This is a genomic window from Streptomyces sp. NPDC046821, from assembly GCF_040645335.1.
GTDB lineage: Bacteria > Actinomycetota > Actinomycetes > Streptomycetales > Streptomycetaceae > Streptomyces.
Genome location: NZ_JBEYYB010000003.1, coordinates 451272 through 494249 on the forward strand (window position 1 = coordinate 451272; position 42978 = coordinate 494249).

General features: G+C 70.8%; 35 protein-coding genes (1 of these 35 cut by a window edge). 21 read left to right on the plus strand and 14 right to left on the minus strand.

Annotated elements, in window-relative coordinates; all coding sequences use genetic code 11:
* Positions 1-833 carry the 5' portion of a threonine/serine dehydratase gene (locus ABZ893_RS08590; protein ID WP_361398886.1) on the minus strand. The gene continues 169 nt to the left of window position 1, outside the view, so 833 of the gene's 1002 nt are visible here — the first part of the coding sequence; the start codon lies at positions 831-833; its stop codon lies beyond the left edge, outside the window.
* 158 nt (positions 834-991) lie between these two features.
* On the opposite strand from ABZ893_RS08590, the gene ABZ893_RS08595 reads away from it, so the two are divergent.
* The 4 genes from ABZ893_RS08595 (at position 992) to ABZ893_RS08610 (ending at position 6056) form a co-directional block, all read left to right on the plus strand.
* Positions 992-3259, plus strand: coding sequence for an MMPL family transporter (locus tag ABZ893_RS08595; RefSeq protein WP_361398889.1), 2268 nt, complete (start codon positions 992-994; stop codon positions 3257-3259).
* A gap of 93 nt (positions 3260-3352) precedes the next feature.
* Positions 3353-4174 (plus strand): ATP-binding cassette domain-containing protein, encoded by an 822-nt coding sequence (locus ABZ893_RS08600; protein WP_361398892.1) that lies wholly within the window; start codon positions 3353-3355, stop codon positions 4172-4174.
* 56 nt (positions 4175-4230) lie between these two features.
* Positions 4231-4689 (plus strand): MarR family winged helix-turn-helix transcriptional regulator, encoded by a 459-nt coding sequence (locus tag ABZ893_RS08605; RefSeq protein ID WP_361398895.1) that lies wholly within the window; start codon positions 4231-4233, stop codon positions 4687-4689.
* 140 nt (positions 4690-4829) lie between these two features.
* Positions 4830-6056, plus strand: a complete 1227-nt coding sequence (locus tag ABZ893_RS08610; RefSeq protein ID WP_361398898.1) for a SpoIIE family protein phosphatase — start codon at positions 4830-4832, stop codon at positions 6054-6056.
* A gap of 32 nt (positions 6057-6088) precedes the next feature.
* On the opposite strand, the gene ABZ893_RS08615 is transcribed toward ABZ893_RS08610, so the two are convergent.
* The gene (locus ABZ893_RS08615; RefSeq protein WP_361398900.1) at positions 6089-7306 is read right to left on the minus strand and encodes an FAD-dependent monooxygenase; all 1218 of its coding nucleotides are present in this window, start codon (positions 7304-7306) and stop codon (positions 6089-6091) included.
* A gap of 155 nt (positions 7307-7461) precedes the next feature.
* Positions 7462-8265 (minus strand): AraC family transcriptional regulator, encoded by an 804-nt coding sequence (locus ABZ893_RS08620; RefSeq protein WP_361398903.1) that lies wholly within the window; start codon positions 8263-8265, stop codon positions 7462-7464.
* Positions 8266-8323: 58 nt separating this feature from the next.
* On the opposite strand from ABZ893_RS08620, the gene ABZ893_RS08625 reads away from it, so the two are divergent.
* From ABZ893_RS08625 to ABZ893_RS08640, 4 genes are all read left to right on the plus strand, one after another.
* A complete protein-coding gene (locus ABZ893_RS08625; protein WP_361398906.1) occupies positions 8324-8794 on the plus strand; it encodes a DUF2000 domain-containing protein in 471 nt (156 codons plus the stop codon).
* A 341-nt stretch (positions 8795-9135) separates the two neighbouring features.
* Positions 9136-11208, plus strand: a complete 2073-nt coding sequence (gene fusA / locus ABZ893_RS08630) for an elongation factor G (protein ID WP_361398909.1) — start codon at positions 9136-9138, stop codon at positions 11206-11208.
* 106 nt (positions 11209-11314) lie between these two features.
* Positions 11315-12322: a class I SAM-dependent methyltransferase gene (locus tag ABZ893_RS08635; RefSeq protein WP_361399028.1), complete on the plus strand. Its 1008-nt coding sequence runs from the start codon at positions 11315-11317 to the stop codon at positions 12320-12322.
* A complete protein-coding gene (locus ABZ893_RS08640) occupies positions 12319-12822 on the plus strand; it encodes a hypothetical protein (RefSeq protein WP_361398912.1) in 504 nt (167 codons plus the stop codon). The genes ABZ893_RS08635 and ABZ893_RS08640 overlap by 4 nt, the downstream gene beginning before the upstream one ends.
* A gap of 21 nt (positions 12823-12843) precedes the next feature.
* Here the strand turns inward: ABZ893_RS08640 and ABZ893_RS08645 are convergent, their stop codons facing one another.
* Positions 12844-13506 carry a TetR family transcriptional regulator gene (locus tag ABZ893_RS08645; protein ID WP_361398915.1) on the minus strand — a complete coding sequence of 221 codons (663 nt, stop codon included), beginning with the start codon at positions 13504-13506 and terminating at the stop codon, positions 12844-12846.
* Positions 13507-13575: 69 nt separating this feature from the next.
* Between ABZ893_RS08645 and ABZ893_RS08650 the strand changes: the two genes are divergently transcribed.
* A complete protein-coding gene (locus tag ABZ893_RS08650; RefSeq protein WP_361398917.1) occupies positions 13576-15012 on the plus strand; it encodes a cytosine permease in 1437 nt (478 codons plus the stop codon).
* Positions 15013-15182: 170 nt separating this feature from the next.
* On the opposite strand, the gene ABZ893_RS08655 is transcribed toward ABZ893_RS08650, so the two are convergent.
* Positions 15183-16385, minus strand: coding sequence for a cytochrome P450 (locus ABZ893_RS08655; protein WP_361398920.1), 1203 nt, complete (start codon positions 16383-16385; stop codon positions 15183-15185).
* Between the two features lie 177 nt (positions 16386-16562).
* Here ABZ893_RS08655 and ABZ893_RS08660 point away from each other — a divergent pair, with 177 nt between their 5' ends.
* From ABZ893_RS08660 to ABZ893_RS08670, 3 genes are all read left to right on the plus strand, one after another.
* The gene (locus ABZ893_RS08660) at positions 16563-17345 is read left to right on the plus strand and encodes an IclR family transcriptional regulator (RefSeq protein WP_361398923.1); all 783 of its coding nucleotides are present in this window, start codon (positions 16563-16565) and stop codon (positions 17343-17345) included.
* A 69-nt stretch (positions 17346-17414) separates the two neighbouring features.
* Positions 17415-19136: a histidine ammonia-lyase gene (locus tag ABZ893_RS08665; RefSeq protein ID WP_361398925.1), complete on the plus strand. Its 1722-nt coding sequence runs from the start codon at positions 17415-17417 to the stop codon at positions 19134-19136.
* Entirely contained in the window at positions 19133-20098 is a 966-nt protein-coding gene (locus ABZ893_RS08670; protein WP_361398928.1) for a PDR/VanB family oxidoreductase, read from the plus strand. The genes ABZ893_RS08665 and ABZ893_RS08670 overlap by 4 nt, the downstream gene beginning before the upstream one ends.
* 373 nt (positions 20099-20471) lie before the next feature.
* Here ABZ893_RS08670 and ABZ893_RS08675 read toward each other — a convergent pair whose 3' ends face one another.
* The 3 genes from ABZ893_RS08675 to ABZ893_RS08685 all read right to left on the minus strand — a co-directional run bounded on the left by ABZ893_RS08675 (position 20472) and on the right by ABZ893_RS08685 (position 24433).
* Positions 20472-21632 (minus strand): bifunctional class I SAM-dependent methyltransferase/NUDIX hydrolase, encoded by a 1161-nt coding sequence (locus ABZ893_RS08675; RefSeq protein ID WP_361398931.1) that lies wholly within the window; start codon positions 21630-21632, stop codon positions 20472-20474.
* A 28-nt stretch (positions 21633-21660) separates the two neighbouring features.
* On the minus strand, positions 21661-23625 hold the full coding sequence (locus tag ABZ893_RS08680; RefSeq protein WP_361399031.1) for an ABC transporter ATP-binding protein: 1965 nt from the start codon (positions 23623-23625) through the stop codon (positions 21661-21663).
* Between the two features lie 340 nt (positions 23626-23965).
* The gene (locus ABZ893_RS08685) at positions 23966-24433 is read right to left on the minus strand and encodes a nuclear transport factor 2 family protein (protein WP_361398934.1); all 468 of its coding nucleotides are present in this window, start codon (positions 24431-24433) and stop codon (positions 23966-23968) included.
* A 119-nt stretch (positions 24434-24552) separates the two neighbouring features.
* Here ABZ893_RS08685 and ABZ893_RS08690 point away from each other — a divergent pair, with 119 nt between their 5' ends.
* The 4 genes from ABZ893_RS08690 (at position 24553) to ABZ893_RS08705 (ending at position 29281) form a co-directional block, all read left to right on the plus strand.
* A complete protein-coding gene (locus tag ABZ893_RS08690; RefSeq protein WP_361398938.1) occupies positions 24553-25089 on the plus strand; it encodes an NUDIX hydrolase family protein in 537 nt (178 codons plus the stop codon).
* Positions 25090-25423: 334 nt separating this feature from the next.
* A complete protein-coding gene (locus ABZ893_RS08695) occupies positions 25424-25777 on the plus strand; it encodes a DUF1330 domain-containing protein (protein ID WP_361398941.1) in 354 nt (117 codons plus the stop codon).
* 72 nt (positions 25778-25849) lie between these two features.
* The gene (locus ABZ893_RS08700) at positions 25850-26281 is read left to right on the plus strand and encodes a PPOX class F420-dependent oxidoreductase (RefSeq protein ID WP_361398943.1); all 432 of its coding nucleotides are present in this window, start codon (positions 25850-25852) and stop codon (positions 26279-26281) included.
* A gap of 207 nt (positions 26282-26488) precedes the next feature.
* A complete protein-coding gene (locus tag ABZ893_RS08705) occupies positions 26489-29281 on the plus strand; it encodes a SpoIIE family protein phosphatase (RefSeq protein WP_361398946.1) in 2793 nt (930 codons plus the stop codon).
* Positions 29282-29324: 43 nt separating this feature from the next.
* Here the strand turns inward: ABZ893_RS08705 and ABZ893_RS08710 are convergent, their stop codons facing one another.
* Positions 29325-29732, minus strand: coding sequence for a hypothetical protein (locus tag ABZ893_RS08710; protein WP_361398949.1), 408 nt, complete (start codon positions 29730-29732; stop codon positions 29325-29327).
* A 527-nt stretch (positions 29733-30259) separates the two neighbouring features.
* Here ABZ893_RS08710 and ABZ893_RS08715 point away from each other — a divergent pair.
* The 3 genes from ABZ893_RS08715 to ABZ893_RS08725 all read left to right on the plus strand — a co-directional run bounded on the left by ABZ893_RS08715 (position 30260) and on the right by ABZ893_RS08725 (position 38363).
* Entirely contained in the window at positions 30260-32305 is a 2046-nt protein-coding gene (locus ABZ893_RS08715; RefSeq protein ID WP_361398952.1) for a flotillin family protein, read from the plus strand.
* Positions 32306-32382: 77 nt separating this feature from the next.
* A complete protein-coding gene (locus tag ABZ893_RS08720; RefSeq protein WP_361398954.1) occupies positions 32383-37224 on the plus strand; it encodes a DNA repair ATPase in 4842 nt (1613 codons plus the stop codon).
* An 80-nt stretch (positions 37225-37304) separates the two neighbouring features.
* On the plus strand, positions 37305-38363 hold the full coding sequence (locus ABZ893_RS08725) for a helix-turn-helix domain-containing protein (RefSeq protein WP_361398957.1): 1059 nt from the start codon (positions 37305-37307) through the stop codon (positions 38361-38363).
* 10 nt (positions 38364-38373) lie between these two features.
* On the opposite strand, the gene ABZ893_RS08730 is transcribed toward ABZ893_RS08725, so the two are convergent.
* On the minus strand, positions 38374-38658 hold the full coding sequence (locus ABZ893_RS08730) for a hypothetical protein (protein ID WP_361398959.1): 285 nt from the start codon (positions 38656-38658) through the stop codon (positions 38374-38376).
* 165 nt (positions 38659-38823) lie between these two features.
* Between ABZ893_RS08730 and ABZ893_RS08735 the strand changes: the two genes are divergently transcribed.
* A complete protein-coding gene (locus ABZ893_RS08735; protein ID WP_361398962.1) occupies positions 38824-39471 on the plus strand; it encodes a class I SAM-dependent methyltransferase in 648 nt (215 codons plus the stop codon).
* A 79-nt stretch (positions 39472-39550) separates the two neighbouring features.
* Here the strand turns inward: ABZ893_RS08735 and ABZ893_RS08740 are convergent, their stop codons facing one another.
* From ABZ893_RS08740 to ABZ893_RS08755, 4 genes are all read right to left on the minus strand, one after another.
* Positions 39551-40315 carry a MerR family transcriptional regulator gene (locus ABZ893_RS08740; RefSeq protein WP_361398965.1) on the minus strand — a complete coding sequence of 255 codons (765 nt, stop codon included), beginning with the start codon at positions 40313-40315 and terminating at the stop codon, positions 39551-39553.
* A gap of 82 nt (positions 40316-40397) precedes the next feature.
* Complete coding sequence (locus ABZ893_RS08745; RefSeq protein ID WP_361398968.1) at positions 40398-40790, minus strand: VOC family protein; 393 nt, start codon at positions 40788-40790, stop codon at positions 40398-40400.
* 161 nt (positions 40791-40951) lie between these two features.
* Complete coding sequence (locus ABZ893_RS08750) at positions 40952-41452, minus strand: hypothetical protein (RefSeq protein WP_361398971.1); 501 nt, start codon at positions 41450-41452, stop codon at positions 40952-40954.
* A 248-nt stretch (positions 41453-41700) separates the two neighbouring features.
* Complete coding sequence (locus ABZ893_RS08755; protein ID WP_361398974.1) at positions 41701-41877, minus strand: hypothetical protein; 177 nt, start codon at positions 41875-41877, stop codon at positions 41701-41703.
* A 398-nt stretch (positions 41878-42275) separates the two neighbouring features.
* Between ABZ893_RS08755 and ABZ893_RS08760 the strand changes: the two genes are divergently transcribed.
* Positions 42276-42827, plus strand: a complete 552-nt coding sequence (locus tag ABZ893_RS08760; RefSeq protein WP_361398976.1) for an HPP family protein — start codon at positions 42276-42278, stop codon at positions 42825-42827.
* Positions 42828-42978: the final 151 nt, after the last annotated feature.

Genomic DNA, 42978 nt, shown 5'->3' on the forward strand with positions numbered 1-42978 from the left:
CGGTCGTCCCACAGCGCCCGGCGCGCCGAGACGATCGCCTCGTCGGTCACGAGGACGGACCGCACATGCTCCTTGCCGCCCCATTCCAGCGCCGTCTCGGAGACACGGCGCGCGCCGAGCGCGTCCGCCGCGACGGAGTCGACCGGTACGTCGACCACCGCGCCCGCGTCCAGCGCGGAGTACAGGGCGCAGCACCGCTCGGGCTCCACGGTCACGACGCGTACGCCGTGCTCCAGCGCCGACACGGCGATGCCCGTGAACAGCCCGCCGCCGCCCACCGAGACGAGGACGGTGTCGATCCCGGGCTGCGCCTCGATCAGCTCCTCCATCACCGTTCCCGCGCCCGCCGCGACGAGCGGGTGATCGTAGGCATGGGACTGGAGAGCGCCGCTCCCGGCCGCGAACTCCTGAGAGGCGGCCAGCGCCTGGGCGTACTCCGTGCCGACCTGCCGGACCGTGGCCCCCAACTGCCGGAGCTTGTCGACCTTCACCGCCGGTGCCGTCTCGGGCACGAAGACGGTGGCCGCCACCCCGTGCCGGGCCGCCGCCCACGCGCAGGCGAGCCCGGCGTTGCCCCCGGAGGCGATGACCACGCCCGCGTCCGGCATCAGGCCCGCTTCGACGTGGCTGCTGACGAAGTTGAACGCGCCGCGCGCCTTGAACGAGCCGGTGTGCTGCATGAATTCGAGCGCCAGCCAGCCCTCGGCGCCGCCGAACGCGTCACCGAACGCCCCGTCCGACGCCCCGTCACCGAGGGGCGCCACCGCGAGCGGGCGTGTGTGGCCCGCGATCCGGTCGGCTGCTGCTCGTACGTCCTTGAAGGAAATCGTCACTGCTTCTCCTGACGTGTGCGGGTGCTGCCGACCCTACGAGAGGCAGGTGGCGGGGCGGCCGTCACCCGTTCTCCCGTACCGGAATGCCGTGCCCAGGGGCCCGGCCTTCAATGGGATTTCCGAAGGCCTCTCACCGCGAGGGGGCGAGGAGAGGCCACATGAGCGAGCCACCGTCCGTGAACGCCGTCCCGGCGGGGAACGCCCGTCCACGGCACAAAGGGACCCTGCGCCGCACCGGGGAGTGGTGCGCCCGGCACTTCGTGATCGTCATCGTGCTGTGGCTGGCCGCCCTCGCCGGGCTCCAGGTCCTGAATCACGCGTACGGCGGCACCTACTCGGACGACTTCTCGCTGCCCGGCACGCAGTCGCAAGAAGGCCTCGACGTACTCAAGAAGCACGAGCCCGCGGCCGGCGGCTACAGCAGCCAGATCGTCCTGCACGACAGCTCGAAGCCGCTCACCGATTTCAGCAGCCAGGTCTCCTCGGCCGTCAGCTCGCTCCAAAAGCTCCCGCACGTCCTCTCCGCCCAGAACCCGCTGCCCCCGCCGGGCCAGAAGCCGCCCCCGCCACCCAGCGGGACAGTGAACGTCGGCCCCCTGTCCACCGACGGCAAGACGGCGTACATCACCGTCCGCTTCGACGTGCAGCCCTCCACGCTCGGGGAGTCCTATCTGCACGGCGTCGACTCGGCCGTGCAGCCGCTGCGCGCCGCCGGTGTCGACGTCGAGTACGGCGGACCGCTCGGCGAACTGGCCCGGCCCGACGCGAACGACCGCGCCAGCGAGGTCATAGGCTTCGGCGTCGCGATCGTCGTCCTGCTGATCGGCTTCGGCAGTCTCATGGCCGCCGTGCTGCCCCTGGTCACCGCGCTGATCTGCGCCGTGTGCGGGCTCGCCCTGCTGGGCCTGCTCGCCGCCGCGTCCACGTTCGCCACCGTGTCCCCGACGCTGGCCACGATGATCGGCATCGGCGTCGGCATCGACTACGCGCTGTTCCTCGTCACCCGGCACCGCCAGAACCTCATGAACGGCCGGGACCCGGTGGCCTCCGCCGGCGCCGCGGCCGCCACCAGCGGGCACGCCGTCCTGCTCTCCGGCTGCACCGTGATCATCGCCCTCTCCGGGCTCTGGGTCTCCGGGCTCACCTTCATCGGCAAGCTCGGGCTCGCCGCGGCCGTCACCGTCGTCACCGCCGTGGCCGGCGCGCTCACCCTCGTACCCGCGATCCTCGGCCTCATCGGCCGCCGTATCGACAAGGTCCATGTCCGCACCCCCGTCGCGGAGGCCGATCCGCAGGCCGGCGAGGGGGCCCACGGCGGCTGGCACCGCTACGCGCAGCGCGTCGAACGCCGGCCGTGGTGGTTCCTGAGCGGTGGCGTGATCGTCCTGCTCGTCCTCGCGTACCCGCTCCTGTTCATCCAGCTCGGCCACATCGGCGACGGCGCCGACCCCAAGTCCTTCACCGACCGGCGCGCCTACGACCTGATGTCGTCGGCGTTCGGGCCGGGGTCGAACGGCCCCCTGACGATCGTGATCGACCAGACGTCCGTCCCGCAGTCCGACCGCTCCGCACTTCTCAGCCAGGCGCAGAAGGCCCTCACCGACGTCCCCGACGCCGCCACCGTCACCCCGCTCAAGGCCACGTCCGACGGCGACGTCCTGATCGCCACCGCCTACTCCGTCGCCGCCCCGCAGGACAAGAAGACCACCGACCTGACCAACCACCTCCACGACGACGTCCTGCCGCAAGCCGTCAAGGGAACCGACGCGAGCACCTACGTCACCGGCACGACCGCCGCCCAGGTCGACTTCCTCGACATCGTCTCCAGGCGCCTTCCGCTGATCATCGCTGTGGTCGTGGGCCTGGCGTTCCTCGTCATCCTCACCGTGTTCCGCGGCCTCCTCGTCGCCGTCAAGGCGGCCGTGCTCAACGTCATCTCGATCGCGGCCGCGTACGGCGTCGTGGTCGCCGTCTTCCAGTGGGGCTGGGGCGGCCCCGCGCTCGGGGTGTCCGGCAAGGTGCCCATCGAGAGCTACGTGCCGATGATGATGTTCGCCATCGTCTTCGGCCTCAGCATGGACTACGAGATCTTCCTGCTGTCCCGCATCCACGAGGCGTGGCTGCGCACCGGCGACGCGAAGGGCAGCGTCGCGCACGTCCTGGAGATCACCGCCCGCGTCATCACGTGTGCGGCGCTCATCATGGTCAGCGTCTTCGCGGCGTTCCTCCTCAGCGACAACATCGTGGTGAAGATGCTCGGCCTGGGCCTGGCCGCGAGTGTCCTCATCGACGCGACGGTCGTACGCCTGCTGCTGGTGCCGGCGGTGATGACGCTCCTCGACCGCTCGGCCTGGTGGACCCCGCACTGGCTCGACCGGATCCTGCCGCACCTGAGCGCGGAGGGCGACACGGAGGCCGGCCCTTAGGGGGTCCACCACCCGGATGCCTCCGCTGTTACGTGCCGCCTACAGCTAACCTGTGCCGGTCAGTTCGACAGGACGGACCGGAGGCGTCAGTCAGTGAGCAACGGACGGATCGTCGCCGCCCTCGACGGGGTCGGCGTGCGCAGATTCACCACGGACCAGGTCATCCTGGACGACATCAACTGGACGGTGCGCTCCGGCGAACACTGGGCGCTGCTCGGTGCCAACGGCGCGGGCAAGACCAGCGTGCTCCGGCTCATCGGCGCCCTGGCGCACCCCACCACCGGCACCGTCGAGGTCCTCGGCCACCGGCTCGGCGCCGTCGACGTACGCGAACTGCGCACCCACATCGGCCTGGTGTCGAGCGCGCAGCGCGTGCCGGGGGACCTCACCGGGCACACCGTCGTCCTCACCGGCCACACCGGCACCGTGCAGCCGCTGTGGCGCTCGTACGACGCCGACGTGCGCGAGCGGGCGCACACGCTGCTCGCCGAACTCGACATCAAGGACCTCGCCGACCGCCCGTACGGCGTCTGCTCCGGCGGCCAGCGGGCACGCCTCCTCATCGCCCGCGCCCTGATGGCGGACCCGTCCCTCCTCCTGCTCGACGAACCCTTCAACGCCCTCGACCTGCCCTCGCGCGAGGACCTCATCGACACGATGCGCCAACTCGCCGAGTCGCGCCGGGAGTTGGCGACCATCACCGTCACCCACCACCTGGAGGAACTGTCACCGGCGATCGGCCACGCGCTGCTCCTGCGCGACGGCCGGGTCCTCGCCACGGGTCGCGTCGACGACGTCCTGACGGCCCCCGTGATGACGGCCTGCTTCGGCCGCCCCATCGAGGTCACCCGCCACGCGGGCCGCTGGCTGGCCCGCTCGGGTGTGGCGGCGGGACTGGACCTCAACCGCGGTTGAGTTCCTAGGGTCGGACGCACCAAAGGTTCTCGAACACCGGACGGAGCACATCGACCATGGAGTACTCGCACAACGACGCCGAACTCATCCAGCAGCCCATCGGCTACTGGGCCTGGGCCGCGCACGACGCCGTCGTCACCCGGACCCGGGGCGCCCTCGCGGAGAAGGGCACCACGCAGCCGCAGTGGTGGGTCCTCGCGCAGGTCGCCGGTGCCGACCACGTCATGACCCGGGACGAGGTGTCCGACATCCTCGCCGGATACCTCAAGGCGGGGAAGACCGTCCTGGCGGAGGAGATCGACACGACGATCGCCCGCGGCTGGATCGACGAGGACGCGTCGGGCCGGCTCACGCTCACCGCCACGGGCAAGGAGTCCTTCGACGAGCTGGCCGCCCTCCAGAAGGATCTGGGGGCCGAGCGGCACGCGGGTATCTCCGACGAGGAGTACCTGACCACGATGAAGGTGCTTCAGCGCTTCATCCGCAACACCGGCGGAAGCGCCTGGCACCACTGACGACGCTCTGGTACCTGCCACCGATGACGTACGGGAAAGTCCGGCCCGCCTCGCCCGGACACCTCGTGGTGTCCGGGCCCGGGTTGCACCGGGTGCCCGCTGCCGCAATCGTGGGCAGGAGCGAGGAGGCTGGACGCGAGGTGACGGACCCCGGAATCGACTTCGAGCAGGTTTTCCAGGCGCTGCCCGGGGCAGTCGCCCTGCTCAGGACCGACCTCGTGTACGCGGATGCCAACGAGGCGTTCTGCCGGATGTCCGGGCGCACCCGCGAACAGCTCATCGGCCGCTACCTCTTCGACGTCTTCCCCGACAACCCGAACGACGAGGCCGCCAACGGGATGCGCAACCTGGAGATGTCCCTGCGGCGGGTGGCGGACAGCGGGGAACCCGACACCATGGCGCTCCAGCGCTACGACGTCGAGTACCAGGACCGGCCCGGCGAGTGGGACGAGCGGTACTGGAGCCCCGTCAACGTGCCGGTGCTCGGCCCGGAGGGGAACGTGGTGCTGCTGGTGCACCGCGTCGAGGAAGTCACCCAGCTGATCCGCGCGCAGGGCGGCCGCGAGGGCGACCGGGCCAAGGTGCTGCAGGCCGAGCTTTACACCCGCGCCCGCGAACTCCAGGAGGTCAACGAGCGGCTGCGCCAGGCCCACGCCCGCGAACGCGAGGTCGCCCTGGCGCTACAGGCCGCCATGCTCCCGGTGCCGGGCCCGGTCGCGAGAAGCAGGGTGGCTGTCCGGTACCAGCCGGCCGTGGGCGCCCTCAACGTGTGCGGCGACTGGTACGACCTGGCCGAACTAACCGACGAGCGGATCGCCGTGGCCGTCGGCGACGTCGTCGGCCACGGACTGCGGGCGGCCGGTGTCATGGGCCAGCTCCGCAGCGCGCTGAGCGCCGCCGTCCGCGTGGCCGACGGCCCGGCGTCCGCCCTCGAAGCCCTCGGCCTCTACTCACGCTCGGTCGAGGGCGCCGAGTCCACGAGCGCCGTACAGGTGGTCATCGACTACGACAGCCACACCCTCACCTACAGCAGCGCCGGCCACCTCCCGCCCATGCTGCTGCACACCGACGGCAGCGTGGAACTCCTCGACAAGGCGACCGACCCGCCCCTCGGCGCCCGCCCGGAACCCGCACCGAGGCCCGAGGCGGTGATCCCGTTCGACGAGGGTGCGGCGCTCGTCCTCTACACCGACGGCCTGATCGAGCGGCGCGGCGAGGACATCGACACCGGCCTGCGGCGCCTCGCGGACTGCCTCACCCGGCACGCGTCGGCGGACGAGGAACGTCTCGCCGACACCGTGCTGGCCGAACTGCTCTCGGGCGGCGCCAATTCCGACGACACGGCGCTGGTGATCGTCCGCCTCTGAGTCCCGCCGGTTTTTTGCGGGCCGGGCGAGGGTCAGCTCTTGGCCGCGCTGCGGTGCTGGAGCGTGCGGGCGAGGCGCGGGCCCAGCCACTGCTTCAGCCTGCGCAGCGACTGCAGCTGATCGGCGGCCCGGTCGATCCGGTAGTAGAGCTGGGGCGGAATGTGGGGGAGGAGCGGTGAGTGCCGCTGGCCGAGCAGGGCGAACATGTGGGCCGGCGGGAGCTGGATGTAGCGCGGAAGGTTCTCGTACCACTGGGCGCTGTGGCGGGCCGCGCTCTGGACGGAGAGCAGCTCGCTCCTGCGCGTGCGTTCGTAACGGGCGAGCGCCGGCTGGAGTGACGTCGGGTCCGCTCCGGCGACGGCGCTCGCCAGCGTCATGGCGTCCTGCATCGCGAGGGTCGTGCCCGCGCCGATCGAGTAGTGCGTGGTGTGCGCGGCGTCGCCGAGCAGGACCAGGTTGCCGTGCGACCAGCTCTGGTTGGTGAGCGTGCGGAAGGTCTGCCAGGGGGCGGGACCGTCGAGGTCGTTGCGCCCGATGAGCGCGTGCCCGTCGAGGAGTGACGCGAAGATCTCTTCGAGGCGGCGCAGGGCATCGGCCTGTGGCAGCCGGTCGAGTTCGAGGCCCTGCCAGGTCTCCTGGGAGCACTCGACGACACAGGTGCTGTGCTCGCCGCTGTACCCGTAGGCGTAGCACCAGATCCAGCCGTGCGGGGTCTCCTTGAACGCGAAGGTGAACGAGGTGAACACCTTCGTCGTGCCGAGCCAGAGGTAGGGGTTGCGGCCCTGCGCCACGCGCGTGCCGAAGTGGTCGCGGTGGCGCTCGCGCAGGCGGCTGTTGGCGCCGTCGCCGGCCACGATCAGGTCGGCGCCGGACAGTTGCTCGCGCTCACCGATCTCGCGGCCGTACTCGATGCCGACGCCGAGGGATTCGGCCCGCCGGGCGAGGATGTCGAGGAGCCGGTGCCGGCCGATCGCGAAACCCTCGTCCCCCTCATGGGTCGTGGTGCGCTCCCCGACATGCGCGACCCCGTCACGCCAGCACAGCGAACTCTCGCGGATCGCGGACGCGGATTCCGGGTCGTGACCGCGCAGCCGCTCCAGCATGTCCGGCCAGTACGTGACGCCCCACCCGTAGGTGGAACCGGCCGCGTTCCGCTCGTGGACGGTGACGTCGTGCGAACCGTTCCGGAGCTTCAGCAGGATCGAGAAGTACAGGGCGGCGGGCCCTCCGCCGACACAGACAACCTTCACGCACACTCCCTGAGACTCGTCCTTGCCCGGCCTCGACGCCGGGGCCATCCGTGCAACGACGGTAGGACGAAGTGGTTGCGCGAACGTGCACAACACTCGCTGAAGCGGGCAAAAGAGGTCGGTGCCCGGGTGCCTACGTGCCGGCCTGTGCGCCGTCAACTCTTGGGTGTGGCGCGGGCGTAGCGGCCGGGGGTGGTGCCGAGGATCCGCTTGAAGTGCCGGGTGAGGTGGGACTGGTCGTAGAAACCGGCGGCACTCGCCACCTCGCCGGCGGGCCGGCCGCCGAGGAGCAGGCGCCGGGCCAGATCGACACGGTGGGACATCACGTACTGGTGCGGTGCGATGCCGAAGGTGCGGCTGAAGGCACGTACGAGATGGCTGGGGTGGGCGTGGACGACGCGTGAGGCCTCGTCGAGGGCGATGCCGTCGAGGAGGTGCTCGTCCAGGAGGTCCCGGAGGTGGTGGGCGACACCCTGGCCGGGCGGCTCTTCGGTGAGGCGGATTCCGGGGCGCAAGTGGGTGCGCAGGCGGTCGCCGATGAGGGCGAGACGGCTCTGGGCCTCGAACTCGTCGCCGGGGTGCGCGAGCGCGGTGTGCAGCTGGCCGATACGCGTACGCAGCACGGGGTCGGTGAGGTCGGGGCCGTCCACCGCCGGGCCGATGAACGAGTCGTCGAGCTGCGTCGAGTCGAGGTAGAGGACACGCTTGCGGAAGCCCTGCGCGGTGGCGGGCGACCCGTTGTGCGGGACGTGCGGCGGCAGCAGGCTCACGGTGTCGTGCGGGGTGCCGCGCTCGTGGCGGTCGAGGTCGTAGCGGACCGCGCCGTCGTCGACGATCAGCAGCGTCCAGGCGTCGTGGACGTGCATGGGGTACGCGTGCTCGGTGAAGTGGGCGTGGAACACCTCGACGACACCCGCGACTCGAGGGCGCCACGCGGAGATCTCCGGCCCGTCCACCATGCAAGGAACGTACAAGACGTGACGGGTGTCTACAGCGGAGTCTCGAAGCATGAGAACCATGGATGAGATCACCGCCGGCACGACGACCCTGCACACCGAGGAGACCGACCTCGCGCCCGTCCGCTTCGACACGAAGATCGCGGTCCTGCTGCGCGACGACCTGGAGCCCTGGCAGCGGCTCAACGTGACCGCGTTCCTCGTCAGCGGGCTCGGTACGGCGGCCCCCGAGGTGATCGGCGCACCCTACGAGGACGCCGACGACACCGCCTATCTGCCGATGTTCCGTCAGCCGGTGCTGGTCTTCGAAGGGGCGGGGGAGACGCTGGCCAAGGCACACGCGCGTGCCGTGTCCCGCTCGCTGCCCACCTCGGTGTTCACGGCGGAACTGTTCGGCACGGGCAACGACCGCGACAACCGGGCGGCGGTGCGGGCCGTGGCCACCGACCGGCTCGACCTCGTCGGCATGGCGGTGTACGGGCCGCGCAACGCCGTCGACAAGGTGCTCAAGGGGGCGAGGATGCACCCCTGAGGCGACCTCAGGGTGCTCCTTTAATCAGGTGCCCGGTGTGTGCCCGGCTGCCTACACTCGCCACGTATTCGCGCCGCTGCCCATGCGTGCAGTGTGCGCGCCGTGGCGAGTGAGGGGAGTCGGGCCGTGCGTCATCGCACCGCTTTCGTCGTCCCCCGGTCACGGTTCGAGGTGATCCTGGTGTCTCGGTGTGTCGGGTACCGGCTGCGCGGCCTGTACCGGTCCACCGTGACGAACTTCTGAGTTCTGTCTCCGCGCGGACCCCTTTGGTTCGGGGTTCGTCGCGTCGTTCGTCCGGTCATCGCGCTGCCCTGTGTGCAACCACTGAAAGGCCAGCAGGCGTGCGTACCGACCAGATCAACCTTCGCTCTCACGATGCGCTCACCGTCGTCCGCAACGTGGGCATCCTCGCCCACGTAGACGCCGGGAAGACCACCGTCACCGAACGCGTCCTCTACGTCACCGGTGCCACCTACAAACGGGGCGAGGTCCACGACGGCACCACCGTCACCGACTTCGACGTCCAGGAACGCGAACGGGGCATCACCATCTCCGCCGCGGCCGTGAGTTGCACGTGGGACGGGCACCGGATCAACCTCATCGACACCCCCGGCCACGTCGACTTCGCCGACGAGGTGGAACGTTCCCTGCGCGTACTGGACGGCGCGATCGCGGTCTTCGACGCCGTCGCGGGCGTCGAGCCGCAGAGCGAGTCCGTGTGGCGCCAGGCAGACCACCACGGCGTACCCCGAATCGCCTTCGTCAACAAGCTCGACCGCGCCGGTGCCGACCTCGACACGGCGGTCGCGTCCATGCGGCGGCGCCTCGACACGGTCCCGATGGTGGTCCAGCTGCCCATCGGCCGGGAGGACTCCTTCACCGGCGTCGTCGACCTCCTCCGTATGCGCGCCCTGGTGTGGAGCGAGGGCGGTGACACGTACGACGAGGTGGCCGTGCCGGAGGAGCTGGGTGAGGAGGCGCGGCGGCGCAGGCGGTTGCTTGAGGAGACGGTCGCGCAGCTGCACCCCGGTGCGCTGGAGGAGTTCTGTGACCGATCGGCGCTGTCCACGGGGACGTTGACCGAGGCGCTGCGCGATCTGACGCGCAGCGGCGAGGGCGTCGTGGTGCTGTGCGGGTCGGCGTACCGCAACCGGGGCGTAGAGCCGCTCCTGGACGCGGTCGTCGCCTATCTGCCGTCACCCGTCGACGTGCCTGCGGTCCGCGGCACCGCCGGCGACATCGCCGAGGAGCGTGCCTGCGATCCGGCCGCGCCGCTGGCCGCGCTGGTGTTCAAGGTACAGGCCACACCGCGCGGGCGGCTGACCTACCTGCGGGTGTATTCGGGAACGGTGAAGAGGGGAGAGGCGGTGTGGGACGCGGGCGCCCGGCGTACGGAACGGATCGGCCGGATCCTGCGGGTCCAGGCCGACCGGCACACCGAGGTGGAACGTGCGGTGGCGGGTGACATCGTCGCGGTGGCCGGGGTGAAAACCGCCCGCAGCGGAGCCACCCTGTGCGCACCCGACGCGCCACTCGTGCTCGAACCGCCCACGGTCGCCGAACCCGTCGTGTCCGTGAGCGTGGAAGCACGTAGCAACGCGGACAGCGTCCGTTTGGTGTCCGCGCTGGCACGACTCGTCGAGGAGGATCCCTCACTCGTCGTCAGGACCGACTGCGAGAGCGGTCAGACGGTGCTGTCGGGGATGGGCGAGCTGCATCTGGAGGTGGCTGTGGAGAAAATCCGCCGCGCGCACACCCTTGAGGTGGGTGTGGGACGGCCGCAGGTTGCCTATCGGGAGACGGTCTCCCGGGGGGTCACTGGGCTGGTGTACCGGCATGTGAAGCAGGACGGGGGTGCGGGGCAGTTCGCACATGTCGTGATCGACGTGCGGCCCTTGCCGGTTGCCACCGGCGAGGACGGGTTCGTGTTCCGTTCCGTCGTCACCGGCGGGCGGCTGCCGCGAGACTACGTGCAGGCCGTCGAGGCCGGTTGCCGGGACGCCCTGAACGAGGGTCCCCTCGGTGGCCATCCGGTCACCGGGGTGGAGGTCACACTCACCGACGGGTCCACGCACCCCAAGGACTCCTCACCCATGGCGTTCCGCACGGCAGGCCGTTTCGCGCTCAGGGCGGCCTTCCGCGCGAGCGTGATGGCCCTGCTCGAACCGGTCGTCGAGGTCACGGCCACCGTGCCCGAGGACGCGGTGGGCGGGGTACTCGGTGACCTGGCGGCCCGGCGCGGCCAGATCTCGGCGTCCACGATGCGCGCGGGCACGGCGGTCGTGACGGCGACGGTGCCACTGGCCGAACTGTTCGGCTACGCCTCGCAGTTGCGTGGACGGACGCAGGGCAGGGGTACGTTCACGAGCCAGCCGACGGGCTATGCGCCGGCGCCGGGGACGGTGGCCGGCTAGGAGTCGACGGCCCCGCCCATTTCGTACGGAAGTGGGCGGGGCTGTCGATCCGCCTTCCGGCGCACGGCACGCGGCCCCGGCCACGTACCTTCTCCCTGTGCAGCTCATGGAGATATGTGATCTGGTCGTGGACCACGCGCCGGGTACGGGCGCGCGTCGGCCGGTGCGGCGTGACGATGTAGTCGCGCGGCTGGCCGCCGCGGGGGACCGGAGCGGAGCCCGGATCGCCGCCCGGCTCGTGTGCGACGACTCGGGGCAGCTCGATCCGCTCGCCGTGGACCGCCGGCTCGTCGCCGTGCACACCGAGTTGCAGCGGCTCAGTGAGGAACTGCGGCTGGGCGAGCGCATCGCGGAGCTGCTGTGCCCGCTGCTCGCGGTGATCCGGGCGACGGGCGCTGCCGACGGTCCGCTGCGGGTCGTCGACGTCGGCTGCGGCCTCGGCTACCTCGTACGGTGGCTGGCCGCGTCCGGCACGCTCGGGCCGGACGTCGACCTCGTCGGCGTGGACTTCAACGCAGCCCTCGTCAGCGAGGCCGAACGGCTCGCCCGCGCGGAAGACCTGCCGTGCCGCTTCGTTCGGGGTGACGCGTTCGCCCTGGACGAACCCGCCACCGTGTACGTGTCCACGGGCGTCCTGCACCACTTCCGCGGGGCCGACCTCGACGCCTTCTTCTCCGCCCAGGCCACGCCCGGCACCGCCGCGTTCTGCCACTTCGACATCGCCGCCACCCGCCTCGCCCCGGTCGGGGCATGGGTCTTCCACCGGTCCCGTATGCGCGATCCGCTGGGCCGGCACGACGGCGTGATCTCCGCGCTCCGGGCCCACGACGACGGCACACTGCTGGCGGCCGCCGCACACGCCGACGGCCTGACCCCGCTCGTGTACGAACCCCGAGGCCGCAGCAACCCGTTCTGCACCACTATCCGGCCCGTCATCGGCATACGCCCGGATCTGCTGACGCCGCTGCGGGTGGCCTTGGGGCCTGCGCGCTCAAGGCGCCTGGTCGGACGGGCGGAGGGCGAGGTGGCGCCCCCGCGGTCCGAGGGCGGAGGCCCGGCGCGCCGATCGGGGGCGACGGGTGGGACGGCGTCGGAGGGTGAGGCCGCCCGGTGAACGCTTTCCTGCTCGCCGTCCTCGCCCTCGTCGACGCCGGGTTCGCCGGGTTCCGCGCGTACACCGGCCGCGACGGCCGTATCCGTAAGACGAGACACGCGCTGCTCGCGGCCCGCCGCGGACTGGCGGTCGGGTTCCCCGCACTGCTGATCCCCACGGCCGTCGCCCTGTCACTGCTCCTCGGTGCCGCCGACCCCGCCGCCCGCTACGCCGAACTCGACATCGCCGCGCACCGGATGCTCCTGTGCTACGCCCCGTACGTGGTCGTCGTCGCCCTGAGCCTGGTCTGCTACCGGTGGGGGCCGTTCCGGGCCGGCACCCTCGCCGTGGTCGTCGGCCTCGGACCGCTGACCCTGGTGCGCCCCCTGGTCGTGCTCGCCGGGGCGCTCGCGGCCGCCTGGGGTTCGCTCCCCGCGGCCATGGTCGCGACGGTGGCGGCGGTGGGGGTGCTGGTGGTCGAACCGGTGGTCCATCGGCGCTGGTACGCGGAGCCGGTGTGAGCGGGCGTGGGGCTAGCGTTCCTAACGAGCAGCCGCTGACGCCGCGACAGGCACATCGGCCCGCGTGAGCGTCCCGTACGGAAGCCCGAGTTCGCGTTCCGCCGTGGTGGCCGCCATGCGGGACACCGGCGCGGGGCGGTTGCTGGTGTCCGTGTTGGCGTGTGCGCCGAGGCCGTCGAGTACGACCAGGATCTGAATGGTCGTCACATATGCGTCCTCGGTGCGGAATTCGTCGCGGTCGACGCCGTCCTGGATCAAGCCCGTGAGCCGCTCGCGCCAGGCCGCTTCCTGCTCGGCCACGCGGTCACGCAGGACGGGCCGGTAACGGCTGAGGTGCCGCGCGTTGATCCACAGGCGGCTGATGTTGTCGTACGACTCGCCCGTCGCACGTGCGAAGAACCAGCCGAGGTGCAGCGTAGGGGTGCCCTGGGTGCGCTCGGCCGGGAGCAGGCTGTCGAGCTCGGCGCTGGAGGCGCTGCCGAAGGCCTCCGCCACGAGTTCCTCGGCCGAGGGGAAGTAGTGGTTGATGAGCCCGGGGCGGACGCCCAGCTCCTCGCCGATCCGCCGGAGGGTGACGCACTCAAGGCCCTCCGTGAGTGCGACCGCGGCGGCCGACTCGACGATTTCCGCACGTCGGGCGGCCGGAGATTTCCGAATTCGCTTGCGCTGAACGCTTGACGGCATACCCCGGAGGCTATTGAGTATGCGACCAATAAACAAGTACCTGGGAACGACCCGCCCCCGGAGGGCCCCATGGCGACGATCAACGACCAGTACCCCCGCGCGGACAGCGCACCTGAGACTCGGACTGCGCCCGACGGTCCGGGCCGCATCGAGGTGCACGGCATCGACCACATTCCCGAACGGGAACGGCACGGCCGGGCGCGGGACCTCTTTCCGGTGTGGGCGGCGGCGAACGTCAATTACCTGAGCCTCGTGGTCGGCGGCGCACTGATCCTCATGGGCCTGAACCTGTGGCAGGCCGTCGCGGTGATCGTGGTGGGCAACCTGTTCTGGGTGCCCGTCGGACTGCTTTCCATTTCCGGTCCCGCGTCGGGCACGCCGAGCGAAGTGATCATGCGGGCGATGTTCGGCATCCGCGGCAACCGCGTGAACATCGCGGTCACCGGCTGGGTGATCTGTATCTGCTACATCGCCCTGAACCTCGCCGCCGCCGCGACCGCCGCGTTCGCCCTGGTCGAGAAGGCCGGCGTCACACCGAACACGCCCGTCAAGGTCGTCGTCGTGGTCGCCATCGCCGCCGTCACCCTCGCGATCAGCGTCTACGGCCACGCCACGATCATGAAGCTGTACGTCCCGATCACCATCGCCCTCACCGTGGCCTTCGCCGTCGTGGCGGTCAGCGTGATCGGCCACACGAACTTCGGCTACGAGCCCGCCCACCCGCTCACCGGCGTCACCCTGTGGGCCGTCCTCGCCGGCGGTGTCACCCTGATCGCCTCGGGCCCGCTCTCGTACACGAACAGCGCCGACTTCTCGCGCTACCTGCCCCGGAACACATCCCCGAAGGCGATCATCGGGTGGACCACGCTCGGCGGCTTCCTGCCCAGCGTCATCGTCTGCTCGCTGGGCGCGTTCGCCGCGACGGCCGTCGACATGACGGACCCGCAGACCGCGCTGCAGAAGATCCTTCCCGGCTGGTTCACCCCGTTCTTCCTGCTGGCCCTGGTGCTCGGCACGATCTCCATCAACGCCATGACCGCGTACAGCTCCGGCCTCTCCCTCCAGGCCGTCGGCATCCGCATCCGCCGCTCGCTCAGCGTCCTCGTGGACGGCACCCTTGCCGTCGCCCTCACGCTGTACGCGCTGCTGGTGTCGAACTTCCTCGACACCGTCAGCAACGTCCTCCAGCTGACTGTCGTCCTGCTCGGCCCCAGCACCGCCGTCTACGCGGTGGACATCCTGCTCCGCCGCAACCGCTACGACGGCCTCGCCCTCACGGACGAATCCCCCGGCAGCCCCTTCTGGTTCTCGGGCGGCGTCAACTGGGCCGGTGCGGCAGCGCTCACGGCGGGCACCGCGGCGGCAGCGCTCTGCGTGAACACCGTCTACACGGGCCCCCTCGCCCAGGCCCTCGGCGGCGTGGACGCGGCACTGCCGGTCGGCATCGTCGTGGCGGGGGCTGTGTACGCGGCGATGATGCGCCGGTCGCTGTCCCGGGCCGCGTAGACGGCTGACCTGAGGGCTCGGGGCGGCGCAAAGTTCGGCGCCCCAGTCGCGGTCCACTTGAGGCTGGGGTCCACTTGAGGCCGGGGTCCACTTGAGTGGGGTCTCACCCTCAAGTCCAGGGTGAGAGTTTCGCCCGGCGTCACGACTTCGCTGAGTGGCGGCGCCGATGCTCAGCCCGCCACCACCCGCACCGGCACCGACTTCCAGCCCCGCAGGGTGTTGTGGACGAACGGGACCTGGGGGCCGACCGGCTCCAGGCGCTCGATCCGGCGGACCAGCGCGCCCAGCAGGACCTCCATCTCAAGACGCGAGACCGGCTGTCCCACGCACTGGTGGATTCCCATGCCGAACGCCAGATGCCCGCTCGCGGACCGGGTGATCCGGAACTCGTCCGCGTCCGGACCCCACTGCCGCGGGTCACGGTTGGCCGCGCCGACGAACAGCAGGACCTTCGACCCCTCCGGCACCGGGACCCCGCCCGGAGCGGCGTCGCTCGCGGTCGTCCGGTAGAAGGACTGGAACGGCGACTCGTGGCGGAACGACTCGTCGATGGCGAACCGGATGTTGCTCGGGTCCTCGCGCAGCAGCGCCCACGCCTCGGGGTTCTGGGCGAGCGCGCGCAGCACGTTGCCGATGGCGATCACCGTCGTGTCCAGACCGGCCGACAGCATCGCCCGCACCAGGAGCGTCGCCTGCTCGTCGCTCACGCGCCCCGCCTCGGCGTGCTCCCAGATGCGCGCCCCGAGCCCGTCCTCGGACAGGGACTCGCGGGCACAGTTGGCCATCACCCACTCGTGCGTGCCCTGACCTGCGGCGAAGTGCTCGCGGTGGAGATCGTTCTCGGGCCCGAACGCGCTGAAGTTCATCGCGCCGTGGGCCAGCAGGTTCTCCTTCCGGCCCTCGCGCGGGATGCCGACCGCGTCACCGAAGACCCGCAGCGGGAAGATCTCCGCCACATCGGTGATCGCGTCGACCTCGCCCTGCGCGACGACCCGGTCGGCCAGCTCCTCGGCGAACCCCTCGAAAGACTTGCGCAGAGCCCGTACCGAACGCGGGGAGATGACGTTCGACATCGCGTCGCGCATCACGGTGTGGGACGGCTGGTCGGTCTCCAGGATGCCCTGCGTGCGCCAGGCCTTTTCCTTGCGGAGATCGGTCGGGCCGACGCCGGCGCCCGAAATGAACGTCGCGTGGTCGGCCAGGATGTCGCGGCACACGTCGAAGCGCGTGAAGGCGAGCACGTTGTACCGAGACAGCCGCACCGCCGGGCCCGCCTCGCGCATCCGCTCGAACAGGGGGTGCGGGTCGATCAGGTGCTCGCGAGCGTAGGGGTCTTCGTCGAAGACGGGGATCTGCGGGGCGTACGTCGTCATGGCATGTCCTCTCGACGGGCCTGCGCCGGAGCCGGGCGCCGGGATCCTGACGGTAGAGACGGCGGCCCCCGGCGTGATACCGCTGTTCTCGCAGAGTGAGAACAGCGCTGGCCAGCCGCTGCGACGGGGACGGAACCTTTGCGTACTTCGGCGGCCGGTGCGGACAGGGAGGGAAGCATGGGAGAGAGCTCGTCGTTCGAGCGCGGACTCGCTGTGCTCCGTGACCTCGCCCTCACGGGCGAGACCACCGTCGCGGCCACCGCCGCACGCGTCGGTATGCCGGTCAGCACCACGTACCGCTACTTCCGGATCCTGCGCGAGCAGGGCTACACGGAAGAGGACGACGGTGTGTACCGCGCCGGACCCGCCCTGGCCGGACTCTGGGGCACCAGTTCCGTGCAGGCCCACCTCATCGAAACCGGCACGGCCGTGCTGCGCCGGGTCGTCGAGAGGGTGGGGGAGACGGCCGTACTGATCATCCGGGTCGGCACCCACGCGCTGTGCCTGCGGCGCGTCGAGCCGGACAAGGCCCTGAAGTACACCTTCGCGATCAACGAACTGCTGCCGCTGTACGCCGGTGCCGGCCAGCGCGTCCTGCTGGCCTGGGCGCCCCCGGCCGTCGTCCGCCAGGTGCTCGGCGGCCGTCTCGCCCGGTACACCGACGCCACGCCGACCCGCGAGCAGCTCGACACGGTCCTGCCGGCCGTACGCCGCAACGGCTGGGCCGTCTCGCGCGGCGAGCTGCACCCCGGCTCGCTGTCGGTGGCCGTACCGGTATTCCACCACGGCGAAGCGGTCTGCTCCCTCGACGTGGCGGGCCCCGCCCGGCGCTGCGACAACCGGGACTGGATCAGCTCCGCCCACGAGACGCTCCTGGCGTCGGCCGCCGAACTCGGGGACTCACTGAACATGTGGGCCCCGACGGTCCCGCCCACTGCCTTGCCCGCGCCACCCGAATGACCCCGCACCACCGATCAGCCATGACCCGCCATTCAGCTCCACCGACCGACGACCGGACGAGGTACCCCGATGACCACTGAACTCCCGTCCCCCGCGCCCGCACTGCGCGCCGGTGCCGCGGCTACCGAGGAGCCCCTCGTGCTCGACGGCAGCCGGGTCACCCTGGCCGACCTGGTCGGCGTCGCCCGGCACGGCCGCCAGGTCCGCGTCGACGAGAAAGCCCTCGAGCGGATGCGGCCGTCGGCCGAATGGCTCGGCGGTGTCATCGGCGCGATGGAGCGGGGCGAGCCGGTCGAGCCCGTCTACAGCGTCAACACCGGCTTCGGGTCGCTCGCGGGGCGCGAGGCGTTCACCGACCCGCGCGACGCCGCCGAACTGTCGCGCCGCCTGGTGATCTCGAACGCGTCCGGGGTCGGGAGGCACGTGGACGCCGAGGTCGTCCGCGCCACCATGCTCATCCGCCTCGTCAGCCTTCTCCAGGGCCACTCGGCGGTCGGCTCGGCCATCGTCGACACGCTGGTCGAGATGATCAACCGCGGCGTCCTGCCCGCCGTACCGGAATACGGCTCGCTCGGCGCGTCCGGCGACCTGATCCCCCTCGCCCACATCGCCATCGTGCTGTGCCGCCCGGCCGACGACACCGAGGACGACGAGCGCGACTCGGGCGAGGCGATCCTCGACGGGCGCGTGGTCAGCGGCATCGAGGCCATGGCCGCCGCCGGCATCCCGCGCATCCCGCTCGGCGCCAAGGACGGCCTGGCCCTGCTGAACGGCACGTCGTTCTCCTGCGCCCAGACCGCGCTTGCCCTGTACGACGCGACCAACCTGCTGGAGCACGCGCACATCACCGCGGCCATGTCGGTCGAGGCGCTCAACGGGTTCGGGGACGCGTTCATCGCCGAACTCCACGAGGCCCGCGGCCAGGCCGGTCAGATCGCGGTCGCCGCCCGTATGCGTGAGCTGCTCGCGGGCAGCGCCTTCGTGGACGGCGACCGCGACAACGACCCCGGCCGGCAGCCTCCGCAGGACGCGTACTCGCTGCGCTGCGTGCCGCAGGTCCACGGTCCCGTCGTCGACACCCTGGGCTTCGTCACCGGCATCATCGAGAACGAGATCAACGCCGCCACCGACAATCCGCTGATCTTCCCCGGCCTCCCGGCAGGACGCCGCCTCAAGGCCGTCTCCGGCGGCAACTTCCACGCCGAGTACGTCGCCTTCGCGGCCGACTTCATCTCGATCGTGATGACCGAGATCGGCAGCATCTCCGAGCGCCGCCTCTTCCGTCTCGACGACGGCACCCTCAACCGGGGTCTGCCGGACATGCTCGTCGCCAGCCAGAAGGTCGGCCTGGACTGCGGTTACATGCTTCCGCAGTACCTCGCCGCCGCCCTGGTCTCCGACTGCAAGACCCTCTCGCACCCCGACAGCGTGGACTCCATCCCCACAAGTGCGAACCAGGAGGACCACGTGAGCATGGCCAACAACGCCGGCCGCCATGCCCGTACCGTCGTCCGCAACATCGAGAACGTCATCGGCATCGAACTGCTCATGGCGGGCCAGGCGCTCGACCTGCGCCTCCAGGCGGCCGGAGCCGACCCGTCCGCGCTCAGCCCCGCCACCCGGACCGCGTGGGAGACGCTGCGCGCGGCCAGGTCCGCCGACGGCCGCGCCGTGGACGCCATCGAGCAGGACGTCGTGCTCTACCCGCGCGTGCGCCGCGCGGTCGAGCTGGTGCACGACGGCGACGTGCTGCGTGCCGTCAACGCCCGTCTGGCCGGGGGTGCGGCATGAGGGGGGACTTCATCGACGTGAGCGTCACCGAGGTGCGCTCCGAGGCCGACCGGGTCGTCTCACTGCGCCTCACCCGTGACGACCAGGCGGACCTCCCGTCCTGGGAGCCCGGCGCGCACATCGAGGTCGCGATAGAGGACGGCACGATCCGGCAGTACTCGCTGTGCTCCGACCCCGAGGACGCCCGGTCGTGGCGGATCGGCGTGCTGCGCGAGACCAACGGCAGGGGCGGTTCGGAGCGGCTGCACACCGTCGCCGAGCCGGGGCTGCGCCTCGCCGTGCGGGGCCCGCACCACACCTTCCCGTACCGGCCCGACCGCGAGCGGACCCTGTTCGTCGCGGGCGGCATCGGCATCACGCCGATCCTGCCCATGCTCGCGGCGGCCGAACGCGCGGGCGCGGACTGGAGGCTCATCTACCTCGGCGCCGCCGAGGCGACGATGGCCTTCGTACCCGAACTCCTCCCTTACGGGGACCGGGTGGACGTCCTCCCTGCGTCCCGCACCGGACGGGTCGACATCGAAGCGCAGGTCGCCCGCTTCACCGAGGGCGGGCCCGCGAACATCGTGGCCTGCGGTCCGGAGCGCCTCCTTGACGCCCTGGAGAAGTACGCCGCCGATCGGCCGGAGCTGACGCTCACCAGCGAGCGCTTCAGCCCGCAGGCGCCGGAGGCCGCCGCTCCGGTGGCCGGGGACGAGGTGGGCTTCGAGGTCGAGACCCGGGACGGCCGCGTCGTCAAGGTCGCGCCCGACGAGACGATCCTCGACGCCCTCGACCGCGCCGGGGTACGCACCCTGAGCAGTTGCCGGCAGGGCACGTGCGGAACCTGCGAGACGCCGGTTCTGGCGGGCATCCCCGACCACCGGGACGACCTGCTCACCGACGAGGAGCACGCCGAGAACGCGACGATGCTGCTGTGCGTGTCACGGAGCTGCGGCCCGAGGCTGACGCTCGACGTGTGACGCGCCTGTATCTCGACGTGTGACGCGCCCGTATTTCGTGTGACGGGTCCGTATGTGGGGGACGTAGACCGAGCGGCGCCGGGAGGGGGGCGCCGCTCGGATATGTGTACCGGTAAAGATCCCCCGACCGGAGCGTGGCCGGGAGCGCACGCGGTCGTTGGGCATCTCATGAACGACCCGCGCAAAAGCGTTCCTGCGCCCCGCCCGCGCCACGCCGCACCCCTGCTCACCGCGGCCGTCTCGCCGACGCCCATCTACGACGCACTCGTGCACCAATGGCGCGTCCAGCACCGGGAGGTCCCGCGCCCGCCCACATCACGTGCGGGCTGGGTACGGGTCGACCCGCAGGACCTGTTCCGCCGTGGGTGACGCCTTACGCGAAGGGCGTGAAGTGCGCCGGAGCGTGGCCGATGGGCAGACCGGGCCGCCAGGCGGTGAGAATCTGCGCGCTGCACTCGAACAGCCCGTCGGGAAGCCGGTCGAGGGAATACCAGCCCCAGTCCCCGACGCTCTCGCCCGGCTGGGTACTCGGCTCTCCACGCCAGTCGTGAACGACCGCACCGACGGTGACCCGAAGAACACCGTCGACGCGATCGACGAGCGTTCCGAGCAGCGTGACATCGCCTGTACGGGCGAACAGCCCGGTCTCCTCGGCAAGTTCACGAACCACAGCGCCTTCGAAGGATTCCCCGGGCTCGACACTCCCGCCGGGCAGTTCGAGGGTGCCCAGCCGATGCCGCCCCAGCAGGATCCCCTGCTCGCCGAGGAGGATCGCCCCTACTCCTACGGCGGCGTGCGGAACGGGGGGCTTGGTGGTGCGGGGGTGGCTGGAGAGGCGGGGGGAGCGGTCGGGGAGTCGGCGGGCCCGGATGAGTTGCTGGATGACGGGGGCGTTTTCGTCGGGGTGGTGCAGTAGGTCGATGGCCTCAACGCGAAATCCGTGTTCGGTGAGGAGGTCCTCCCACAACTGCGGTGCCAGGACCCACATCTGGGTCGGCAAGGGTGGGTCGTCGCGCAGAAAAATCATCTGTTCACGCGGGGCCACCTCGGAGGACGGTCCCTGGCCGTGCAGGTCGGTGTGCAGCAGCGAGAGGACGATCGGCGCTCCGGGGCGCAGACCGTCACGTAGCGCGGGCAGCACGTGATGCGGGTCGACGAAAGCCAGGGTTCCGATGGCGTACGCGGCATCGAACGCCTCGGTCCCGGCGAGGTATTCGACGACGTCCCCCTGCACGAATTCCACACCCGGAACATCCGCGTGCGCGGACACGGCTCGTTCGTACTGGGTCGGCGACAGCTCGACCCCGGTGACGCGAGCGCCGTGAGCCCTCGCGAGATGCACGGCGTGATGACCGGCCCCGGAGCCGATGTCCAGGACACGGCGGCCGGTGAGGGGGCCGAGGACTTCAGCACCCGGTCCGACACCCTCCCAGGAAGTCCAGGCCAGTCGGTCGGGCACGGGCGGCACATAGGCACGGTCCAGCTGGCGTCTGCCGTAGACGGCCCAGGCCTTGGTGTTGATGTCGTTCTTCACGGTGAGCCTTCCGGTCGGGGCTACGGGGTCACGCGGGATCGGCGACGGTCGGGGAGGCCGGGTGCGGGATGGCGGCCGCAGGCGCGTACTGGGCCGCCTGGGCGTGGAACATCGCGGCGTAGCGGCCTTGTGCGGCGATGAGGTCGTCGTGGGTGCCGTGTTCGGCGAGGTGGCCGTGGTGGAGGACGTAGATGTGGTCGGCGTGGCGGACGCCGGACATGCGGTGGGTGACCAGGACGACGGCCCGGTTCGGGGCGGCGAGGCGGCGGATGCGGTCGAAAGCCTCGATCTCGGCTTCCGGGTCGAGCGCGGAGGTGGGTTCGTCGACGATGAGGATGCTGTCGGCCTCGGACGTCGCGCTGCGCCAGTGGGTGCGGGCGAGGCCCACCTTCTGCCACTCGCCGCCGGACAGTTCGATGGCTCCGCGGAACATGCGGGCGAGCAGGCTGCGGAGGCCGTCGGGGAGCTTGGCGACGACCGGGCGGGCGCCGGCGTAGTCGACGGATGGTTGCAGGTCCTCCGGAGTTGCGGCGTGGGCGGGGCGGCCGAGGCGGATGTTCATCGCGGCGGTCACGGGCCAGCGCTGGAAGTCCTGGGTGAGCAGGGAGACGCGCTCGAAGACGTGGGCGCGGTCGAGGCCGGTGATGTCCGCCTCGCCCCAGCGCAGGGTGCCCTTCTGCGGCAGCAGCAGGCCCGAGAGGATCTTCATCAGCGTGCTCTTGCCGGAACCGTTCTCACCCACCACGGCGGTGACCGATCCCATCGGCAGGGTCAGGGACACCTGTTCCAGGGCGGCCGTGTCGCGGTCGGGGTAGTGGTAGGTGACCTGGTCGAGGGCGATCTCCCTGACTTTCTCGGGGACCGGATCGCCGCCCTCGGGGATGGTCCGCTGCGTGGCCTGGGTCAGGAATCGGCCGTGATCACGGACGTAGAGGGACTCCTCGTGCAGCTGGTTGATGTTCATCACCAGCGCGCCCAGGCTCGCCGAACCCGTACGCACCGCGATCACGGCCGTGCCGGCGATTGCGAGGCTCATGTGACCGGACAGGATCAGCCAGAACATCGCCCCGTACGTCGCGGCCATCGCCAGGCCGGACATCGCGGACGCTACCCACTCGGTCAACGCCTTGCTGGACGCGAGGCGTTCCTGCTCGGCCTCGGCGCTCTCGGCCATGCGTTCGTAGCGGCTGAGGAGGAAGGCGCCGACCGCGTGCAGGCGGACCTCCTGGGCGGCGGTGCGCTCGGTGAGGAGGTTGCCGATCAGGCGGCTGGCCCGCACGTGCTCGATCCAGCTCATCACCGACACGTACCGCTCCTGGGCCACACGCATCGCGCCCCAGCCGCGCGGGGCGGCGATGAGGATCAGCATGGGCAGCAGAAGGGGGTGCAGCACGGCGAGTACGCCGGCGGTGGTGACCAGGGAGATCAGGCCGTTCAGGGCGGCGACGCAGGCGCCGATCATGCGGCGGGCGGAGCCGGGGCCGTACTGGGCGATGTCGACGAGGCGCCGGAAGTCGGGGTCGTCGATGGCTTCGAGTTCGACGCCGGTGGCGGCGGCCAGGTACTGGGTGGTCGCGATCCGCTCGACCTTCGGTTCCAGGCGCCCCGCGCGGGAGGTGGACCAGGCGGAGAGGGCGGAGTTGACGACTCCGATGGCGGCGGCGGCCAGCAGCGCGGGTAAGAGCGCGTGCAGCCGCTGGGCGGCGCTGCCGCTGCCGGCCAGCAGGGCGTGCATGACGGCGTTGATCGCGAGCAGGCCGACGGCCGCGGCGACGCCCTGGCCGATCTCGCTGACGACGACGGCGAGCAGCGCGCGCCGGTCGGCCTGCCAGGCCATGCGCAGGGTCGCGCCGACCAGCGAGGGCATGGAGCGGAGCGCCGTCATCGTCGTCAGGTCCAGGCACGCGTGCTCGTGCTCGGACCAGCCCATGTCGTAGCGCAAGGGCCCGCCGAACAACTCCTGCTCGGCGTCGGAGACGCGGGGCTCCGCCATCCTCACCGGCCCGAAGAACCGCTTCACCGGGCACCTCCCGAGGAAGCGCCGATTTCGAACGCAGGATGAACGAACGCAGACAAGCGCGCAGGCTTCACAGGTGCCCCTCGGGATCAAATGCGGACAGGTGATCGGGTAACGGGGGGTCCTGTGTCGCCGTAACGGGTGCGAGGGGACGAAATCTAGAACGCGAATTCGGATACAGGTGAGGGGTCAGGCGTGACAGCGGGTACCCGGCCGTGATCTTGCGTTCGATCACTCCTGTGGGTTTGTCTCCTCCCATCGGGGGATTGCGGGGCGGCCTCGCCGCAGCGGTCGACTTCGGACCGGAGGGGGACCGTCAGAGGCCGAGATCGGAAAGACCCGGGTGGTCGTCAGGGCGCCGCCCCAGCGGCCAGTGGTACTTGCGGTCGGACTCCACGATCGGTACGTCGTTGATGCTCGCGTGGCGTACGCGCATCAGGCCGGCGTCGTCGAACTCCCAGTTCTCGTTGCCGTACGACCGGTACCAGTGGCCCGAGTCGTCGTGCCACTCGTACGCGAAGCGCACCGCGATGCGGTGGCCGTCGAAGGCCCACAGTTCCTTGATCAGGCGGTAGTCCAGCTCGCGGGCCCACTTGCGGGTCAGGAACTGCACGATCTCGTCCCGGCCGGTGATGAACTCGGCGCGATTGCGCCAGCGCGAGTCCTCGGTGTACGCGAGGGCGACCTTCTGCGGGGAGCGGCTGTTCCAGCCGTCCTCAGCGAGGCGGACCTTCTCCACCGCGCTCTCGTGCGTGAAGGGCGGGAGGGGAGGACGTGCGGACATGTCGCCTGCTTTCGAGTCGTCGGTATTGCCAGAATCCGTGTACGAGCGCCGGTCCACGATCGTGGTGTTGCCTGGAGCGGCGCGTGTGGGCGGAGCCACTGTGAAAGTACGATCGCCCAATGTCTGATACGACCGAAACCACGCCCGGCTGGCTCACCGACGGCGAGCTCGAAGCGGCGCGTGCCCGTATGCCGATCCTTTACGTCGAAGCCGTCCCGGTGCGAGTCGACAACAACGGTGAAGTCACGCACATCGGACTGCTGTTGCGGATCGGGCGGGACGGGACGGTCAGCCGTTCCTTCGTCTCCGGCCGGGTGCTGCACCACGAGCGGGTCCGTGACGCGCTGCTGCGTCATCTGGAGAAGGACCTCGGCCCGGTGGCGCTGCCGCGCGTTCCGGCGTCGCTGCAGCCCTTCACGGTCGCCGAGTACTTCCCGACGCTGGGCGTCACGCCGTTCCACGATCCGCGCCAGCACGCCGTGTCCCTCGCCTACATCGTCCCGGTGACGGGGGACTGCCGCCCCCGGCAGGACGCGCTGGACCTCGTCTGGTTCACCCCGGAAGAGGCTTCGTCGCAGGCGGTCCAGGGCGAGATGCCGGGCGGCCACGGCGTCCTCCTCAAGCAGGCACTCGCACACGTCGGAGCCCTTTCCTGAACGAGCCCCCCGCACACGTCGGTGGGTCGGCACCCGTCTCATGACCTCGCGTGGGTCCGGACCATTGCGAAGCCGTGAGCCGGGTTGCCGCCCGGGCCCTGCGTAGATCGTCGTAGACCCCAAAACCCAAGTCAATCCTCGGGTTTCCTTACGAAACCCAAGGGATTGCTTGGGGGTTGGGGCGCCCGGAGGGGAGTGTGTGACGTTCGGGAGCATGTGCCGGGGAGGGCTCGCGGGATCTTCAGCCACCTCCGAGGTCATCGTTCGCTCCCCGGCCCGCGGGGGGTAGGTTCTGGATCTCCGCCCACTGAGGACCCGAGTGAAGGAGCCGACCATGCCCGCCTATGGCTTCGCCCATCTCCGTAGCCGCCGGAATCACGCCGACATCATCGAGTACCTGGAGCACATCCAGGCGACGCTCGACCCCTTCTCGGGCCGCTTCGTCATCCACGGTCCGCCCGCCGAAGTGGTCGAGGGGAACTGGCCGGGCAGCATGGTCCTGATCGAGTTCCCCAGCCTCGCCGAGGCTCGTGCCTGGTACGACTCGCCCGCGTACCAGGCCATCCTGCGCCTGCGGACCGACCACATCGAGGGCGACCTGCTGCTGATCGAGGGCGTCGGCCCGGATTACGACCCGACGGAACGCGCCGGGAAGCTGCGAGCGGAGGCGGCAGACGTCGTGGAATAGCGGCGCCGACATCTTCCTGCCGAGCCGGGGGCGCCGGGGAATAGTGCCTCTCCGGCGCGCCTTGGACCGAACATGACCGACTCCTCGTTCAACCCGCGCACGCTGCTTGCTCACAGCCGACTCGGTGTTCTTGCCACGATCAAGTCGGACGGTCTGCCGCAGCTCTCGCCCGTCATGCCCTTCTATGACCAGGACGCCGGCGTTCTTTATGTCTCGATGACCGAGGGGCGCGCCAAGACGGCCAATCTGCGCCGGGACCCGCGTGCCGCGCTCGAGGTCACCAGTTCCGACGGCCGCTCGTGGGCCACGGCCGAAGGGCCGGTGACCCTCATCGGTCCCGGGGCCGACCCCCACAGTTCCGAGGTCGACGCCCTGGTCGACTACTACCGCGCCGCAGCCGGCGAGCACCCTGACTGGGACGAGTACCGGAAGGTGATGGTGTCCGACCGTCGAGTGCTCATGACGATGACCGTCGACCATGTGTATGGGTCATCGATCGGCTGACCGGCACCGAGTCAGGGCGCGCGCCATCACGGTGGGGATATTTATCCCGCGCCCCCTATAAACAGTGGCCGAATCCCGACGCCCGCCCCGGGAACCCCATGCGCGGGTAAAGCCTCGCCGCACTGATCTCCCCGTAAGCAGACCGTCCGCAGACCGGGCGCTGCCAGGGGCTTCGCCCCCGATTACGCAGAGTGCTACAAAGGGGATATGACGCAGTCTCTCGGGCGGGCTGCCGCCCGGCAGAAGGGCACCGTTCGCGGGGAGCGGCGCGCCTCCTGGGGACATAGCTTCCGCTCCCTGGTCAACGTGCACAGCGTCGCAGGCCAGGTGTTCCTGCTCCAGCTCACGCTGACGTTGCTGCTCGTCCTCGCCGCCGGCACGGCACTCGTCCTGCAGACCCGGGACGCCACGATGACGAACGCCAGGCAGCACTCCGTCGCCACCGCGGAGGCGTTCGCCCACGCCCCCGGGACGCTCGCCGCCATGAAGTCGAAAAACCCCTCCGCCGTGCTCCAGCCCAGCGCCGAAGCGGTCCGCAAGGCGACGAACGTCGACTACATCGTGGCGTTCGACCGGCACGGCATCCGCTGGACGCACCCCAACCCGAAGCTCATCGGCACGCCCGTCGTCGGCACATTCAAGACAGCCCTCCGGGGATACACGCACACGAGCACCTTCGTCTCCAGCCTCGGCACGGCCGTCAACACGGCCGTCCCCGTCAAGGACACCAACGGCTACGTCGTCGGCATCGTCAGCGTCGGCATCACCGTCCACCGCGTGAACGCCGGAGTGTCGGACCGACTGCCCCTGCTCCTCGGGTCCGCCGGCGGCGCGCTCCTCGTCGTGACGGCCGGATCGGTCCTCATAAGCCGCCGGGTCCAGCGTCAGACCCACGGCATGGACCCCGCCGACCTGTCGCGGATGTACGACCACCACGACGCCGTCCTGCACGCCGTGAAGGAAGGCGTGCTCATCACCAGCGGCGACGGCCGGCTGCTGCTCGCCAACGACGAGGCGAAACGGCTGCTCGCCCTGCCTCCGGGCTCGGAAGGCCGCAGCGTCTGCGATCTCGGCCTCGACCAGCACATGGCCGAACTCCTCGTCTGCGACCGCTTCGTGACCGACGAGGTGCACCGCGCCGGCGACCGCCTCCTCGCGGTGAACGTCCGGCCGACCGCCCCCTTCGGCGGGCCCGCCGGGAACGCGGTGACCCTGAGGGACTCCACCGAGCTGCGAGCCCTCGCGGGCCGAGCACAGGCGACCCGCGAACGCCTCGAACTCCTCTACGACGCCGGCGTACGCATCGGCACCACCCTGGACGTCGTACGCACCGCCGAGGAGCTGGCCGACGTCGCCGTACCCCGCTTCGCGGACGTCGTGACCGTGGAACTCCACGAGGGCGTCCTGCGGGGCGGCGAGCCGACCGAAGGCATCACCGACATGCGCCGCGCCGCCATCACCGGTGTGGAACAGAAGGACGCGTTCTCGGCGGTCGGCGACCGGATCAGGTTCGCCGCCAGCACGCCGATGGCCCGGTCCATGGCCAGCGGCCGTGCGGTCCTCGAGGACGACCTGAGCACGGCGGAGGAGTGGTATGCCCTGCACCCCGAGCGGGCCCAGCGCCTCCTCGACCACGGCGTCCGCTCCCTGATCAGCGTGCCGCTGCGCGCCCGGGGCGTCGTCCTCGGCCTCGCGGACTTCTGGCGTATGGACAGCACGGGGCCGTTCGAGCAGGACGACCTGTCCACCGCCGAGGAACTGGCCGCGCGCGCCGCCGTGGCGATCGACAACGCCCGCCGCTTCACCCGTGAGCACAGCATGGCCGTCACCCTGCAGCGGAGCCTGCTGCCGGGGGAGCTGCCCGTGCAGAACGCCCTCGAAGTCGCCCACCGGTACCTGCCGGCCGAGGCCGGCGTCGGCGGCGACTGGTTCGACCTGATACCCCTGCCCGGAGCCCGCGTCGCCCTGGTCGTCGGCGACGTGGTCGGGCACGGTGTGCGCGCGGCGGCCACCATGGGACAGCTGCGGACCGCCGTCCACAACTTCTCCTCCCTCGACCTCGCCCCCGACGAACTCCTCAGCCACCTCGACGAACAGGTCGCCCGCATCGACGCCGAGACGGCGCGCGAGGACGAGGCGGACGGCGAGGGCGCCGGAATCATCGGGGCGACCTGCCTGTACGCGATCTACGACGCCGTCACCGGACACGTGACCCTCTCCTCGTCCGGCCACCCGGGACCCGCCATCCTGCTCCCCGACGGCACCGTCACGCTCCCCAAGGTGCCCGTGTCCCCGCCCCTCGGAGTCGGCGACGGCATCCCCGGCGAGACCATGGAACTGCACCTGCCCGAAGGGTCCCAGCTCGTGCTCTACACGGACGGGCTGATCGAGGACCGCCGGCGCGACTTCGACACGGGCCTCGAACTGCTCCGCACCGCCCTCGCCACGAGCGTGGACGGGACGCCGGAGGAGACCTGCGCGGTCGTGCTCGACGCCGTGATGCCGGAGCGGCCCGCCGACGACGTGGCGCTCCTGGTGGCCCGCACCCGGCTGCTCGACCCCGGCAGGGTCGCCGAGTGGGACGTGCCGCCCGACCCCGCCGCCGTCGGCCCCGTACGCTCCATGTGCCTGAGCACCCTGGACGGATGGGGGCTCGACGAGATCGCCTTCACAGCCGAGCTGGTACTCAGCGAGCTGATCACCAACGCCATCCGCTACGGAACCCAGCCGGTCCGCGTCCGCCTGCTTTACGACGTCAACCTCACCATCGAGGTCGCCGACGGCAGCAGCACGTCCCCGCACCTGCGCCAGGCCGCCATCACCGACGAGGGCGGACGCGGCCTGTTCCTCGTCGCCCACTACGCGGAACGCTGGGGCACGCGGTACTCGTCGCGCGGCAAGGTCATCTGGGCCGAGCTGTCGCCGCAGAGCGAGGAGCAGGTGACGATGCCCGACCTGGGCGAGGACTTCCTGGAGCAGTGGGCCGAACCGGAGATCTGACCGCCGGTGTCCTTCTTGGATCTATGCGCCCCGCGTCTTGGATCTACGCGCCCCGCGCCACGACCACGACCTGCACGTCGTCCTCGTAGATCACTCGCCCCGGATCGGCGGACCGGACGAGCCGGCAGTCCACTCCGTGCGCGGCCAGGATCTCCAGATATCCGCCGATGCGCTCCAGGAGATGCGTCGCCGTCGGCTTGAACCAGGCCGTCGCGGTCGGATTGACCGCGGGATCGTAGACCGACGGGTCCACGGTGGAGGGGTCTGTGTACGCCTGGTCGTACCAGGCGTTGTTCTCGCGCCGGAACCGCTCCTGCGCCTCGCTGAGCTTCCCCGACCGGCCGAGGCGGTTGACGAGTCCGAAGATTCCCGTGAGGTGTCCGCGCTCGTTCGGTGCCGTCGCCTGATAACGCACGTACTCGGTGGGGTCGCCGCTGCCTGGAATCGTCATCGGGCGATGTTCGCACGGCTGACCGGACGGATGTCGCGCCGGTGATCCGCGACGCCTTCCGCCCCGGTTCGGTTCCGGGTGCTTCCGGCATCAACGCGGCGTAAAGATTGCCGGATCACGGCAATGCGCGGTCCTGGCGGCGAGGGCAACATGGGCCCCGCAGGAACGGGGGAACAGTCCCGGCACCGGCCCGCTCAGGCGGAGCCCGGTGCCGGGACGCAGCCCCCCAGCGAGTCGCAAGGGGGTTGGGGGATGGGGGAGTTCCTCGATGCCGCCGTGGGTTCTCCGGGGGCACCAAGGGGTGGGGCGGGCGTCGTCGCCCAGGCCCCGCGGAAAGGCGCCGGCGCCCGGTCGAACCGGCGCGGCGGACCACCGTAAGACGCCGAGCCGGAACCGGAAAGCGCCCAGCCACACAAGGCCCCGAGCCGGCGCTGAGCCACCACCACACACCCCACCCCACACCTCCGCCCGACCGCGCTCCACGCTGCCGCGGCCGGGACCGAGAACCGGAATTCCTAGGACTTCACATGGATGCCATCACCGTGGGCGTCGGCGTGTCCGTCGCCGTCGTCCTGATCTTCGTCGTCGCGCTGCTGTTCGTGCTCGGCCGGCTGTTCCGCAAGGTCGAGCAGGGCAAGGCGCTCATCGTCTCCCGGATGCGCAAGGTCGACGTGACCTTCACCGGACAGGTCGTGCTGCCCGTCCTGCACAAGGCCGAGGTCATGGACATCTCGGTGAAGGCCATCGAGATCACCCGCACCGGCCGGGACGGGCTCATCTGCCAGGACAACATCCGCGCCGACATCCGCATCTCGTTCTTCGTGCGGGTCAACAAGACCGTCGAGGACGTCATCAAGGTCGCCCAGGCCGTCGGCACCCAGCGGGCCAGCGACCAGGCCACGCTCCAGGAACTGTTCCACGCGAAGTTCTCCGAGGCCCTCAAGACCGTCGGCAAGCAGCTCGACTTCACCGACCTCTACACCAAGCGCGAGGAGCTGCGGTACCGCATCATCGAGGTCATCGGCGTCGACCTCAACGGCTACCACCTCGAAGACGCGGCGATCGACTACCTGGAGCAGACGCCGCTCGACCAGCTCGACCCGAACAACGTCCTCGACGCCCAGGGCATCCGGAAGATCACCGAGCTGACCACCGTCGAGCACGTGCGGACCAACGAGTTCCAGCGCACGGAGGAGAAGGAACTCACGCGGCAGAACGTCGACGCCCGTGAAGCCATCCTGGAGCTGCAGCGCCGCCAGGCCGACGCCGAGATCAAGCAGAAGCGCGAGATCGACACCGTACGGGCCCGCGAGGAGGCCGAGACGGCGAGCGTCGTCGCGGCCGAACGGCTGCGCGCCGAGGCCGCGTTCCTCGCCACTGAGGAGAAGCTCGGCGTGCAGCGCGAGAACCAGGCCCGCGAGATCGCCGTCGCGCAGAAGAACCGCGAGCGGGTCATCGCCGTGGAGAACGAGCGCATCGAGAAGGACCGGCTCCTCGAAGTCATCGCCCGGGAACGGGAGACGCAGCTGACGAAGATCGCCGCAGAGAAGGAGGTCGAGGCGGAGAAGCGCGAGATCGCCGAGGTCATCCGCGAGCGCGTCGCCGTGGACCGTACGGTCGCCGAGCAGGAGGAGTCGATCAAGAAGCTGCGGGCCGTCGAGGCGGCCGAGCGCGACCGCCAGGCCGTCGTCATCGCGGCGGAGGCCGAGGCGCAGGAGAAGCTGGTCAAGGACATCAAGGCCGCGGAGGCCGCCGAGCAGGCGGCGACCCACCGTGCCGCCGAGCAACTGACGCTGGCCGAGGCTCAGTTGAAGTCCGCCGACCTGGAGTCCCAGGCGAAGCTGCGGCTCGCGGAAGGCATCCAGGCGGAGGCCGCGGCGGTCGGTCTCGCCGAGGTGCAGGTGCGGGACAAGGAGGCCGAGGTCACGGAGAAGGCCGGCCGGGCCGAGGCGGAGGCGACCGAGGCGCGGATGCGGGCGGAGGCCGAGGGCGCCCGCGCCAAGGCGCTCGCCGACGCGACGGGCATCGCCGAGAAGCTCAAGGCGGAGGCCGAGGGCATCAACCAGAAGGCCGTGGCGATGGCCGCGCTCGACGAGGCGTCCCGCGGGCACGAGGAGTACCGGCTGCGCCTCGCCGCCGAGAAGGACATCCGCCTCGCCGGTCTCGACGTGCAGCGGCAGGTCGCCGAGGCGCAGGCGACGGTCCTGGCCACCGGCCTGGAGAACGCCGACATCAACATCGTGGGCGGCGAGTCGATGTTCTTCGACCGGCTCATGTCGGCGGTCACGCTCGGCAAGAGCGTCGACGGTTTTGTGCAGCACTCCGAGACGGCGCAGGCGCTCGCCGGGCCGTGGCTCGACGGCTCCGCGAACTTCACGGAGGACCTCACCAAGGTTCTCGGCTCGGTCGGCTCGGGCAAGGCGCAGGACCTCACCGTGTCCGCCCTGCTGATGAAGCTGATGCAGGGCGGCGGCGACCGCCATGACGAGTGGCGCCAACTGCTCGACAAGGCAGGGCAGTTGGGCCTGTCCGACATGCCTCTCACACAGCTGAACGGCGCTCGCCGCAGCTGACCTGACAGGTCGGAGCCGCCGGACGAGGGGCGGCGGCTCCGACCGTGCACCACATCGTCACGGGAGGGGACATGGGCATGGACACCGGTATGGGCGAAGGTCTCGACGCGGGTACGTACGAGGTTCTGCGGGACCGGCTCGCCGGGCAGGCGCGGCGGCTCGCGGAGCGGGCCACGGCGCTCAACGCCCGCCGCGTGGAGACCTTCGGCTCGACCGGGCTGACCCTCACCGGGACCGAGAGCGTCCGCACCGAACAGCCCAGTCAGCCGTGCGACATCGTCGCCGTCGGCGACCGTCTGCTGTTCGGCTACAACACCGTGCCCGGCCCGAGCCGGGAGACCGCCGTCGGCGACGTGCTCGCCCTGCACGACCGCGACCTCGACCGCCTCCCGGACGACGCCGTGCCGGGACTCCTCGACGACCCCGCCTTCGTACGCGAATTCGCCGCGCTGTTCCGCTACTACCGCGACGCCCGCCTCCTTCAACTGCGGCACGTCGAGGGCAAGCTCCTCGCCGTCTTCCAGACCGGCGAGAAGACCGACGACATCCGCGTCCTGCGGTGGGCGCTCGCCGGCGACGGAACGGCCCGCTTCCTGGACGCACGCGGCGAACGCGACCACGTCTTCCAGCCCTCCCACGACTTCACCTGGACCGAGGCCACCCGCGACGACCACGTACTCGGCCGCCACCCGCACGTCTCGATCGGCGGAGAGGTCTTCGTCGCGACCGTCGGCGGCTCCCTCACCGTCAAGACCGAGGACGACACCGAGTCGGGCGACGGCATCTACGAGGAGCCCGTCGAGGAACCCCTCCAGTCGCTGGCCGACGCCGACATCACGTACGCGCGCGTGGGCGCCCTCATCCTGCTCCGCGTACGCCCGTACAAGGAAGACACCTGGCGGCACCTGGTCTTCAACACGCTCACCGAGACCGTCGTCCGCCTCGACGGCATCGGCCAGGCGTGCCGCGCCCTCCCCGAAGGGCAGGGCGTCGTTTTCCCCGGTGGCTACTGCCTGGCGGCGGGCGGGCACAAGCAGTTCGACACAGTCGACACCTCCGGCCTCGCCTTCGAGCGGGCCGTGCGTTCCCCGAACGGCGAGGACGTCCTCTTCGTCTTCCACGCGCGCGCCGAGGGGCGCAGTCTGCTCCTCCCGTACAACCTGATCCGCAAGGAAGTCGCCAACCCGCTCGCCTGCCAGGGGTACGCCCTCTTCGACGACGGCGCGCTCGTCGTGCTGCGTGCCGAGTCCGACGAACCGGCGCGCGTGCACCCGCTCCAGTTCTGGCAGTCCCCGTACGTCGCCGACACCTACGCCGCGTCCCGCCCCGCCGGCGACGGCCCGCTGGCCACGATCGGCAACGCCGACCTCGTGCGCGGCATCTCCGACTGCCTGTCCATCGCCCGCGCCGTCGACGAGACCACCCCCACGACCGCCGTGTACGCGGCACTCGCCGCATCCTGCGTACGGGCCGCGGACGCCTACCACTGGCTGGCCCGCCCCGAACTCGGCGACCTCCGCGCGCCCCTCGACGAGATGCGTGCCACCGCCGAACAGGTGCTCACGGAGTTCGAGACCGTCCAGACCCTGCGCCGCCAGGCCTCCGAAGCCCTCACTGAGTCGGCCGCACACATCGCGGGAATCGTGCGTCGGCTACGCGGCGAAGCACCCCGCAGCGCCACCGAGTGGGTCGAGCGACTGACCGAACTCCGCCGCGCCCAGGGCACGTTGCTCACCCTGAAGGACCTGCGGTACGCCGACACAGCACGCATCGACGAGCTGGCCGAAGACCTGGCCGCCGACCTCGCCTCGGCCGGGCAGCGCGCCGTGGCCTTCTTGCACCGGCCCGACGCGTTCGCCGCCCATCACACCGAGACCGAGCGGCTCACCGCCGACGCGGCGACGATCGACACTGTCGCCAGCAGCACCCCGATCACCGACCGGCTCCAGGAGCTGACCGAACAGCTCCAGACCGTCACGGACGTCGTCGGCGGCCTCGACGTCGGCGACGCCACCGTCCGCACCCAGATCCTGGAACAGCTCGCCGAAGTGCTCGCCGGGGTCAACCGCGCCCGCGCGACCCTCGACGCGCGGCGCCGCGAACTGACGGAGAGCGAGGGCCGGGCCGAGTTCGCCGCCGAGTTCTCCCTCCTCGGCCAGGCCGTCACCGGCGCGCTCGCCGCCGCGACGACCCCCGACACCTGCGACGACCAGCTCGCCCGCCTGCTGCTCCGCCTGGAGAACCTGGAAAGCCGGTTCGCCGAGTCGGACGACTTCCTCACCGAACTCGACGCCAAGCGCGACGAGATCCACGAGGCGTTCGCGTCCCGCAAGCAGTCCCTCACCGACGCCCGCGCCCGGCGCACCGAACGCCTCGCGACCTCGGCGGGCCGCATCCTGGAGACGGTCGCCCGCCGCCTCGCCGGACTCGGCTCCAACGACGAGATCAACACCTACTTCGCGTCCGACCCCATGGTCGCGAAGGTCCGCCGCACCATCGACGAACTGCGGGCACTCGACGACCAGGTACGCGCCGAGGAACTGGAAGGCCGCCTCACCTCGGCCCGCCAGGACGCGGCCCTCGCCCTGCGCGACCGCACCGACCTCTACGGCGACGGCGGCGCCACGATCCGCCTCGGCCGCCACAACTTCGCCGTCAACACCCAGCCGCTCGACCTGACCCTCGTCCCGTACGGCGACAGCATGGCGTTCGCCCTCACCGGCACCGACTTCCGCGCCCCGGTCACCGACCCGGACTTCGCCGCCACGCGCCCGTACTGGGACCAGTCGCTGCCCTCCGAGACCGCCGACGTCTACCGCGCCGAACACCTCGCCGCCCGACTCCTCGCCGAGCACGGCGCCGACGCACTCAGCGCCGCCGACGACCTCCCCGCACTCGTCCGCGCGGCAGCCGAGACCGCGTACGACGAGGGGTACGAGCGAGGCGTCCACGACCACGACGCCGTACTTGTCCTCGGCGCGCTCCTGCGTCTGCACGCGGGCGCGGGCCTGCTGCGGTACGCCCCCGCCGCCCGCGCGGCCGCCCAGCTCGCGTGGGCCCACGAACTCGCGGCGCAGGAACGGGAGTTGTGGCGGCGCCGCGCCACCTCCCTGGCCCGCGCCCGCGACACCTTCGGTCTCGCCCCGGCCATTGCCGTGGCCCGCGCCGAACTCGCCGCACGCATCCGTGATCCCCAGGCCGCCGACTACCTCTTCGACGAACTCACCCGCGCACCCGAGGGATTCGTCACCTCCGCCGCCACCCGCGCCTTCCTGGACAAGTTCCGCCGCTCCATCGACGCGGAGGCGTACGAGGCCGACCTGGCCGCCGTGGAAGACCTGGCGGTCCGCCGCCAACTGGTCGAGGCATGGCTCGGCGCCTACGCGGCGGCGGCCGGTGACGGGGCGGGGGACGACCTGTCGGAAGCCGTCGCCGTGGAACTCTGCCCCGGACTCGATCGGTACGACGCCGACGCGACCCTCACCGAGACCGTCGACGGCCTCCTCGGCACCCACGCCCGCGTCACCGGACGCCGCCTAACGGTCCGCCTCGACGAACTCCTCACCCGCACAAGGCACTTGCGCGAGGACATCGCGCCCGGCTTCCGCGCCTACCGGGGCCGCAGGGCCGAACTGGTCGCCGCCGAACGCGCGCGCCTGCGCCTCGACGAGTACCGGCCCCGGGCCATGTCGTCGTTCGTCCGCGGCCGGCTCGTCGATGAGGTGTACCTGCCGCTCGTCGGCGACAGCCTGTACAAACAGTTCGGCACCGCCGGCGGCCTGCTGCTCCTCGTCTCCCCACCCGGCTACGGCAAGACGACCCTCATGGAGTACGTGGCCGACCGCCTCGGCCTGGTCCTCGTCAAGATCAACGGCCCCGCCCTCGGACACGCGGTGACGTCGCTCGACCCCGACGAGGCCCCGAACGCCACAGCACGGCAGGAGGTCGAGAAGATCAATTTCGCCCTCGAAGCGGGCAACAACGTCCTGCTCTACCTGGACGACATCCAGCACACCTCGCCCGAACTGCTCCAGAAATTCATCTCGTTGTGCGACGCCCAGCGCCGGATGGAAGGAGTCCACAACGGCACGTCCCGTACGTACGACCTCCGGGGCAAGCGGTTCGCCGTCTGCATGGCCGGCAACCCCTACACCGAATCGGGGCAGCGCTTCAGGATCCCCGACATGCTCGCCAACCGCGCCGACGTGTGGAACCTCGGCGACGTCCTGACCGGCAAGGAGGACGCCTTCGCCCTGAGCTTCATCGAGAACGCCCTGACCGCCCACCCCGTCCTCGCCCCCCTTGCCGGGCGTGAGCGCGCCGACCTGGACCTGCTGATCCGGCTCGCCGCAGGCGACCCCACCGCCCGCACCGAACGGCTCGTCCACCCCTACGAACCGGCGGAGACCGAGCGGATCGTCGCCCTGCTGGGCCACCTGCTCACCGTCCGCGCCACGGTCCTCGCGGTGAACGCCGCCTACATCGCCTCGGCGGGCCAGGACGACAGCGCCCGGACCGAACCTGCCTTCCGCCTCCAGGGCTCCTACCGCGACATGAACAAGATCGCCGCCCGGCTCGACCCCGCGATGAACGCCGCCGAAGTGGCCGCCCTCGTCGAGGACCACTACACCGGTGAGGCCCAGACCCTCACCACCGGCGCCGAGGCCAACCTCCTCAAACTCGCCGAGCTGCGCGGCACCCTCACCCCCGAACAGGCCGAGCGCTGGCAAGCCGTCCGCAACGCCCACGTCAGGACCCGCGCCCTCGGCGGCCCCGAAGACGACCCACTGGTCCGGGCCGTCGCCGCCCTCGGCCTGCTCGCCGACCGCGTCGCCGCCGTCGAAACCGCCATCACCCGCGCCGGCGACCCGCACCGGGCACCCACCGGCGACACGGCCCGGCACGCCCGCCGCGCATGACACACCCACCCCCTTGGTACAGCGCCCCCGGAGCTGCGCTAAAAAGGCGACAGCGACTCATCAATATTCCGGGGGCGAACGTGGCGGACCAGGACATATCTGACGTATTTCTCGACGGGTACGCCCGCATCCTGGCCGAAGCGTCCGCAACGGGGCGCCGCCTGACCCGCGACGAACTCGAATCCCGCCGCCTCGTCGGCGAACGCGCTGCCGAAGCGGGCCACGGCCTGCGGGCCTTGGTCGGCGCCCACCTCGACGCGACGCGCAGACACTGGCCCGCCACGGGAGCCTCGCCCGACAGCGTCCTGGCCGCCGTCGTCCAGGCCGTCGACGCGTTCGCCGAGGGCTATGAACGAGCCCAGCGACTGGCGGTACGTCAGGAGGAGGCCGCACGCCGGGAGTTCATCGACGACCTCCTCTTCGGCCGCAGCGACCTCGGCCAACTCTCCGAGCGCGCCGAACGGTTCGGGCTGCGCCTCTCCTTCGAGCACGCGGTCGCCGTCGCCCAGGGAACCGTCGCGTACGACGAGGGCGACGACGTCCCCCGTGAGGTGGAGCGGGCCCTGATCGGCCGCTTCGGGGACCGCAGCATCCTGCTCACCACCAAGGACGGGCGCCTCGTCTGCATCGCACCCGGCGACCAGGACGAGGTCCTCACGTTCTTCGCCAAGCAGGCCCACGCGGCCACCGACGGCGGCCGCGTCGCCATCGGCCGCGCCCAGCCGGGACCGGGCGGCGTCGTCCAGTCCTACGAGGAGGCGCTGAACGCGCTGGACCTGGCCGCGCGCCTGGAGTTCGACGCTCCGGTCCTGCGCGCCGCCGACCTGCTCGTCTACCCGGTGCTCACCCGCGACCGCCAGGCGATGGCCGACCTGGTGCACACCGTCCTCGGCCCGATGCGCGAGGCACGCGGGGGAGCGCAGCCGCTCCTCGACACGCTCACCGCCTACTTCGACTCGGGATGCGTCGCCGCCGAGGCGGCCCGGCGCCTCTCGCTCAGCGTGCGCGCCCTGACCTACCGGCTGGAACGCATCCACCATCTGACCGGCGCGAACCCGTCCGACCCGGTCCACCGCTACACGCTCCAGACGGCCGTGATCGGCGCGCGGCTGCTCGACTGGCCGGCGGTCGACTTCTGAGGCGGAGCGCCTACGCGCCGGGCACCCAGTAGTGGTGCACCTTTGACGCCTGCGGCATCGAGCCGCCGGACATCCCCATCTCCGCCGCGAGCGGCATCACGACGTCCTGGAACTTCTGAACGGCGGCCTCGGACTCCCACAGGTCATAGATCTTCAGCCCTGAGCCCGTGGGCACGGCGACATGGGCCAGGCACCCCGCGAACGGGTTACCAGGAGCCTTCTGAAGCTTGGCGTTGAGCGCGTCGTACTGCTCGGTCGTCACACCGTTCAGCTCGGCCTCGATGAGCACTGCCATGGGGGTTCTCCTCCATCGGATACGTGAGGTCCCCCCACCGCCGGGCCGGCGGCCCGCTCCGGTCCAGCTCACCACGCCCGCCCACGGGCGGCACGCCATTCGCTCCAAACGAGGCACAGCCGCTCCCCGGGTGCGTTGTCAGTGGCGGCAACTACTCTCGCGGGCATGGTCGACATGAATGCCCTCACCGCCACCCGCGAGGCCTACGACGACGCCGCCTCCCTGTATGCCCAGATGTTCAGCGACTCGTTGCGTGGCAGTCCTCTGGACCGCGCGATGCTGGGCGTCTTCGCCGAGGTGGTGCGGGCGGGAGGCGATGCCCCGGTCGCGGATCTCGGGTGCGGTCCCGGTCATGTCACCGCTCATCTACGGGAGTTGGGGCTGAGTGCTTTCGGCGTCGACGCCTCTTCCGCGATGATCGAGCTGGCGCGGGAGGCCCATCCGGAGCTGCGGTTCGAGGTCGGCTCGATGGCCGCGCTGGACATCTCGGACGGCGAGCTGGGAGGCGTACTGTCTCGTTGGTCGGTCATCCACACTCCGCCGGAAGAAGTCCCTGCCATCGTGGGGGAGTTCAACCGTGTGCTGGCACCTGGTGGCCACCTGTTGATCGGCTTCTCGGCCACCGACGACGCGTCCCAGCCGACGCAGGTCTTCGATCACGCGGTCGCGCCGGCCTATCGCTGGTGGCCCGATCACCTCGCGGCGATGCTGCGTGAGCACGGGCTGACCGAGGTGGCCCGGATGGTCCGCGAGCCCGAGCCCACGGACCGCCGCCAGTTCAAGGAGATCCACTTGCTCGCCCGCAAGGCATAGGCGGCGGTGGTGTTCGGTGGCCGGAGGTCTGCAGCCCTCCGGCGGTCCGGAACCCGATTGTCCGGAGCCCGCTTGCTACTCAGCTCAGCCGGGCGTCCGCGTAGACGAGCATCGCGTCCCGCAGATACGCGGCGAGACCCTCCGCGATCTTGTCGTAGTTGGCCCGCATCTGCGGCTCGTCCACGTACGTCTGCCCCAGCCCCCGGTACGCGACCGCGTTCGGCGTCCAGAACCGGCAGATGCCCTGGAAGTGGACGTCCACCTCGGCCTGCACCGCAGGGTCGGCGACGGGAGTGCCGGCGACCATGAACTCCGCGAAGCGGATCATCTGGGCCGTCGCCTCACGCTGCCAGCGCTCCTGGTCCTCCGGGGTCATCGCGTCGACGGCCTGCTGGGACTGCTCCCAGGCCGCGGGCCAGCGCTCACGCACCTCCTCGTCGAGCGCGGGTGAGGGCTCGAATCCCTCGAACAGGTTCTCCGGTCGGTTGATCTTCGTCATGGCGTCAGTGCCCTTGCCTTCCTCTAGCTCGGCGATGGTGCGGGCCACCGTGCGGACCAGGGTCTCCAGCCGGTCCCGCTCGCCGAGCAGGCGCCGGTGGTGCTCGCGCAGCGCGGCGAGACGGTCGACCTGGCTGTCGAGCACCGCCTGGATCTCCCGCAGCCCGAGCCCCAACTCCCGCATCAGCAGGATCTGCTGGAGCCGCAACAGGTCCGCCTCTTCGTAGTGGCGGTGCCCGTTGCTTCCGATCAGGGCGGGCGGCAGCAGACCGATCTCGTCGTAGTGCCGCAGTGTCCGGGACGTCACCCCGGACATCCGGGCCACCTCCGCGATCGACCAGGCCATTGCCGTTCCTCCCATCGCCGGGCCGGTCTGTCCGGCCCACACATGACGTTAGAAGTTGACGTAGCGGCAACCGCAAGCCCTCTCAGGCGTGGCGGCTCGCCAGGACACAGAACTCGTTGCCCTCGGGGTCGACGAGGACGACCCAGCTCGCGTCGCCCTGGCCCACGTCGGCGTGGCGAGCCCCCAGGTCGAGCAGGCGCCGGACCTCTTCGTCCTGCTCCCGGTCGGTCGGATTGACGTCGATGTGGAGCCGGTTCTTCACGGTCTTGCCCTCGGGCACGCGCGCGAACGTCAGGGCGGGCGGCACCGGACCCGGCCGGTCCTTGCCCTCGGGTACTGCCGGCGAGCCGATGGTGACGGTGCCGTCCTCTTCGTCCCGGTCCTGCACCTCGTAATCGAGTACCGCGCACCAGAACCGGGCGAGAGCCCCGGGATCGGCACAGTCGATCGCCAGCTCGGTGAACTTACTGGTCATGTCGCGTAACCCTATTTCTTCCGGTCCGATTACGTGCCGCCTTCGGGAATCCCCGGACGGTGAAATACGGGAAACGGCCCGGTGGCCACGTACCGGATTTCCCAGACGCCTTCTGGGAAATCCGGCACGTGGCCACCGTTCGAACTGCGCGTTCCCGCCGGCTACTTCACCGCGGCCAGGTCAGTGATCTTCCGCGTCTTGAGGTCCGACTGGACCTTGATGTGGGTGACCTCGGGGTTCTTGCCGTCGCTCCAGGTGAGCGTCACCAGCGAGGTCGCGTGCCCGGCGCCGGACCCGGTGTAGGCGACCTTCCACTTCACCGGCACGTTCTGCGCGAACAGGATGCCGTCGGCGTGCTCCTTCGCCTCGAACGCGGCGACCTTCTTCTGCGCCGCCTTCGACAGGTAGAAGGAGCGCAGGGCCTTGGCGTCGGCGCCGGCCGCCGGGTCCTGGGTGTCCCAGACCGAGTCGATGTACGCGCCGTAGAAGTCGGCGACGCGGCCGACGGTGCTGCGCGGGTCGCCCTGGGACGGTGCGGGGGCGGAGGTGGTGGCCGTGGTGCGGGTGGACGGGCCGGCCAGAGCCGGAGTGATCGCGGTCAGCGAGAGCGCGGCCGCGATGGCGGCGGACGCGACGAGGGTGGTGCGGGTGCGAGCCTGCATGGTCCGTGGAACCTTCCCCGGTTTTTTGCGCCGCGGCGAATGCCGCGGGCTTGTGGTCACGGGATAAGACTGCACACGTGGCCCGCCAGTTCCCCAATTCCGGCATCCATTTCATGCACGGTCGTACGAATGCGCTGCATGAAATGGTTGTATGCCTGGAGGGAAAATGACGGCAAAAATGGCGATGGAGTGGCCAGCGCTCGCACCCGCGACGGGGAGCGCGGGTCAGGGGGCCAGGCCCCCTGAACTTATGCGGCCTTCACGACCTCGCCACGTATCGCCGCGGACCACTCGATGACGAGGACTTCGTACTCACGGCGCTGGGCCGCGCTCAGCCGGCCACCGCTGCGCAGCATGAGGCAGCGGATCTGCTCGTTCAGGTCGTCGGCGGACCGCACGGAACCAGGGCTCGGAGTGGTGGACATGTGAAGAAGCCTAGAGGGTCGGTCCGACAATCCGCCTCCCCAATTGCCGTGGCGGTCCTCACCGGTTGTCAGGCGAAAGCCCCTGACCTGCGGGATTGCTGGCGGACTCGCGCCCTCCGCCCCAAACTGTGACCTTGGCCTCACGTAGTGTCGCGACCTGCGGCGATGGGGCAGATGTGGAGGTCGAGACCCCGGTTCCGGCTCTCCCGGGAGGGGCAGTCCGGGACAGAAGGTAAAATCGATCTCGGACTGCGCCGCTCCCGACCGGAACCCGGCGCAAGGTCAGTGCCACTGTCGATCACAAGGGTGTGCTCCGCGCAGCTACGACCGCTCCGTTCCCGTCGTCCTGCCGGCCGCGAGCCGCCCACCCGGAAATCATTGTTTTGAGCATCGAAACCATGCTGCGCCCCGCGCAGCCCACCCCTGCTCCCGAGCCCGCCACCGAACACTCCAGACCGGCGCACCGCGCCGTCAAGGCGCCCGCCCGGCCCACCGCGGCCGCGGCACTGCACACCATCAGCGCCGTCACGGCCGTCCTGCTCGCCCTCGTGGCGATAGGCGCCATGATCCACGAGCCGGTCCTGATACCCCCGCTGGCGGCCAGCGCCGCCCTCGTGCACAACGCCCCCACCCTGCCCCTGGCCCAGCCCCGCAGCGTCATCGTCGGGCACCTGCTCGGCGCCGGGGCCGGATACGGGGTCCTCGCACTGACCCACAGCAGCCCCTGGGCCGCGGCTCTCGCGGGAGGCATCACCCTCGCCGCGACGATGCTCGCCCGCACCCCGCACTCGGCGGCCTGCGCGACGGCCGTGATCGTCGTGCTCCAGACGCCGGCTCCCGGCCGCTTCATCCCGCTGCTGTTCGGTTCCACCGTGCTGCTGGTCCTGGCCGGCTTCGCCGCCTCGCGCGTGCGCACCGCGGCACCGAAGTACCCCGCGTATTGGTGGTGACCCGCGGGTCGGGCCACAAATAGACGCGTCGGGAAATAGACGGGTCGGGCCACATACGAAACGGAGGGGTGGGGGGGGGGGCCCCCCCCCCCCCCCCCCCCCCCCAACAGAAACCACAACGGGCCGCCCCACCCGCGCCCCCCCCCCCCCC

What these genes read in the sequence shown, in the direction of transcription:
- ABZ893_RS08695 (WP_361398941.1), top strand. Translation starts at nt 25,424, where the DNA reads ATGCCCGCCTATGGCTTCGCCCATCTCCGTAGCCGCCGGAATCACGCC.
- ABZ893_RS08745 (WP_361398968.1), bottom strand. Translation starts at nt 40,790, where the DNA reads ATGACCAGTAAGTTCACCGAGCTGGCGATCGACTGTGCCGATCCCGGG.
- ABZ893_RS08715 (WP_361398952.1), top strand. Translation starts at nt 30,260, where the DNA reads ATGGATGCCATCACCGTGGGCGTCGGCGTGTCCGTCGCCGTCGTCCTG.
- ABZ893_RS08660 (WP_361398923.1), top strand. Translation starts at nt 16,563, where the DNA reads ATGGGAGAGAGCTCGTCGTTCGAGCGCGGACTCGCTGTGCTCCGTGAC.
- ABZ893_RS08690 (WP_361398938.1), top strand. Translation starts at nt 24,553, where the DNA reads ATGTCTGATACGACCGAAACCACGCCCGGCTGGCTCACCGACGGCGAG.
- ABZ893_RS08635 (WP_361399028.1), top strand. Translation starts at nt 11,315, where the DNA reads ATGGAGATATGTGATCTGGTCGTGGACCACGCGCCGGGTACGGGCGCG.
- ABZ893_RS08710 (WP_361398949.1), bottom strand. Translation starts at nt 29,732, where the DNA reads ATGACGATTCCAGGCAGCGGCGACCCCACCGAGTACGTGCGTTATCAG.
- ABZ893_RS08595 (WP_361398889.1), top strand. Translation starts at nt 992, where the DNA reads ATGAGCGAGCCACCGTCCGTGAACGCCGTCCCGGCGGGGAACGCCCGT.
- ABZ893_RS08730 (WP_361398959.1), bottom strand. Translation starts at nt 38,658, where the DNA reads ATGGCAGTGCTCATCGAGGCCGAGCTGAACGGTGTGACGACCGAGCAG.
- ABZ893_RS08735 (WP_361398962.1), top strand. Translation starts at nt 38,824, where the DNA reads ATGGTCGACATGAATGCCCTCACCGCCACCCGCGAGGCCTACGACGAC.
- ABZ893_RS08750 (WP_361398971.1), bottom strand. Translation starts at nt 41,452, where the DNA reads ATGCAGGCTCGCACCCGCACCACCCTCGTCGCGTCCGCCGCCATCGCG.
- ABZ893_RS08620 (WP_361398903.1), bottom strand. Translation starts at nt 8,265, where the DNA reads ATGGTGGACGGGCCGGAGATCTCCGCGTGGCGCCCTCGAGTCGCGGGT.
- ABZ893_RS08720 (WP_361398954.1), top strand. Translation starts at nt 32,383, where the DNA reads ATGGACACCGGTATGGGCGAAGGTCTCGACGCGGGTACGTACGAGGTT.
- ABZ893_RS08685 (WP_361398934.1), bottom strand. Translation starts at nt 24,433, where the DNA reads ATGTCCGCACGTCCTCCCCTCCCGCCCTTCACGCACGAGAGCGCGGTG.
- ABZ893_RS08755 (WP_361398974.1), bottom strand. Translation starts at nt 41,877, where the DNA reads ATGTCCACCACTCCGAGCCCTGGTTCCGTGCGGTCCGCCGACGACCTG.
- ABZ893_RS08650 (WP_361398917.1), top strand. Translation starts at nt 13,576, where the DNA reads ATGGCGACGATCAACGACCAGTACCCCCGCGCGGACAGCGCACCTGAG.
- ABZ893_RS08740 (WP_361398965.1), bottom strand. Translation starts at nt 40,315, where the DNA reads ATGGCCTGGTCGATCGCGGAGGTGGCCCGGATGTCCGGGGTGACGTCC.
- ABZ893_RS08670 (WP_361398928.1), top strand. Translation starts at nt 19,133, where the DNA reads ATGAGGGGGGACTTCATCGACGTGAGCGTCACCGAGGTGCGCTCCGAG.
- ABZ893_RS08605 (WP_361398895.1), top strand. Translation starts at nt 4,231, where the DNA reads ATGGAGTACTCGCACAACGACGCCGAACTCATCCAGCAGCCCATCGGC.
- ABZ893_RS08645 (WP_361398915.1), bottom strand. Translation starts at nt 13,506, where the DNA reads ATGCCGTCAAGCGTTCAGCGCAAGCGAATTCGGAAATCTCCGGCCGCC.
- ABZ893_RS08665 (WP_361398925.1), top strand. Translation starts at nt 17,415, where the DNA reads ATGACCACTGAACTCCCGTCCCCCGCGCCCGCACTGCGCGCCGGTGCC.
- ABZ893_RS08625 (WP_361398906.1), top strand. Translation starts at nt 8,324, where the DNA reads ATGGATGAGATCACCGCCGGCACGACGACCCTGCACACCGAGGAGACC.
- ABZ893_RS08760 (WP_361398976.1), top strand. Translation starts at nt 42,276, where the DNA reads ATGCTGCGCCCCGCGCAGCCCACCCCTGCTCCCGAGCCCGCCACCGAA.
- ABZ893_RS08700 (WP_361398943.1), top strand. Translation starts at nt 25,850, where the DNA reads ATGACCGACTCCTCGTTCAACCCGCGCACGCTGCTTGCTCACAGCCGA.
- ABZ893_RS08705 (WP_361398946.1), top strand. Translation starts at nt 26,489, where the DNA reads ATGACGCAGTCTCTCGGGCGGGCTGCCGCCCGGCAGAAGGGCACCGTT.
- ABZ893_RS08680 (WP_361399031.1), bottom strand. Translation starts at nt 23,625, where the DNA reads ATGGCGGAGCCCCGCGTCTCCGACGCCGAGCAGGAGTTGTTCGGCGGG.
- ABZ893_RS08655 (WP_361398920.1), bottom strand. Translation starts at nt 16,385, where the DNA reads ATGACGACGTACGCCCCGCAGATCCCCGTCTTCGACGAAGACCCCTAC.